This window comes from Pseudomonas sp. R3-56 (assembly GCF_051132075.1).
GTDB lineage: Bacteria > Pseudomonadota > Gammaproteobacteria > Pseudomonadales > Pseudomonadaceae > Aquipseudomonas.
The window spans coordinates 2,103,096-2,160,766 of the sequence record NZ_CP071657.1 but is presented as its reverse complement, the minus strand read 5'-3'; the positions used below and the strand labels follow the sequence as shown (position 1 = coordinate 2,160,766).

Genomic DNA, 57,671 nt, shown 5'->3' with positions numbered 1-57,671 from the left:
CCGTGCGGAAATCGCCCAGGAACTGGGCTTCAAGTCGCCCAACGCGGCGGAAGAACACCTCAAGGCATTGGCCCGCAAGGGCGCGATTGAGATGACGCCCGGTGCCTCGCGAGGCATTCGCATCCCGGGCTTCGAAGCCAAGGCTGACGAAACCACGTTGCCAATCATCGGCCGTGTCGCCGCTGGCGCCCCAATCCTCGCCCAGCAGCACGTTGAGGAATCCTGCAACATCAACCCTTCGTTCTTCCACCCGCGGGCTGATTACCTTCTTCGCGTGCACGGTATGAGCATGAAGGATATCGGCATTTTCGACGGCGATCTGCTGGCTGTCCACACCACCCGCGAGGCTCGCAACGGGCAGATCGTGGTGGCGCGCATCGGCGACGAAGTCACCGTCAAGCGGTTCAAGCGCGATGGCAGCAAGGTCTGGCTGATAGCCGAAAATCCCGAGTTCGCCCCCATCGAAGTGGACCTGAAAGATCAGGACCTGGTCATCGAAGGCTTGAGTGTCGGCGTCATTCGCCGCTAAAGGAGGCTTTATGCAATTCCCCCACACACCACAGCACACGCAACTTCCGCTGTTCGAGGCATTCATGGCCCAACCGCTGGTTCCAGTCCTGAAAGAGGTCATCGAATCGCCTTGGGGCGTCGAACCCGAGGCCTTCAGTGAATTGTCGTTGCGTGGTGCGGCCGGGAATTGCCTGAACCTGCTGGCACCTATTCTGCGGGAGTTGAGCCAGGACCAGGACGCTCGGTGGCTGACGCTAATCGCGCCACCCGCCAGCGTTACCCAGGCCTGGTTGCGGGATGCCGGTCTCAATCGCGAGCGGATCCTGTTATTGCAACCGCGCGGCACACAGAGCGCCCAACAATTGACGTGCGAAGCGTTGCGCCTGGGTCGCAGTCATACGGTGGTCAGCTGGCTCAACCCCCTGACCGCGACAGCTCGCCAACAGTTGATCAGCGCCGCACGCACCGGGGACGCACAAAGCCTGAATATTCGATTGGGCTAAGACAAACGCAGGGCTTCTCCAGGGCAGAGAAGCCAGAACAGCTACCAGATCTCCGAAGTTGCCGAACGGGATCAATGAAGAACCCGTGGCCCCTCTTCCTTGTTGAATTCGCCTTCAACCAGGCGGCCGGCCATCTGGACACCCACGCTCAGCATCGCCTTGGCGACCTCAACGTGTTGACCTTGCAGGAATACCTTGGCGTCCTCAGAGAAGTTCAGGGTAACCAAAGACCCCTCGTCTTCGGCCCGGCGCAGCTCGATGCGACCATCAGGAAGCTCGACAATTTCTAGAAAGGACGTAGGCATAAAACTCTGTTCTCCACGAAAGGCGGGGATTATATAGTCATCGGCCAGGCTTCGCTCGTGATCTTGACCAAGCGTCGTTAGCGAACGTTACGGGACGAACTGAACTCAGCACTCGTTCAACCCTTCGCGAAAGCGAATGGCCAGGTTCTTGAGATTCTGCCGCCAGCTCTCCAACTCTTCCCGATTCAGCTCTTGCTCTGGCTCTTCTTCGTCAAGATTGACCGCCACGATCAGCGGCTGGGTCACGTCGCCCTTGGGCTTGCGCGGAACCCGTGGTGGCTGGAACAGCGCCTGGTGGGCCGCCAGCAATCTGGCCAGCCAAGTTTCCGGGTTCTGCGCCAGCTCGACCATTTCGGCCAGCTCCGGAATTGCGATGGTTTCCAGCACCTCACGAGTCAACACCAGCTCGGCCCGTGACGCATTCGCCTGGGGCAAGCGATAAAAACCGGCGATTTCGTGGCACAGGCCCAACAACGCACCGTACAGATGAAACAACGCTGATTCGCGCCCCGCCTGGACCAGTGCCGGGGAATTCATTGCACGCCCATCCTCCGCCCGCGCAAGCGCTTCAAGCGAAAGGCCGGCGAAATAGATTTTCTGATTGGTGCGGGTATAGAGTTCGTGGGCCATGGCGGCATCTCCCCAACGAAATAAAAGCGTCACGCAGGTGCGATAGTGTCGTGGATCAACCGAGGCCACTGCAAGCCAAAAACAGCAAGGCCGCATGAAAACCTATAGGTTGTCATGCGGCCTTTTTTGCCTGAAGTGCAGGAGGACGACCACGTCGGCGAATGAGAGCAAGCTTCTTCGCCATCAAGGCCCTTACGCCATCCCGATCAGCGCTTGTCTTCGACGGTCCACTTACCGCCGTCGTAAAACGCCTTCCAACCGGTAGGCTTGCCGTCAACCTCGGTCTGCACGTATTGCTCTTTGGTCTTGCGGCTGTAGCGAATCACCGCCGGGCGGCCGTCCGGGTCTTTCTGCGGTGCGTCGCAAAGGAAGTGATACTTCGGATCGATTTCGTCCTTGTGCGGGACAATCTCCATCACCAACGGCGCACGGGTTTCACGGTTTTTCGGGAACTGGCTCGCCGCCAGGAACAGGCCAGAAGCACCGTCGCGCAAGATGTAGGTGTCATTGACCTTCTCGCACTTGAGCTCGGGCATCTTCACCGGGTCCATTTTTGGCGGTGCCGCATCGCCGCTCTTGAGTAGCTTGCGGGTGTTCTTGCAGGTCGGGTTCGTACAACCGAAGAACTTGCCGAAACGCCCGGTCTTCAGCTGCATCTCGCTGCCGCACTTGTCGCATTCCAGACTCGGGCCTTCATAGCCCTTGATGCGGTAGCTGCCCTCTTCGATCTCGTAACCGGCGCAATCGGGGTTGTTACCGCAGATGTGCAGCTTACGCTTTTCATCCAGCAGATAGGCGTCCATCGCCGTGCTGCAGATTGGGCAACGATGCTTGCCGCGCAGCACCAGGGATTCCGATTCACCTTCGTCGTCCGCGGCGATTTCATCACCTGGCACCAGATTGACCGTTGCCTTGCAGCGTTCCTTTGGCGGCAGGCTGTAGCCCGAGCATCCGAGGAAAACACCGGTCGAAGCCGTGCGGATCTGCATCGGTCGGCCGCAGGTCAGGCACGGAATATCCGTCATCACCGGCTGGTTGGCACGCATGCCGCTGTCAGGGCTTTCGGCTACTTCGAGTTTTTTCTTGAAGTCACCGTAGAACTCGTCGAGCACGTTTTTCCAGTCCCGCTCACCCTGGGCCACGTCATCGAGGTTCTCTTCCATGCCGGCGGTGAAGCCGTAGTCCATCAGGCTCGAGAAGCTCTCGGACAGGCGCTCGGTCACGATGTCGCCCATCTTCTCCGAATAGAAACGACGGTTGTGCAGCGCCACGTAGCCGCGATCCTGGATCGTCGAAATGATAGCCGCATAAGTCGAAGGGCGACCGATGCCACGCTTTTCCATTTCCTTGACCAGACTGGCTTCCGAATACCGCGCCGGCGGCTTGGTGAAGTGCTGGGTCGGATCCAGCTTGAGCAGTTTCATCACGTCGCCCTGGGCCATGTCAGGCAGGACGTCGTCATCCCCCGGCTTGGTGATCTGCGGCATGACACGGGTGTAGCCGTCGAATTTCAGAATACGGCCCTTGGCACGCAGCTCGAAGTCGCCAGCACCGACGCTGACGGTGGTCGACAGGTATTGGGCCGGCAGCATCTGGCAAGCCAGGAACTGGCGCCAGATCAGCTCGTAGAGACGCTCGGCATCGCGCTCCATGCCAGACAGCTTGCTTGGCGTGGTGTTGGCGTCGGATGGGCGAATCGCTTCGTGAGCTTCCTGGGCGCCTTCCTTGCTGCTGTAGGCGTTTGGCGTTTCCGGCAGGTATTTCTTGCCGAACTCACTTTCTATATAAGTGCGCGCCATCGCCACGGCATCGACCGAGAGGTTGGTCGAGTCGGTACGCATGTAGGTGATGTAGCCCGCTTCGTACAGACGCTGGGCCATCATCATGGTTTTTTTCACGCCGAAGCCCAGGCGGTTACTCGCGGCCTGCTGCAGCGTGGACGTGATGAACGGCGCCGAAGGCTTGCTGCTGGTGGGCTTGTCTTCACGCTTGACGATGCTGTAGCTAGAAGCCTTGAGCTTCTCCAGCGCGGCCATGGCCTGCGCTTCATTGAGCGGCTTGAAGGCCTCGCCTTTCTCGCGGGCCACTTCGAAGCGCACGGTGGCGCCCTTGGCGGTACCCAGATCAGCGTGGACTTCCCAATATTCTTCAGGGATGAACGCGCGGATTTCCCGCTCGCGCTCCACTACCAGCTTCACCGCGACCGATTGCACACGTCCGGCGGATAGGCCGCGAGCGATCTTGGCCCACAGCAATGGCGAGACCATGTAGCCCACCACGCGGTCAAGGAAACGTCGCGCCTGTTGGGCGTTGACCCGATCGATATCCAGCTCGCCCGGCTGGGAGAAGGCTTCCTGGATGGCCTTCTTGGTGATTTCGTTGAACACCACACGCTTGTAGCGGCTGTCATCACCACCGATGGCTTCGCGCAGGTGCCAGGCAATGGCTTCCCCTTCGCGGTCCAAGTCCGTCGCGAGATAGATGGTGTCGGCATCCTTGGCGAGCCGGCGCAGCTCTTCGATGACCTTTTCCTTGCCCGGGAGGATCTCGTACTTGGCTTTCCAGCCGTGTTCCGGATCAACCCCCATGCGCGAGACCAACTGCTTGCGCGCCTTTTCCTTCGGCGACAACGCTGGCGCTTCGCCGGCGGCAGCCTTGCCGCGCTTGGCAGCAGGCTCTTTGCTGGCGCTAGCCGAACCGCTGGTGGGCAGGTCTCGGATATGGCCGATACTCGACTTCACCACGTATTGGTTACCCAGATACTTGTTGATGGTCTTGGCCTTAGCCGGGGATTCCACAATGACCAGCGATTTGCCCATGGATCAGAAAATTCCTGAATTCTAAAAAGTGAAAGGCGGTTGGCGCCTGACGCGGCACCGCTATATATAGTGGCTGCAAGGTGAGGTCAAGGGCAGGCTCGCTCTCATGTTGGCCTCAAGGCCTGGAAAAAATGCTCTCCTCGGCCTGCACCAAAGCAAAGCGTGGCACCTGTTCGCCGTCAACCTCGACGGACTCCTGGAACATGCTCAACGGACGCACCCAGAAGCCGTAATCGCCATACAGGGCTTGATAGAAGACCACTTCTTCCTCGGTCTCGGAATGCCGCGCAATACTGAATACGCGGTACTGCGGGCCTTTGTAATGTTGGTAGAGCCCAGGTTGTATCGGCATGCTTTGGCCCTCGCTGAATCTTTCCAAAATAAAAACAAAATTTTTCTTGTTGAAAACCCAGAAAAACAAAAACCGGGGCACTTGGCCCCGGCTTCCATCGACGTGACGCTTAGATGCGCTCGAAGACGGTGGCGATGCCTTGGCCGAGGCCAATGCACATGGTGGACACTCCAAAAGTGCCGCCGTTCTGCTTCATGACGTTGAGCAGCGTGCCGGAGATACGCGCACCGGAGCAGCCAAACGGATGACCCAAGGCGATGGCGCCGCCGTGCAGGTTAACCTTCTCGTTCATCTTGTCGAGTATTTTCAGATCTTTCAGCACTGGCAGGGCCTGTGCGGCGAAAGCTTCGTTGAGCTCGAAGAAGTCGATGTCGGAGATACTCAGGCCCGCGCGTTTCAAGGCTTTCTGCGTGGCCGGTACTGGACCATAGCCCATGATTGCGGGATCCACACCGGCGACGGCCATCGAACGAATCACCGCCATCGGCTGGATGCCCAGGTCCTGGGCACGCTGGGCCGACATCACGATCATGCACGAGGCACCATCAGTGATCTGCGATGAGGTACCGGCTGTCACGGTGCCGCCCTTTGGATTGAAGGCCGGCTTCAACGTCGCCAGGCTTTCCAGGGTGGTTTCCGGACGAATGGTCTCGTCATAATCGAACAGCTTCAGGAAGCCGTTCTCGTCGTAACCCTGCATCGGGATGATTTCATCCTTGAACTTGCCTTCCACCGTCGCCTTGTGGGCGAGTTGGTGGGAGCGCACGCCAAAGGCGTCCTGCTGTTCGCGGGTGATGCCGTGCATCTTGCCGAGCATTTCCGCGGTCAGGCCCATCATGCCCGAAGCTTTTGCCGCGTACAGCGACATGTGCGGATTCGGATCGACGCCGTGCATCATGCTCACGTGGCCCATGTGCTCGACACCACCGACGACGAATACATCACCGTTGCCGGTCATGATCGCCTGGGCGGCGGTGTGCAGCGCGCTCATGGACGAACCGCACAGGCGGCTGACGGTCTGGCCGGCCGCGGTGTGAGGGATCTGGGTCATCAGCGAAGCCATGCGGGCGATGTTCCAGCCCTGCTCCAGGGTCTGGTTCACACAGCCCCAGATCACGTCCTCGACCTCGTTGGGGTCGACCTTCGCGTTGCGCTCCAGCAGCTTGCTGATCAGGTGCGCCGACATGTCCTCGGCACGGGTGTTGCGGTGCATGCCGCCCTTGGAGCGGCCCATCGGCGTACGACCGAAGTCGACAATCACGACGTCTCTAGGATTCAAGCTCATAAATGTTCTCTCGCTCTAGTCGTTGGGCGCTTAACCGAAGAAACGCTGGCCGTTCTTGGCCATTTCACGCAGCTTCGCGGTCGGGTGGTACAGCGCGCCCAGATCAGCGTACTGGTCAGCCAGGGCAACGAACTCGGCGACACCGATCGAATCGATGTAGCGCAGCGCACCGCCACGGAATGGAGGGAAACCGATACCGTAGACCAGACCCATGTCGGCTTCGGCGGCGGTTTCGACAATGCCGTCTTCCAGGCAACGCACGGTTTCCAGGCACAGCGGGATCATCATCCAATTGATGATGTCCTCATCGGTGACTTCGCGCTGCTCGTAGACGATCGGCTTGAGCACTTCGAGCACCGACGAATCGGCGACTTTCTTCTGCTTGCCGCGCTTGTCGGTCTCGTAGGCGTAGAAGCCCTTGCCGTTCTTCTGGCCAAGGCGCTTGGCTTCATAAAGCACGTCGACAGCCGAACGGCGATCGTCCTTCATACGATCCGGGAAGCCTTCGGCCATGACATCGCGACCGTGGTGGCCGGTGTCGATGCCAACCACGTCCATCAGGTACGCCGGGCCCATCGGCCAGCCGAATTTTTCCATGATCTTGTCGATGCGCACGAAGTCCACGCCGGCGCTGACCAGCTTGGCGAAACCGCCGAAATACGGGAACAGCACGCGGTTGACCAGAAAGCCCGGGCAGTCGTTGACCACGATCGGGTTCTTGCCCATTTTTTTCGCGTAGGCCACCGTGGTGGCGATCGCCTGCTCACTGGACTTCTCGCCACGGATGACTTCCACCAGCGGCATCATGTGCACCGGGTTGAAGAAGTGCATGCCGACGAAGTTTTCCGGACGCTTGAGGGCCTTGGCCAGCAGCGAGATGGAAATGGTCGAGGTGTTGGAGGCAAGGATCGTATCTTCCTTTACCTTGTCTTCGACTTCAGCCAGTACCGCCTGCTTGACCTTCGGGTTCTCGACAACGGCTTCGACCACCAGGTCGACATGGCCGAAATCGCCGTAGGACAGCGTCGGGCGAATGCCGTTGAGCACTTCGGCCATCTTCGCGGCGGTCATGCGACCTTTGTCCACACGGCCGACCAGCAGCTTGGCAGCTTCGGCCAGGCCTTGTTCGATGCCATGTTCGTTGATGTCTTTCATCAGGATCGGCGTGCCCTTGGACGCCGACTGGTAGGCGATACCACCGCCCATGATGCCAGCACCCAACACAGCCGCCTGCTTCACGTCGCGAGCGATTTCGTCGTAGGCCTTGGCCTTTTTCTTCAGCTCCTGATCGTTGAGGAACAGGCCGATCAGGCTTTGCGCAGCCGAGGTCTTGGCCAGCTTGACGAAACCGGCGGCCTCGACTTCCAGGGCCTTGTCGCGACCGAAATTCGCGGCTTTCTGGATGGTCTTGATGGCTTCGACCGGCGCCGGGTAGTTCGGGCCAGCCTGACCGGCGACGAAACCCTTGGCGGTTTCGAAGGCCATCATCTGTTCAATGGCGTTGAGCTTGAGCTTTTCCAGCTTCGGCTGGCGCTTGGCCTTGTAGTCGAACTCGCCGCTGATGGCGCGCTTGATCGTCTCAAGGGCCGCTTCCTGGAGCTTGCCAGGTTCGACCACGGCATCCACGGCGCCGACTTTCAGCGCGTCTTCGGCACGGTTTTCCTTGCCAGCGGCAATCCACTCGACGGCATTGTCGGCACCGATCAGGCGCGGCAGGCGCACGGTACCGCCGAAGCCCGGGTAGATGCCCAGCTTGACTTCCGGCAGGCCGATCTTGGCGGAGGTGGACATCACACGGTAATCGGCCGCCAGGCACATTTCCAGGCCGCCACCCAGGGCGATGCCATTGATGGCCGCAACCGTTGGCACACCAAGGTCTTCGAAATCGCTGAAGATACGGTTCGCTTCGAGGTTGCCTGCGATCAGTTCGGCATCGGGCAGCTTGAAGTTGTCGACGAATTCGGTGATGTCGGCGCCGACGATGAACACGTCCTTGCCGCTGCTGACGATCACACCCTTGATCGAAGCATCTGCCTTGATAGTGTCCACGGCCTGACGCAGTTCGTTCAGGGTTAGACGGTTGAACTTGTTGACGGACTCACCCTTGAGATCGAACTTCAGTTCGACAATGCCACTTTCAAGAGCCTTAACCGTGATGGCTTTACCTTCGTAAATCATCAACTGATCTCCACGATATGGAAGCTGAACAGTACACGTTGAACGCTGACCGCTGGTTCGGCATGGACATTACCGTCGATGCTACGCCAATCCGCCAGGCACACCCGCCAACGCGATCGTCGGGTTCTGTAGGAACGTTCTGAAAATACAAACGCTCAATTCATACGCCCGTTTGATTTGGGTACGTCACCTTCACGGAATTTCCGTCAATTGTCAATCGCCCTAAACAAGCGCTTGAACGCGACTTTACGGTCATTTCCGTACCCTGCGGATCCGCAACACGACGTCGCATGGGCAGCCATTCATAGAATCAATAATTAGAAAAGTCGCCCTAATTCCGAGCGCGCCGTATTCAACCGGCTAAGCTAGTGACAAGACGTTTGAGCCCGAATGAAGGAAGGACGTTCGAATGAACGCCCCGAGGAGATGGTTTACCGGCCTGCCTGGCCAACCCGCCCGATGAATCTGTCGGGCTTTTTTACGCCTCAAGCCAATGCGTTGAGCACTGCGGATATATCCTGCAAAACACTCGCCTCGCCCTTTTCGCCCCAGTACAAGGTAATCATCTGCTTGTCGGCTTCGATTTTGTACACGTTGGCGGGCAGCTTGTGGAAATGCGCCAGCAGCGACTCGTCCAGACAGGGCTCGCGCCACTGATTGACCCACACGCCAGGGGCGCTCTGCCAGTAGCTCCAGAGGGCCGGCTGCTTGCCACGTCGGGGCCGGTGGTACTGAGCGCAAGGGTTGGGCGGCGGCTGACTGAGCCAGTGCGGCCACTCCTGGGAAGCCAGTTGCATGGCCAGGCCGAGGCGTCGCGCCTCCATGCGCAGGGCCATGCGACCGCTCTGAACACGCGATGGCCGCAACCATGCCAAGGGGCTCAATACCACCAACAGGATTGACACCACTATCCAGACCGTCATATCTGTACTCCCGAATTTTGATGAGCCCGTTGACCCGCATCGCCGTCAATGCGCTTGAAACCAGCCATACTTACCGTATCGCCATTCTCTGGAGTGCTTTTCATGTACTACGAACACGTCCTGGTCGCCGTCGACCTTACTGAAGAATGCGATCCTGTCGTCAAGCGAGCCCTCGCTCTCTGCGAAGGCCGGGACAACAAACTGTCGCTGGTGCATATCGTCGAGCCGATGGCCATGGCCTTCGGCGGCGACGTCCCAATGGACCTTTCCCAGTTGCAACAGCAACAATTTGACCAGGCCAAGGAACGCCTTGATCGACTGATCGTGAAATACCCGGCATTAAAAAAGGAAAACAGCCACCTGACCTACGGCCAGCCGCGCCAGGAGATTCATCACCTGGCCAAGGAGCAGGGCTGCGACCTGATCGTTGTCGGCAGCCATGGCCGCCACGGTCTCGCGCTGCTGCTGGGCTCCACTGCCAACGACGTATTGCATGGCGCTCCATGCGACGTGCTGGCGGTGCATCTGGTCAAGCGCTCGTAAAGAGCAAACCGGTGGGAGCGAGCCTGCTCGCGAAAGCGCCATGACAGCCGACGTTCAAGTCGCCTGATACTGCGCTTTTCGCGAGCAGGCTCGCTCCCACAAGGGCAAGCGTTTCGAACAAAAAATCCCGGTACTCATCGCTGAGTGCCGGGATTTTTTACGTCAACCGATCAAGCGTCCAGTTCAGCCCAGCGCTCGACCAGCGCATCCAGCTCGGCCTGCAACTGCTCCAGGTGGGCAATCACCTTGGCGGTTTCGGCCGCTGGTCGCTGGTAGAAACCGGCGTCAGCCATCTCGGCCTCCACCGCTGCAATCTGCTGCTCCTTCGCCTCGATATCGCCAGGCAATGCTTCCAGCTCACGCTGCAGTTTGTAGCTGAGCTTCTTTTTCGCAGGGGCAGGCGCGGCAGTGGCGGCAACCGGAGCCGGCTCAGCCTTGACGACCGCCGAATTCAGGTCGGCCTTGCCGGATTTGCTCTCGGTCACGCCCAGGAGACGTGGCGAGCCCCCCTGGCGCAGCCAGTCCTGGTAACCACCAACGTACTCGCGAACCAGCCCTTCGCCTTCGAAAACCAGGGTGCTGGTGACCACGTTGTCGAGGAAGGCCCGGTCGTGGCTGACCATCAGCACGGTGCCGTTGAAGGTCAGCAACACCTCTTCCAGCAGTTCGAGGGTTTCCACGTCCAGGTCGTTGGTCGGCTCGTCGAGCACCAGCAGGTTCGCCGGCTTGCTGAACAGCTTGGCCAGCAACAGACGAGCGCGCTCGCCACCCGACAACGCTTTCACCGGGGTACGGGCGCGCTGCGGGCTGAACAGGAAATCGCCGAGGTAACTCAACACGTGGCGGCTCTGGCCGTCGATATCGATGAAGTCGCGACCTTCGGCCACGTTGTCGATCACGGTTTTTTCCAGATCCAGCTGGTGGCGCAACTGGTCGAAATAGGCGACATCGATTTTTGTCCCCTCTTCCACCTTGCCGCTGGTCGGCACCAGACCGCCAAGCATCAGCTTGAGCAAGGTCGTCTTGCCGGTACCGTTGGCGCCCAGCAGGCCGATCCGATCGCCGCGCTGCAGAACCATGGAGAAGTCCTTGACCAGGAACGGGCCACCCGGGTGGGCGAAGCTGACGTTCTCCAGCACCATGACCTGCTTGCCCGACTTGTCGGCGGTTTCCAGCTGGATATTCGCCTTGCCGGTGCGCTCGCGTCGCTCGCTACGCTCAACGCGCAAGGCCTTGAGGGCGCGTACGCGACCTTCGTTACGGGTACGCCGGGCCTTGATGCCCTGGCGGATCCAGACTTCTTCCTGGGCCAGGCGCTTGTCGAACAGCGCATTGGCGGTTTCTTCCGCCGCCAGCACTGCTTCCTTGTGAACCAGGAAACTGGCGTAGTCGCCGTTCCAGTCGATCAGGCCGCCGCGATCCAGTTCGAGGATGCGGGTCGCCAGGTTTTGCAGGAAGGAACGGTCGTGAGTGATGAACAGCACCGCGCCCTGGAAATCCTTGAGGGCCTCTTCAAGCCAGGCGATGGCGCCGATGTCGAGGTGGTTGGTCGGCTCGTCGAGCAGCAGCAGGTCGGGTTCGGACACCAGGGCCTGGGCCAGCAGGACGCGGCGACGCCAGCCACCGGACAGCTCGGCCAAGGTTTTGTCGGCCGGCAGTTGCAAGCGGCTCAGCGTGCTGTCGACCAATTGCTGCAGGCGCCAGCCGTCACGGGCTTCGAGGTCGTGCTGGACATGCATCAGCTTGTCCAGGTCGGCATCGGTGACGATGTTCTGGCTCAGGTGATGATATTCGGCCAACAGCGCGCCGACACCGTCCAGGCCTTCGGCGACCACGTCGAATACCGTCCGCTCGTCGGCTACCGGCAGTTCCTGGGGCAATTCGCCGATCTTCAGGCCTGGCGCGCGCCAGACCGAGCCGTCGTCGGGCTTCTGGTCGCCCTTGACCAGCTTCATCATGCTGGACTTGCCAGTGCCGTTGCGGCCGATGATGCACACCCGCTCTCCACGGGCGATCTGCCAGGACACCTTGTCCAACAACGGCATCGCGCCGAAAGCAAGGGACACATCGCTGAATTTGAGCAGGGTCATGAGCTTCTCCAAAAACCGGGCGCGCATTCTACCTGAGAAGAGGCCTCAAAGGTCCGCCAATTTCGCCTCCGAAGCACTCTGCACAACAATTGTTGCGAACTTGCGCGAACGGCCCTGCAAAGCTTTCGCCGGTTGCTGGCAAAAGGCTAAGCTACAGGCAGTTACCCCGGGTTCCCCCGGGCTTGTCTTGTTTTTTCTGCCCGGACGTATCATGCGCAGTCGCCTTTTCAGTGTCTTATCTTGTTTGTTTGTGTGTGCCACTGCCGTTCAGACCGCCCAGGCGGTGGATATTTCCACCCAGCGCCAGTATTACGATGAGGCCAAGCGCGCCCTGGCCAAAGGTGATTCCGGCCCCTATTTGCGCTACAGCCAGGCCCTGCGCGATTATCCGCTGGAGCCCTACCTCGCCTACGATGAGTTGACCGCTCGCCTGAAAAGCGCGAGCAATGCCGAGATTGAGAAATTCCTCGCCGAACATGGCGACCTGCCCCAGGCCAACTGGATGAAGCTGCGCTGGTTGCGCTGGCTGGCGGAGCGTGGCGACTGGGCGACCTTCGTCAAGTATTACGACCCCAAGCTCAACTTCACCGAACTCGATTGCCTCAACGCTCAATATCAACTGGGCCATGGCCTCAAGGCCGAAGGCTACGCCAACGCCGAGAAACTCTGGCTTACCGGCAAATCCCAGCCGGCGGCCTGCGATGCGCTGTTCGGCATGTGGGCGGCCCAAGGCCAACTGACTGAACAGAAACGCTGGGAGCGCGCCAAACTGGCCGCCCAGGCGCGTAACTATCCGCTGGCCAACAGCCTGGTGAGCGGCCTGACCACCCTGGCGCCTCGCGGCAGTCTGTTGATCGATGTGGCGCAGAAGCCCGAACTGCTCAACCAGCCTTCGCGCTTCGCGCCCGCCGATGAACCGATGTCCGATGTCGTGAGCCTCGGCTTGCGACGCCTGGCCCGCCAGGACCCGGAAAAAGCCATGGCGTTGCTGGACGGGTATGCCAGCACCATGCATTTCTCTCGAGACGAGAAAGTGGCAATCGCCCGGGAAATTGGTCTGACCCTGGCCAAACGCTTCGACAGCCGCGCCCTCGACGTGATGACCAAATACGACCCGGAGCTGCGCGATGACACTGTCTCGGAATGGCGTTTGCGCCTGCTGTTGCGTCTGGCCCGCTGGGAAGATGCCTATCAGTTGACCCGCCGCCTGCCCGAGTCGCTCGCCACCACCAACCGCTGGCGTTACTGGCAGGCCCGCAGCCTGGAGCTGGCGCAGCCACAGAATCCTCAAGCGGTGACGCTCTACAAGCAACTGGCCCGGGAGCGTGACTTCTACGGCTTTCTGGCCGCCGACCGCTCCCAGTCACCCTATTCGCTCAACAACAAACCGCTGGTGATGAGCCAGGCGCTGATCAACAAGGTGCGCAACACCCCTGGAGTGCGCCGCGCGCTGGAATTTCATGCGCGCGGACAGATCGTCGATGGCCGCCGCGAGTGGTATCACGTCAGCCGCCATTTCAACCGGGACGAAATGGTTGCCCAGGCAAAACTGGCCTATGACCTGAAATGGTACTTCCCGGCCATCCGCACCATCAGCCAGGCCAAATACTGGGACGACCTGGATATCCGCTTCCCGATGGCCCACCGCGACACCCTGGTACGCGAAGCCAAAATCCGCGGCCTGCATCCAAGCTGGGCGTTCGCCATCACCCGCCAGGAAAGCGCCTTCATGGACGATGCCCGCTCCAGCGTCGGTGCCAGCGGCCTGATGCAGTTGATGCCAGGCACCGCCAAGGAAACCGCCCGCAAGTTCAACATTCCCCTGGCATCGCCCCAGCAAGTGTTCAACCCGGACAAGAACATCCAGCTCGGCGCGGCTTACCTGAGCCAGGTGCACAGCCAGTTCAACGGCAACCGGGTCCTCGCCTCCGCCGCGTACAACGCCGGCCCTGGCCGCGTGCGTCAATGGCTGCGTGGCGCTGACCACCTGAGCTTCGACGTCTGGGTCGAAAGCATCCCTTTCGACGAAACCCGCCAATACGTACAGAACGTGCTGTCCTACTCGGTGATCTACGGCCAGAAACTCAACTCGCCACAACCGTTGGTGGACTGGCACGAGCGCTATTTCGATGATCAGTGAGTATTAGCGAGAAGCTGTTCCTGAGAAGAAAAAAATGCCCGCATCGAAAGATGCGGGCATTTTTTTTGGTCGGTTACTTGGTCGGTTACTTGGTCGGTTACTTGGTCGGTTACTTGGTCGGTTACTTGGTCGGTGCTGGACCTTGTGGGAGCGAGCTTGCTCGCGATGCCGTCGGCATCTTCAACATGGATGCAAGCTGACCCACCGCTATCGCGAGCAAGCTCACTCCCACAAGGGATTCGTGTAGACGCTGCGCTCAGTCGGCTGCCGACTCCAAGCTAACGTTGAACTGCAACGCCGCCAACCGCGCATACAGCGCATTACTCGCCACCAACTCCTGATGAGTGCCCACGGCGACTACCCTGCCCTGGTCCATTACCGCGATCCGGTCGGCATTTTTCACCGTGGCCAGGCGGTGGGCGATGACCAGGGTGGTGCGGTTTTTCATCAGGCTGGGCAGGGCTTGCTGGATGAGGTGTTCGCTTTGTGCATCGAGCGCGCTGGTGGCTTCGTCCAACAGCAGGATCGGCGCGTCGATTAGCAGTGCCCGGGCGATGGCCAGGCGTTGGCGCTGGCCACCGGACAAACCCAGACCGCCATCACCCAGATGGGTCTGGTAGCCATCCGGCATTTTCTCGATGAAGTCATGGGCGTGAGCGATCCGCGCCGCTTCGCGCACCTGTTCATCGGTGGCTTGCGGATTGCCGTAGCGAATATTTTCTTCCACCGTGCCGAAAAACAGTGCCGGGCTCTGCGAGACCAGGGCGAAGTGACGACGCAGGTCCAACGGGTCAAGCAAGGTCAGCGGCACACCATCGAGGAATATCTGCCCCTGCACTGGATCGTAGAACCGCAGCAGCAGGTCGTACACGGTGGATTTGCCCGCCCCGGACGGACCGACCAGCGCGACGGTTTCGCCAGCGTTGACGCTCAGGTCCAGGCCATCGACCGCATAGCTTTCCGGCCGCGACGGGTAGGAAAACCGTACACCTTCAAGGCGCAGGTCGCCCCTGACCCGCTGCGGCAACGTGACAAGGCCCGTCGCCGGCGGCTGGATGATGTTCTGCGAACGCAGCAACTCGGCAATTCGCTCAGCGGCGCCAGCCGCCCGTTGCAGCTCGCCGATCACTTCGCTGAGCGTACCGAAAGCGCTCCCGACAATCAGGCTGTAGAACACGAATGCCGCCAGCTCACCGCCGGAAATGCGCCCGGCGATCACGTCCATGCCACCGACCCAGAGCATTACGCCCACCGCACCCAGTACCAGAACGATCACCAGGGTAATCAACCAGGCGCGTTGAGCGATGCGCTTGCGGGCAGTGTCGAAGGCCTGCTCCACGGTAGCAGCGAAACGGTGCTCGTCCTGGACCTGGTGGTTATAGGCCTGCACCGTCTTGATCTGGCCGAGGGTTTCGGAAACGTAACTGCCGACGTCGGCGATGCGGTCCTGGCTTTCGCGGGACAGGCTGCGCACTCGCCGGCCAAAGACCAGGATCGGCGCCAGCACCAGCGGCAGCGCAATCACCACGATGCTGGTGAGCTTGGGATTGGTGACGAACAGCAGCACGATGCCTCCGACCACCATCAGCGCGTTGCGCAGAAACAGTGACAACGACGAACCGATCACCGATTGCAGCAGCGTGGTGTCGGCGGTCAGGCGTGACTGGATTTCCGAACTGCGGTTGTTTTCGTAGAACCCGGGATGCAGATACACCAGGTGGTTGAAAACCTGTCGGCGGATATCGGCCACCACCCGCTCGCCAATCCACGACACCAGGTAGAAACGGGCAAACGTACCGACCGCCAACCCCGCCACCAGGACCATGAACAACCCGATCGATTGGTTGAGCAGATGCGGCGAGCGCGTCATGAAGCCCTGGTCCACCAACAACCGGATACCCTGCCCCATGGACAAGGTAATGCCGGCGGTGACGATCAGGGCCAGCAAAGCGCCAAAGACCTGTTTGCGGTAAGGAGCGATGAAGCCGCTGGCCAGGCGTATGGCACGGCGTTGTCGGGAAGAAAGCATCGAGGGCATCCGATAATGCAACGGGAAAAGGAGTCGGTCAGGAGCACCGAAACGCAGCGGAACCAATTTGAATCAGGATGAGTCAGGTTAGATATGACCGCCAAGATCAGGCTCTAGATGTTATCGGTCTAAAGTCTGGCTGGAAATGCGTCGGCGTTTCTGGTTGAGTGGAGCTGTCGCCGTGAACCTTCAAGGAGTGTCATGGCTCGGTCACCTGGCGACATTACTATAGGCACGCAACCTGATGAGGAGACAGGCCATGTCCTTGCAACACAGCAGCGAAGACAAGATTCAAGTGATCCGCACGCAACCGGACCAGTCCCTGGGCTGCTCGTTCATCGATGCCCAAGGGCGCGAAGTACCGATCACCGAAGACATGATCCAGAAAGCCTGCAGCGAACTGGAAAAACGACTGGTCAAACCTGCCGAACAAAAGTGATACAGCCCCGTCTTCAACTGAACCCGACCTTGATGTCGGGTTTTTTATGCCTTTGATTTGCCGGCTTGCGGGGTGAAGGAGCTTGCTCCCGCTGGACAGTTGCAGTCGGCGACTGCTTCGCAGCCGAGCGGGAGCAAGCTCCCTCGCCACAAAGGCGCTCTACGCTCAAGCAATGGTGGCGCCCAGGGCTGCCACGATATTTTCCAACGTCGGCGATTGCCCTTCGATCCGCACCTTCAAGCTATCGATTTCCCGGCGTGGCGGATAATGCTTGCGCAAGGCATCAAAAGCGCTACGTTGCTCGCTGTCGGTGCCGATCAGGCTGCGGCGAAAGTCCGCATCGTCACGGCGCGGGTCGTACACGCTCCGGCACAACGCCGCCAGGGCCCAGGCCGGGTCGGTGGCGGCATCCAGCGTGAGGCCGGCGAGCCACGGCCGAGGCAACAGCTCGGCCAGGCTGACTTCCACCGGCCGCTGCAGGAATCCGCACAAGGTTTCATAAATCTGCGCCGTGCCACGCTGGCGACCGTCAAGGCTATAGCCGGCGATGTGCGGAGTGGCGATCACGCAGAGGTCGGCCAGATCGACGTCGACTGTCGGCTCCCGCTCCCAGACATCCAGCACCGCTTGCAGATCTTCGCGCTCCAGCAGCACCTCGCGCAGCGCCGTGTTGTCGATGACCGGGCCGCGCGCGGCGTTGATCAACCAGGTCCCCGGCTTGAGGTTGTTCAATCGTTGCTCGTCGAAAAGGTGCCAGGTCGGTTGCTCGCCATCGCGGGTCAGGGGTGTGTGCAGGCTGATCACATCGCACTGCTCGATAATCTGCTCCAGGCTCAGGTAATCGCCGCCTTCGGCAGCCTGGCGCGGCGGATCACAGACTTTCACGACCCAGCCCAGGTCTTTGAGTACCTTGATCAATCGCCCGCCCACCTGCCCCGCGCCGACGACGCCAAAGGTGCGCTGCGCAAGATCCGCGCCTTCGATTTCCGCCAGGGTCATGAGGCAGCCCAGCACATAGTCCACCACACCACGGGCGTTACAACCCGGGGCACTGGCCCAGCGGATGCCGGCTTCGGCGAAATATTCCAGGTCCAGGTGATCGGTGCCGATGGTGCAGGTGCCGACAAAACGCACCTTGCTGCCTTCCAGCAGCGCCCGATTGACCTGGCTGACCGAACGCACCAGCAGCACGTCAGCCTGCTCGACCAGCGCCCGGTCGATACCCCGCCCCGGCACCCGGCGGATTTCACCAAAACCTTGAAAAAACGCATCGAGCAAGGGAATGTTTTCGTCGGCAACGATCAGCATGGCAAAGCTCCTTTGGCGGGGTGGGCAGTGTAGGCGTTCCGGTTGCTTCGCGCATTACCAGGAGCGAGCAGTACCATTGTGGCGAGGGAGCTTGCTCCCGCTGGCCTGCGAAGCGGGCCCAAAATGCCAGCGACTGCTGCGCAGCCGAGCGGGAGCAAGCTCCCTCGCCACGAAAGCTGCCGTACTGCCCGATTACAAATCCCCAACACAGGTTTTTTCCTGACCGATGCGTCAAGGCGTAGAATTCGCCGCCTTGCGCTTAATATTTTTCGGATGCTTGCCCTGTGAATCCTGTGATCGACACCCCCACCACTCTCTCCCGCCCGGCCCGGGTGCGCCTGGAGCTCAAGACCCTGCTGGCCCTGGCCCTGCCGATCATGGTGGCGCAATTGGCGACCACCGCCATGGGCTTTGTCGACGCGGTGATGGCCGGCCGGGTCGGGCCGCGGGATCTCGCGGCGGTGGCGCTGGGCAACTCGATCTGGGTTCCGGTATTCCTGTTGATGACCGGCACGCTGTTGGCTACCACGCCGAAGGTGGCCCAGCGTTTCGGTGCCGGTACCTTTGAACAGATCGGTCCATTGGTGCGTCAGGCATTGTGGCTGGCACTCGCGGTGGGGCTGATCGCAACGTTGGCGCTGCTCAGCGCCGAACCGATCCTGCATGTCATGAAAGTCGATCCCGAACTGATCGGCCCTTGCATGGAATACCTGCGCGGCATCGGCAGCGGTCTTCCGGCGGTGGCGCTCTATTACGTGCTGCGCTGCTTCAGCGACGGCCTGGGGCGTACGCGGCCGGCGATGGTGCTGGGGCTGTGCGGGCTGGCCCTGAACATTCCGCTCAACTACATCTTCATCTATGGACACCTGGGCGTCCCCGCCATGGGCGGTGTCGGCTGCGGCTGGGCCACGGCCATTGTGATGTGGTTCATGGCGGCGGGCATGGCCGCCTGGACACGCTGGGGCCCGATCTATCAATCGAGTCAGCTGTTCAGCCGTTTCGACTGGCCGCAATGGTCGGTCATCAAGCGGTTGCTGGGCATCGGCCTGCCGATCGGCATCGCGGTGTTTGCCGAATCGAGCATCTTCGCGGTCATCGCCCTGCTGATCGGCAGCCTCGGCGCCACGGTAGTGGCCGGACACCAGATCGCCCTGAATTTCAGCTCGCTGGTGTTCATGATCCCCTATTCCCTGGGCATGGCCGTGACCGTACGGGTTGGCCAGGCGCTGGGGCGTAGCCAGCCTCGGGAAGCGCGCTTTGCGGCAGGCGTCGGCATGGCCACGGCCCTGGCGTACGCCTGCCTGTCGGCGAGCCTGATGTTCGCCTTGCGCGGGCCTATCGCGGCGATCTATACCGCCGACCCCGTGGTGATCGAAGTGGCATCGATGCTGATCGTCTACGCGGCGCTGTTTCAGTTTTCCGATGCCATCCAGGTCACGGCGGCGGGCGCGTTGCGCGGTTACCAGGACACCCAGGTGACGATGATCCTGACGCTCTTCGCTTACTGGGGCATCGGCTTGCCGGTGGGTTACGCCCTGGGCCTGACCGACTGGCTCGGCACCGCCAGCGGCCCAAGCGGATTGTGGCAGGGTTTGATCGTGGGATTGAGCTGCGCGGCGTTGATGCTGTCGATCCGACTGACGCGCAGTGCCCGTGGGCAGATTCGCATCAGTCGCGCGACGGGTTAAGCGAGCTTCTTGCGGATCCAGTAGCGGTAGGTGCCGTCCACTTCATCCTGGCTGACCAGTTCGTGATCGAGAAACACGCAAAACTTGGGGATGTCACGGCGCGTCGACGGGTCGGTGGCAATGACTTTCAGCAGTCCTCCGGGGGCCAGGTCACGGATATGCTGATGCAGCATCATCACCGGCTCCGGACAGTTGAGGCCGGTGGCGTCCAGCGTGCCGTCGACCGGCGTTTCGTTCATTTCACTCATGTTTCTACTCCTGAAACTGGCCGCTATTGTCGCGCAATGTCGGCGCTCTTAACAAATGCGCATCCAACTGTGGCGAGGGAGCTTGCTCCCGCTCGGCTGCGCAGCAGTCGTCGCTTTTAGAACCCGACAGGGCATTGGGGTCGCTTCGCAACCCAGCGGGAGCAAGCTCCCTCGCCACAAAGGCTGGCTCTTTGGCTTTAGCGAGACTTCGGCTTCTTGCTATCCAGCCGCCGCAGATGGCACGTCACTTCCTCACGGTCGTGATACAGCTGCTTGCAGCCAATCTCGACCTTGATACCCCGGGCCTTGAAACCCTCGGCGATGCGTTCGAGCAGACGCTTCACCTCGGCGTAACGCTGCTTCATCGGCAGTTTCAAGTTGACCACCGCTTCACGGCAATGTCCCTCGCCAATCCACTCTTCCAGCATCGCCGCATTGCGCGCGGGTTTTTCGACGATGTCACAGACCATCCAGTCCACCGGCTGCTTGGGCTTGAACGTGAAGCCGTCCGCCATCAAGTGCTGCACCAGGCCGGTGTCCATCAGGCTTTCAGCCATCGGACCGTTGTCGATGGCCGTCACCAGCATGCCCCGGTTGACCAATTGCCAGGTCCAGCCACCCGGCGCGGCGCCGAGGTCCACGCCGGTCATGTCGCTGTGCAGCCGCTCGTCCCATTGGTCACGGGGGATGAAATGGTGCCAGGCCTCTTCGAGTTTGAGGGTCGAGCGGCTCGGCGCTTCGCGAGGGAATTTAAGCCGCGGAATACCCATCGGCCACATTGCCGAATTGTCGGCTTCCGCCAGGCCAAGGAACACTTCGCGGCCACTCTTGAACGTCAGCAGCAGGCGCGGCTTGTGCGGGTCGTCCACCAGCTTGCCGGCGCCACTCAAGGCCTTGCGCAACGGACCTTCGAATTTCTTGCAGAAGTTCGACAGCTCTTTGCCGTCGTTGGTATCGACCACTTCCAGCCACAGGCTGCCGCACGTCGGGAAAGCCGCCAGATGGGCGAGGATGACGCTGATGCGGTCGGTCTCCGGCAACTCGATGAACGAGCCACGCGCCCACTGGCGCGGGAAAATCAGCTCGGCAAAGCGCTGTCCACGCATCAGCCGCTCGGCGCCGTCTTCTTCAGTGCAGACGAATTCGGCGCAGGCGCTGGCCGGCTTGGCCTTGGCGTAGCCGGCCACGTTCAGCCGCGCGGCATGTTCGGCGATCTCGGAACAGACCTCGCCTTCGAAGCCCGGTCGGCAGTGCATAAAAAGCGTGTTCATTGAAACTCCGTAGCAAAGCCTGTCACGAAAACCGCCGCATGATAGCGGAGTTCGGAACCGCGAACCTGTCCATAGAGTCCAGTGATTGGTCATACGCTCAAAACAGGGCTAGGTTAAAGGCTCTGTCCGTTCCGTCAGTCCGTAGCCGTGCGGACTCAAAGGAGTGATTTCAATGCCGTCCCTCGATAGCCTGAAAACCCTTAAAACATTGCAAGTCGACGCCAGGACTTATCACTATTTCAGCTTGCCGGACGCCGCGCGAAGCCTCGGTGATCTGGATAAACTGCCAATGTCCCTCAAGGTGCTGCTGGAAAATCTGCTGCGCTGGGAAGATGAAAAAACCGTCACCGGCGCCGACCTCAAGGCCCTGGCCGGTTGGCTCAAGGAGCGCCGCTCCGACCGCGAAATCCAGTATCGCCCGGCGCGGGTGCTGATGCAGGACTTTACCGGCGTGCCCGCCGTGGTCGACCTGGCCGCCATGCGCGCCGCCGTGGAAAAGGCCGGAGGCGATCCCCAGCGAATCAACCCGTTGTCACCGGTCGACCTGGTGATCGACCACTCGGTGATGGTGGACAAGTTCGCCAGCCGCCAGGCCTTCGAGCAGAACGTCGACATCGAAATGCAGCGCAACGGCGAACGTTATGCCTTCCTGCGCTGGGGCCAGAGTGCCTTCGACAACTTCAGCGTGGTGCCACCGGGCACCGGCATCTGCCACCAGGTGAACCTGGAATACCTCGGTCGCACCGTCTGGACCAAAGAGGAAGACGGCCGCACCTACGCCTTCCCCGACACGCTGGTCGGCACCGACTCTCACACCACCATGATCAATGGCCTCGGCGTGCTCGGCTGGGGCGTCGGCGGGATCGAGGCGGAAGCGGCGATGCTCGGCCAACCGGTATCGATGCTGATCCCCGAGGTTGTCGGCTTCAAGCTCACCGGCAAGCTGCGCGAAGGTATCACCGCGACCGACCTGGTGCTGACCGTCACGCAGATGCTGCGCAAGAAGGGTGTGGTGGGCAAATTCGTCGAGTTTTATGGCGACGGTCTCGCCGACCTGCCCCTGGCCGACCGCGCCACCATCGCCAACATGGCCCCGGAATACGGCGCCACGTGCGGTTTCTTCCCGGTGGACGATGTAACGCTGGATTACTTGCGCCTGTCCGGGCGCCCCGCAGAAACCGTGAAACTGGTGGAAGCCTATTGCAAGGCCCAGGGCCTCTGGCGCCTGCCTGGCCAGGAACCGGTGTTCACCGACACGCTGGAACTGGACATGGGCAGCGTCGAGGCCAGCCTCGCCGGCCCCAAGCGTCCCCAGGATCGGGTCTCGCTGCCGAATGTCGGCCAAGCCTTCAGTGATTTCCTCGGCTTGCAGATCAAACCCACCAGCAAGGATGAGGGCCGCCTGGAAAGCGAAGGCGGCGGAGGCGTCGCGGTAGGCAATGCCGATCAGGTAGGCGAAGCCGAGTACGAGTTCGATGGCCAGACCCATCGCCTGAAAAACGGCGCGGTGGTGATTGCCGCCATCACCTCTTGCACCAACACCTCCAACCCCAGCGTGATGATGGCCGCCGGGCTGGTGGCAAAAAAAGCCGTGGAAAAAGGCCTGACACGCAAGCCCTGGGTCAAAAGCTCCCTGGCGCCTGGCTCCAAGGTGGTGACCGACTACTACAACGCCGCGGGCCTGACCGAGTATCTCGACAAGCTCGGCTTCGACCTGGTGGGCTACGGTTGCACGACCTGTATCGGCAACTCCGGCCCACTGCCCGACCCCATCGAAAAAGCTATCCAGAAAGCCGACCTGACCGTGGCTTCGGTGCTGTCGGGTAACCGCAACTTCGAGGGCCGGGTGCATCCGCTGGTGAAAACCAACTGGCTGGCCTCGCCGCCATTGGTGGTCGCCTACGCCCTGGCCGGCACCGTGCGCATCGATATCAGCAGCGAACCGCTGGGCAACGACCGGGACGGCAATCCGGTCTACCTGCGGGACATCTGGCCAAGCAGCAAGGAAGTAGCCGACGCCGTGGCCCAGGTCGACACCAGCATGTTCCACAAGGAATACGCCGCCGTGTTCGCCGGTGACGAACAGTGGCAAGCCATCGAAGTGCCGCAGGCGGCTACTTATGTCTGGCAGGACGACTCGACCTACATCCAGCATCCGCCATTCTTCGACGACATCGGCGGGCCGCCACCGGTGGTCAGGAATGTCGAGGGCGCGCGCGTCCTAGCGCTGCTCGGAGACTCGGTGACCACCGACCATATCTCGCCAGCCGGCAATATCAAGGCAGACAGCCCTGCCGGCCGTTACTTGCGCGAACAAGGCGTGGAACCGCGGGACTTCAACTCCTACGGCTCGCGACGGGGCAATCACCAGGTGATGATGCGCGGCACCTTCGCCAACATCCGTATCCGCAACGAGATGCTCGGCGGCGAAGAAGGCGGCAATACGATCTATATCCCCAACGGCGAAAGAATGTCGATCTACGATGCGGCCATGTTGTATCAGGCCACCGGCACGCCTCTGGTAGTCATTGCCGGGCAGGAATATGGCACCGGTTCGAGCCGGGACTGGGCGGCCAAGGGTACCAACCTGCTGGGCGTGAAGGCCGTGATCGCCGAAAGCTTCGAACGCATCCACCGCTCCAACCTGGTGGGCATGGGCGTGCTGCCGCTGCAATTCAAGCTCGATCAGAATCGCAAGAGCCTGAACCTCACTGGCAGGGAGACCCTCGATATCCTCGGGCTGAGCGATACCGAGCTGACGCCGCGCATGAACTTGCCCGTGGTCATCACCCGCGAGGACGGCAGCCAGGAGCGGATTGAAGTGTTGTGCCGGATCGACACCTTGAACGAAGTGGAATATTTCAAGGCTGGCGGGATCCTGCATTTTGTCCTGCGGCAAATGCTAGGCGGGTGAAAGATCCTGATGAATTCCGGGAAGGCAGCCAGGTTTTCAATAACATGCTGCCTTCCCAGGACCCGATCGACGGAGTCCATCTTCCCAACTCCCGTCTATGGCTTTGCTACCGACCCGATTACCTTTACACACTTGTTGCTCGTTCAGTCACGGCTTGAAACTTCCAGGATAATAACTGCAGCTCAAGTCCTGCATTGCATTGATGCTGGCTCAGAGGCGTTCCCAAAAATATCCAAGGCGCGAACTTCGAATAGATGAACGCCAGCAGATAAAGGGTGGTATTGCCAGTAAGTACCGCGCTGAGTATTGACGAGCACCTTGTCGAGGTAGACGGCATAACCGTACAGGCAGACGTCGTCTGTTGATTCCTCCCACGTCAGGTAGGCCAATGTATGACCAGAAAAATTTACACGCAAGTTACGCGGAACACTGGGTGGAGTTACGTCTTCAGGATCACCAATGATTTTGCCAATCAATGCTGGCTCGGAGGTGTTTCCAGAAGCATCCATGGCCACAACTTCAAATAAATGCAAGCCGGGTACCAGATCGACCGCGGTGTACCGGCCAAGCGTTGTACTGTCGACATATTCATGATTATTGTAGATGACATATCCATACAGGCCGATATCGTCCGTTGAATCATCCCAGGCCAGCGTAGCTGAATCGGAGGTTGAAGAAACAATCCGCAACCTGCCCGGAACGCTCGGCGGTGCAACGTCCGTCTTCTCAAAGGTAAAAGTAGTGGGCTCGGAGAATTGTCCATTTAACCAATTGACAGTGATCAGTGTGATTGAATACTCAGTCCCCGGAATTAAATTATCCAGTTCTTTGTGGTAGTAAGGCTCCAGAACCGGATCCAGATATTCGTCATCAACTTTGATGACCACGCCCAGAACCCCGGTTCCTGAATGCTCGAATGACCAGTTGATGTCAACTGAAGTTGACGACGTGTGAAAGATATTTATATCGATCGGCGGTGTTGGGCGGGGCTTGGACGCCACCCCAGTGGTCTGGAACCAAACCTCACTCGGAACGGAGACGTTTCCAGCATCATCCTCCGCACGTACAGTGGCGAGGTACCAGACACCACGTTTCAATTGGGTGAACGTTGTTGTTGTGAGCGATACGTTTTTGACTGCCAGGTTGCAGCGTAACTTGTAACCCGTTACACCTTTATTATCGCTCGACGGCGCCCATGCCAGCGTCGCCGACGTGTCCGTTATATTACTTACCACTGGGATCCCGGGCTGATTCGGGGGAAGAATGTCATCGACCACCGCTTTCAAATTACTCGTCTCGGAATAGTTATCACCGACCTTGGCACGAACCGAGAACTCGAAATGCAACGGAACAGGGCCCGAGGTCACGTCCGCCAGCTTGAAAGTAAAACCTAAACGGCCCGGACCTGTACTAAAGGCGTGCCCGTTAACGGTCCCTTCATGCGACGGAACATTCCAATAATACGGAGCCCAGGCGAGCCTGCCGACTCCGTTACGTTGGCTAAATCTCAATATCGGCGGACGCAACGAAGTTTTAAACGTCAACGACACGAACTGGGAAGCACGTTTCGTTCCAGTCTTGATAACCGCCCCTATTCGAACGTGATAGACGGCAAGATGCTTCAGATAAGAAATTGTATAATCTAGCTGCTTGGTTTCTGCTCTGAGAACGCCGTTGAGATAAATCCGGTAAGAAATTTCGCCACTGTGGCTCTCTGATGCTCCCCAACTGAGTTGAGCACTATTGTGTGTCACTCCACTGGCCTTGAACGCCTTCGGCTTGGTAGGAGGCACTCTATCGTGGGTCACCACAAAAATGGACTGCGGGATCCCTGGTGGATTGCCGTCACCTCTGTACGATTTGACTTGATAGACGTATTCAATCTCTGGCGTCAGATCCCTGGCAACGTATTCACATAACGTTGTATTGACCGGCTCCCGACCTGGGCAACTAACTTCGTAGCCAAGCAGATCCGAGGAGTCGGCGGGAGGATCCCACGTCAACCATGCCTCGCAATAAGTTTTCCCTGGATTACGGACGTTACGGGGTTGTGTCGGGTCTGCAACCAATGTTGCGATGGTTTCCTGAATCTCCGGTACGCCTCTCCCACGTTCAGCGCTGTGGCGTGGAAGAAAGGGACCCGCTTCGTCGGTGCTGTTCATATTTAATCTCCGCTGAGCTTGGAGTTTCCATTGCGCAAAAGCGTCCATTGCCGTCCCAGCTGACATTGCCGGAAATCCAGGCGATGCTTGACTGCGAACACCGCGCCGGCATGGTTCTCTCTTGGCTGAAGTAAGCATGCTTTTCTCGTGCATCGAAACTGTCAGAGTTGACAGTTGTGGATGCTGCCGAGGAAGCTCCATCTGGCAAGACTGTGATATCAAGCGCGCCAGGCATGGCCCCCGAACATTTGGGCGAGAAATCGCCCCTACGAAAATTCCGTTACTTCAAAGTCGATGTTTTTGTACTCATCTGCTTATAAACTCGCGCCCCTGATAGCCTCTCACTGCAGAATTTTCCCTCAAGGACGTTTATGCCCGCCCTACCCTGGCCGTACCTGGCCCTTCTCTCGATCGGTTATGGCCTGGCCCTCGCGTACGGCCATCTGGCCTGGACTGCCATCATCTCGGTCGCGCTGCTGCTGTTCGCCGGGTACGCGGTTCGCCAGCGGCAGACGCCGGTCGGGCAGTTTCTCGGGCATTGCCTGTTCATCGTCCTGGCGGTCGCGTTGGCATTGCATTGGATGCCGGGGTTCTTCAACGGCCGGGCGATCGCGGCGCAACGCCTCAGCGATGACGCCGTGCGGTTTGCGATGTATCTGAACCAAGACAAGCCCCTGATCGGTTTCTGGCTGTTGCTGGCGTGCCCCTGGATCGTTGGCCGCCGCTCGTTTCGTGGCGCTGTCTACGGCACGGCCCTGGGGCTTGCGCTAAGCGCGATAATGGCCTTGGGCGGGGCCATGTTGCTGGGCATGATCCATTGGGCACCGAAATGGCCGGACCAGGCCTGGATCTGGGTGCTCAACAATCTTTTGTTGGTGACCTTGGTCGAGGAAGCACTGTTTCGTGGCTACATCCAGGGCAGCCTGAGCCGACGCTTCGAACATCTGCGCCATGGCGACAACCTCGCATTGCTGCTGGCCTCGCTGTTGTTCGGCCTGGTGCATGCCGGTGCCGGCTGGCAGTGGGTATTGCTGTCGGGGCTGGCCGGGATCGGTTATGGCCTCGCCTATCGGTTTGGCGGCCTGGGCGCGGCGATTGCCACACATTTCGGCCTCAACCTGCTGCATTTCGCCCTGTTTACTTACCCGATGCTGGCGTGACGCCGCCGGGCAGAATTTCTTCAACAAAAAGCTGACGGTGCCGACAACCTTTCAAAGCCTTGCGGACTACACCACCATGCGTAACAACCAACCTATTACACAGCGCGAAAGGACCTTCCCGGCCCAGCAAAGATTGATTTCCACCACCAATACCAAGGGTGTGATCACCTACTGCAACGACGCGTTCGTTGAAATCAGTGGGTTCTCGAAGGAAGAGCTGATCCATGCGCCGCACAACCTGGTACGCCATCCCGACGTTCCGTCGGCCGTGTTTGCCCACATGTGGGACACGCTGAAACAAGGCTTGCCATGGATGGGCATCGTCAAGAACCGCTGCCAGAACGGTGACCATTACTGGGTCAACGCCTACGTCACGCCGGTATTCGAAGGCAATCAGGTGGTCGGCTATGAATCGGTACGGGTCAAACCCAGCGCCGAGCAGATCTCCCGAGCCGAAGCGCTCTATCAACGCATCAACCAGGGCAAGGCCGCGGTACCCGGCAGCGACAAATGGCTGCCGATCCTGCAGGACTGGCTGCCATTCATCCTGGTCAGCCAGTTGAGCTTCGTCGTCGGTGCGTTCCTCAATTCTTCCTGGGGCTTCGCCCTGGCAGCCCTGCTGTCGGTGCCATTGGGATTGATGGGCCTGCAATGGCAGCAACGCGGGATCAAGCGCCTGCTGCGCCTGGCCGAGCAGACCACCTCCGATCCGTTGATCGCGCGGATGTATACCGACAGCCGTGGTGTCCAGGCACGCCTGGAAATGTCGATCCTCAGCCAGGAAGCACGTCTCAAAACCTGCCTGACCCGCCTGCAGGACACCGCCGAACATCTCAACGCGCAAGCGCGGCAGTCCAATTCCCTGGCCCACGACAGTTCCACTGGCCTGGAGCGTCAGCGGGTGGAAACCGAGCAGGTGGCCACCGCCGTCAATCAGATGGCCGCGACCACCCAGGAAGTCGCCAGCCACGTGCAGCGCACCGCCGATGCCACCCAGGAGGCCAATCGCCTGACCAGTCGCGGTCGTGACATTGCCGGAGAAACCCGTGAAGCCATCGAACGCCTGTCGGTGGTAGTGGGCGAGACCGGGCAGACCGTGACCCAGCTGGCCAAGGACAGCGACGAAATCGGTGGCGTGGTCGACGTGATCAAGGGCATCGCCGACCAGACCAACCTGCTGGCGCTCAACGCCGCCATCGAAGCGGCCCGCGCCGGTGAAATGGGCCGCGGCTTTGCCGTGGTGGCCGACGAAGTAAGGCAACTGGCCCAGCGCACCAGCGAATCCACCGGGCAGATCCATGCCCTGATCGCCAAGCTTCAACAGACCGCCAACAACGCCGTACAGACCATGGATGCTGGCCATCGCCAGGCCGAAGAAGGCGTGGCGCGGGTCATGGAAGCGGACCAGGCGCTGGTCGGGATCAGCGAAGCCGTGGCCCACATCACCGACATGACCACCCAGATCGCGGCTGCCACCGAGGAGCAGAGCTCGGTGGCCGAGGAGATCAGCCGCAACATCAGCAACATCTCGGAACTGGCCGACCAGACCTCGGGACAGGCCCACAGCTCGGCGCTGCTCAGCGAAGAACTGACTCGAACGGCCAATACCCAGTATTCGTTGGTGGAGCGGTTCAACCGCTGATTTAGATTGGAAGACTGAAAACCCGGACAGCGAAAGCTTCCGGGTTTTTTACGCTCTGAAAGATCGCTTTCGCGAGCAGGCTCGCTCCCACCCTGGATTTGCAGCGTTCACTCCCCTGTGGGAGCGAGCCTGCTCGCGAAGAGGCCGGAACAATCAGCATCAGTCTTGGAAAAGAAACCCAGCCACTCTCTGCGCCGCCGCCTCCAGATACTGCTCGTGACTGAATCCCGAAGCCTTCAGCGGCTTCAAGTCATGATCCCCGGCCGCCAACCACAGCACTTCGATGCCAGATGACAAGGCATAACCTTCGACCGCCTCGCGATTACCCAGCGCGTCCCGCTCGCCCTGGACAATCAGCGCCCGGGTTTTCAACGCCGCCAAATGCTCGACCCGCGGTTTTTCCGGTTTGCCCACGGCATAGAAGGGATACCCGAGGCACACCAGCGCATCGGCACCCAGCTCATCGGCCACAAGGCTTGCCATGCGCCCGCCCATGGATTTTCCGCCAATCGCCAGCCGCCCAGCGACATAGGGTCGCACCGTGGCGTAGACCTCACGCCAGCATTCCAGCAGCTTAGGCGCCGGGTTGGGTGGGCGCTTGCCGCCGTCCAGGCGCCGTTGGGCCATGTAGGGAAACTCGAAGCGCAGCACATTGACGCCTTGTGCGGCAAGGCGCGCGGCCATTTCGTTCATGAAGCCGCTGTCCATCGGCGCACCCGCACCATGGGCCAAGATCAGCGTCGGCAATTCGGCGCGAGCACCGGGTTTCGTGGCTGTCCACAACCAGCCGCGCTTGGTCACACATGCCGCCCATTGATCCCCGTCAATACTGGCCTTGTGCTGTTTGTTCATGCTTGCCTCGCTTTCAGTCTGCCTATAACTCCAGGCGAAGAACGCTGCACCTGCCCTGCGCGGGCGCGCACTTCGGCTGAACCGTGGATGGGGAACCATGAACACTTCTATCAGTACCGCCTACAACTACAAGGTGGTCCGCCAATTCGCCATTATGACGGTGGTGTGGGGCATCGTCGGCATGGGCCTCGGGGTTTTTCTCGCGGCCCAATTGGTCTGGCCACAGCTCAATTTCGATTTGCCCTGGACCAGCTTCGGCCGCCTGCGCCCGCTGCACACCAACGCGGTGATTTTCGCCTTCGGCGGCTGCGCCCTGTTCGCCAGTTCGTTCTACTCGGTGCAACGCACCTGCCAGACCCAGCTGTTTGCGCCGAAACTCGCCGCGTTCTGCTTTTGGGGCTGGCAGCTGGTGATCCTGCTGGCGGCCATCAGCCTGCCACTGGGCTACACCAGTTCCAAGGAATATGCCGAGCTCGAGTGGCCAATCGACATTCTCATCACCATTGTCTGGGTCGCCTACGCCATCGTGTTCTTTGGCACCGTGGCCAAGCGCAACACCAAACACATCTACGTCGGCAACTGGTTTTTCGGCGGGTTCATCCTGACCGTGGCGCTCCTGCACATCGTCAACAACCTGGAACTGCCGGTGAGCCTCACCAAATCCTACTCGGTGTATGCCGGCGCCACGGACGCGATGGTGCAGTGGTGGTACGGGCACAACGCCGTGGGCTTTTTCCTCACCGCCGGTTTCCTCGGGATGATGTATTACTTCGTGCCGAAACAGGCCGAGCGCCCGGTGTATTCCTATCGCTTGTCCATCGTGCACTTCTGGGCGCTAATTACCCTGTACATCTGGGCCGGCCCGCACCATCTGCACTACACCGCGCTGCCGGATTGGGCGCAGTCGCTGGGCATGGTGATGTCGCTGATCCTGCTGGCGCCCAGTTGGGGCGGCATGATCAACGGCATGATGACCCTCTCGGGGGCCTGGCATAAATTGCGCAGCGACCCGATCCTGCGCTTTCTCGTGGTATCCCTCGCGTTCTACGGCATGTCGACTTTCGAAGGCCCGATGATGGCGATCAAGACCGTCAACGCCCTCTCCCATTACACCGACTGGACCATCGGCCACGTACACGCCGGTGCACTCGGCTGGGTGGCGATGATTTCCATCGGTGCGCTGTACCACATGATCCCGAAAGTCTTCGGCCGGGCGCAGATGCACAGTATCGGCCTGATCAACGCGCACTTCTGGCTCGCGACCATCGGTACCGTGCTGTACATCGCCTCGATGTGGGTCAACGGCATCGCCCAGGGCCTGATGTGGCGTGCGGTGAACGAGGACGGCACGCTCACCTACTCCTTCGTCGAAACCCTGGTGGCCAGCCACCCCGGCTTCATCGTGCGGTTGGCGGGTGGGGCGATCTTCCTCGCCGGCATGCTGCTGATGGCCTACAACACCTGGCGCACCGTGCGGGCCTACCAGCCTGCCGAAGCCGCCGCTGCCGCGCAGATGGCTTGAGGAGTCCGCCATGAAACACGAAACAATCGAAAAAAACGTCGGCCTGCTGATGCTGCTGATGGTCCTGGCCGTGAGTGTCGGCGGCCTGACCCAGATCGTGCCGCTGTTCTTCCAGGACGTGACCAACAAGCCGGTGGACGGCATGAAGCCCTACACCGCCCTGCAGCTCGAAGGCCGCGATATCTACATCCGCGAAGGCTGCGTCGGCTGCCACTCGCAGATGATCCGTCCGTTCCGCGCCGAAACCGAACGTTACGGGCACTACTCCGTCGCCGGCGAAAGCGTCTGGGATCACCCCTTCCTGTGGGGCTCCAAGCGCACCGGGCCGGACCTGGCCCGGGTCGGCGCGCGTTACTCCGATGACTGGCATCGCGCCCACCTGTACAACCCGCGCAACGTCGTCCCCGAGTCGAAAATGCCGGCCTATCCATGGTTGGTGACCCAGGCGGTCGACAGCAGCCACACCGAAGACAAGCTGCGCGCCATGCGCACCCTCGGCGTGCCGTACAGCGACGACGACATTGCAGGCGCGACAGCCTCGCTCAAGGGCAAGACCGAGATGGACGCACTGGTGGCCTACCTGCAAGTGCTCGGCACTGCCATCAAGAGCAAGAGGTAAGCGCGATGTTCGTTGAAATGAGCACTGGAATGATTCGCGGCCTGGGCACGGTCGTGGTGTTCGTGGCCTTCATCGGCCTGACCCTATGGGTATTCAGCAGCAAGCGCGGCCCGGAATTCGCCCAGGCGCGCCTGCTGCCGTTCGCCGACGAGCCGCCCGCTGACGCTACCCCCCAAGACCCCGCACCAAGGAGTACCCGGTCATGAGCACTTTCTGGAGTACGTGGATCTGCGTACTAACCCTCGGCAGCCTCATCGGCCTGACCTGGCTGCTGATCGGCACCCGCAAGGGCGAGACCAAGGGCAGCGTCGACCAGACCATGGGCCACAGCTTCGACGGCATCGAGGAGTACGACAACCCCTTGCCGCAATGGTGGTTCCTGCTGTTTGCCGGCACCCTGGTGTTCTCCGTCGGCTACCTGGTCCTGTATCCCGGCCTGGGCAACTGGAAAGGTATCCTGCCCGGCTACGAAAATGGTTGGACCGGCGCCCACGAATGGGAAAGGGAAATGGCCAGGGCCGACGCCAGGTTCGGGCCGATCTTCGCCAAATTCGCCGCAATGCCGCTGGAGGATGTCGCCAAGGACCCGCAAGCGTTGAAGATGGGAGGACGCCTGTTCGCCTCCAACTGCTCGGTCTGCCATGGCTCGGACGCCAAGGGCGCCTTCGGCTTTCCGAACCTGGCCGACAGCAACTGGCGCTGGGGCGGCAATGCCGAGACCATCAAGGCAACCATCATGGGCGGTCGCATGGCGGCAATGCCGGCCTGGGGCGAAGTGCTGGGGGACGCCGGGGTCAGGAACGTCGCCGCCTACGTGCGCCACGACCTGGCTGGCCTGCCTCTACCGGCCGACAGCGGTGCCGACCTGCAAGCCGGCCAGCAAGCCTTCAACACCACTTGCGTGGCTTGCCACGGCGCCAACGGCCAGGGCACCGAAGCCATGGGCGCGCCGAACCTGACGCAACCGGCCGGTTTCATCTACGGCACCAGCCTGGCCCAGTTGCAGCAGACCATCCGCCATGGCCGTCAGGGCCATATGCCGGCGCAGAATGAACTGCTCGGCAACGACAAGGTGCAACTGCTCGCCGCCTACGTCTACAGCCTTTCCCACGGCGCCGGTACCGAGCGCCTGCAAGCTGAACGCGAAGGCGAATAAATCCTGTCCACTTGATCAGCCGCATTCACCCGGATGCGGCTGATCCATGTCATTGCGCGACGCATTGTCGCACCCTTCCAAGGTCTTCCTTTCGGTTCGCTGCAATCGCGTCTAAGCTTGCCCCAAAGCATATGGGCGACTGCCGGGACCTGGTCGAGGCGACCCGATGTGTTTGCCGCTCGTTCGATAAAAACCCCGCGAAGTCAGGTAGATACCGACGGTTGCGAGGACACCTGGGCATCCCCCGAACGCAGCGTTTGAACACACCCCGTTACAACCGACCCGCGCCCCTCGCCTCGTACATTTGACGCGACAATTTGTCGGGGGCGATTTTTGTCCCTACGCGGCGCATGGAAAGGCCGCAGAATCAGCGTTGGAAAGCATTGACGCAGGTCATGGCGCGTTGCAATGACCCCCCGCTTTCTCCATACTTGCGGCCGATTTTTATCCTAATAAAATACCCAAACCGTGGAACCTTAGAATGAGCACAGCAATCAGTCCGACTGCTTATAACTATAAGGTAGTCCGCCAGTTCGCCATCATGACGGTGGTCTGGGGGATCCTTGGCATGGGGCTCGGTGTCTTCATCGCCTCGCAACTGGTCTGGCCGGAGTTGAACTTCGATCTGCCATGGACGACATTTGGACGCCTGCGCCCGCTGCACACCAACCTGGTGATCTTCGCCTTCGGTGGTTGTGCGTTGTTTGCCACCTCCTACTACGTCGTGCAGCGAACCTGCCAGACGCGACTGATTTCCGACAGCCTCGCCGCCTTCACCTTCTGGGGTTGGCAAGCGGTGATCGTCGGCGCGATCGTGACCTTGCCAATGGGTTTCACCACCACCAAGGAATACGCGGAGCTGGAATGGCCCCTGGCTATTCTGCTTGCCATTGTCTGGGTGACCTACGGTCTGGTGTTCTTCGGCACCATCGTCAAGCGCAAGACCAAGCACATCTACGTCGGCAACTGGTTCTACGGTGCATTCATCGTCGTGACCGCCATGCTGCACATCGTCAACCACGCGTCGCTGCCGGTCAGCTTCTTCAAGTCCTACTCGGCCTACTCGGGCGCGACCGACGCGATGATCCAGTGGTGGTACGGCCACAACGCCGTGGGCTTCTTCCTGACCACCGGCTTCCTGGGAATGATGTACTACTTCGTGCCGAAACAGGCCGAGCGTCCGATCTATTCCTACCGCCTGTCCATCGTGCACTTCTGGGCGCTGATCACCCTGTACATCTGGGCCGGTCCGCACCACCTGCACTACACCGCGCTGCCGGACTGGGCGCAATCCCTGGGCATGGCAATGTCGATCATCCTGCTGGCGCCAAGCTGGGGCGGCATGATCAACGGCATGATGACCCTCTCGGGCGCCTGGCATAAGCTGCGCACCGACCCGATCCTGCGCTTTCTGGTGGTATCCCTGGCGTTCTACGGCATGTCGACCTTCGAAGGTCCGATGATGGCGATCAAGACCGTCAACTCCCTGAGCCACTACACCGACTGGACCATCGGCCATGTACACGCCGGTGCGCTCGGCTGGGTCGCGATGATCTCCATCGGCGCCATCTACCACATGATCCCGAAACTGTTCGGTCGTGCGCAGATGCACAGCACCGGCCTGATCAACGCGCACTTCTGGCTCGCCACCATCGGTACCGTGCTCTACATCGCCTCGATGTGGGTCAACGGCATCACCCAAGGCCTGATGTGGCGCGCGATCAACGACGACGGCACCCTGACCTATTCGTTCGTCGAAGCATTGCAAGCCAGCCACCCCGGTTTCATCGTCCGTGCCCTGGGCGGCGCGTTCTTCGCCAGTGGCATGCTGCTGATGGCCTACAACGTGTATCGCACCGTTCGTGCCTCTGACCCGGTTGAAGCAGAAGCCGCCGCCAAGATCGCCGTAGTTGGAGCTCACTGATGAAGCACGAAGCAGTAGAGAAGAATATCGGCCTGCTGGCCTTCTTCATGGTCATCGCCGTCAGCATTGGCGGCCTGACCCAGATCGTTCCGCTGTTCTTCCAGGACGTCACCAACAAGCCGGTCGAAGGCATGAAGCCGCGCACCGCCCTTGAACTGGAAGGCCGCGACGTCTACATCGCCAACGGTTGTGTCGGCTGCCACTCGCAGATGATCCGTCCGTTCCGTGCTGAAACCGAACGCTACGGTCACTATTCCGTTGCCGGTGAAAGCGTCTGGGACCACCCGTTCCTGTGGGGCTCCAAGCGCACCGGTCCGGACCTGGCCCGCGTCGGTGGTCGCTACTCCGATGACTGGCAGCGTGCGCACTTGTACAACCCGCGCAACGTAGTGCCTGAATCGAAGATGCCGGCCTACCCGTTCCTCGTAGAAAACAAGCTCGACGGCAAAGACACCGCCAAGAAAATGGAAGTCCTGCGTGCGCTCGGCGCGCCCTACACCGACGAAGACATCGCCGGTGCAAGGGATGCCGTGAAAGGCAAGACTGAAATGGACGCGCTGGTGGCCTATCTGCAAGGCCTGGGCACCATCATCAAAAGCAAACGGTGATCTGGATGGATATCGGGATGATTCGTGGCCTGGGCACCGTCGTTGTGATGGTGGCCTTTATCGGCCTTGCCCTGTGGGTGTTCAGCCCCAAGCGCAAGTCGGAGTTCGAAGACGCGACCTTGCTGCCGTTCGCGGATGATCCCGAAGCCATCAAGCACGTCGAGCAAGCTTCTAGGAGTAACAAAGAATGACTACGTTCTGGAGTCTGTATGTCACAGTCCTCAGCCTGGGAACGATCTTCGCCCTGACCTGGCTGCTGCTGTCGACCCGCAAGGGCCAGCGCAGCGAAGCCACCGAAGAGACGGTCGGCCACTCTTTCGACGGGATCGAGGAGTACGACAACCCGCTGCCGAAATGGTGGTTCATGCTGTTCATCGGCACCATTGTGTTCGCCCTTGGTTACCTGGCGCTCTACCCTGGCCTGGGCAACTGGAAAGGCCTGCTGCCAGGCTATAACTACCTGGACACTGAAAAGCAGACCCCCTTCGCCAACGGCCAGACCGGCTGGACCGGCGTGCACGAGTGGGAAAAGGAAATGGCCCACTCGGATGCCAGGTTCGGTCCGATCTTCGCCAAGTTTGCCTCCATGCCGATTGAGGAAGTCGCCAAGGACCCGCAGGCCCTGAAGATGGGTGGCCGCCTGTTTGCCTCCAACTGCTCGGTCTGCCACGGCTCCGACGCCAAGGGCGCCTACGGCTTCCCTAACCTGACCGACGCCGACTGGCGCTGGGGTGGCGAGCCGGAGACCATCAAGACCACCATCATGGGCGGTCGTCATGCCGTCATGCCGGGCTGGGCTGCCGTGGTTGGCGAACAAGGCGTCGCCGACGTGGCTGCCTATTTGGTAACCGGCCTGCACAGCCGCAAACTGCCGGAAGGCGCCAAGGCCGATCCGGCCAACGGCCAGAAGCTGTTCGCCGCCAACTGCGTGGCCTGCCACGGCCCCGCCGGCAAAGGCACGCCCGCCATGGGCGCACCCGACCTGACGCACCCGGCCGGTTTCATCTACGGTTCGAGCTTCGCTCAGTTGCAGCAGACCATCCGCTACGGTCGCCAAGGCCAGATGCCGGCCCAGGCCGATCTGCAGGGCAACGACAAGGTCCACCTGTTGGCTGCCTATGTCTACAGCCTGTCCCACGGCGAAAAGGCTCCGGCTGCTGACGCTCAGTAAGGCTAGTAGCTGATACACAAAGGCCCCGCCAATCACATTGGCGGGGCCTTTTTTGTCCACTGGGAAACGTGCTGCACCTGTTCGCCCTTGCTTGCATCCGGCGCCGGTAGTAACGTGCCTACATTCACACTCAATGGGGGACGCCGCCGTGTCCATCACCACCATTTCCAGCCGCGAGTTCAACCACGACACAAGCGGTGCCAAAAAAGCTACCCGAGAAGGCCCGGTCATCATCACCGACCGTGGCAAGCCGGCCCATGTGCTGCTAAGCATTGAGGAGTACCAGAAACTGACCGGCGCTGGCACCAGCATCGTCGAGTTGCTGGTCATGCCCGATGCGCCGGATATCGACTTCGATCCCGAGCGCGCCGTCATCACGCCCCGCTCGGTGGACCTGTCCTGAATGTTCCTACTCGATACCAACGTCATCTCGGAGCTGCGCAAGCCACAAGCCGATAAAAACGTACAAGCCTGGGCGCGCAGTGTCCCCGCTCCCAGCCTGTATGTTTCGGCCATCACCGTATTGGAACTGGAAACCGGGGTCTTGCGCTTTGAGCGCAAGGACCCGGCGCAAGGCAGCCGTTTGCGTGCATGGCTGGATAACCACGTCATGCCCGCGTTTGCCGGCAGGATCCTCGCGGTCGACCGCGCCGTGGCCCTGCGTTGCGCCCGCCTGCATGTCCCGGACCGCAGCAATGAGTGCGATGCGCTGATCGCCGCCACGGCGCTGGTCCATGGGCTGACCGTGGTGACCCGCAACGTGGCGGATTTCAGAAGCAGCGGCGTGGCGCTGATCAATCCATGGGTTAGCTAGCCAAGCAACAGATGCGCGCGCCGGAAACCATGACATGGCTATAGTCAATTGATCTGCGTCATGACTTGTTACATCCGCTACACCATTCGGCGCCGACGCCCAACGCGACCAAAGGTCGCAGCCTTGAGCCAGAGCGACAGGCGTATCATTGCGCCATTGCAACACCCTTTCTGACCGCGGTCGGCACGTACTGGCCTCGGCATTTTTCCACTGCCGTGGGATGCAATTGATGAGCAACCAGATTCCGGTACATGACGTTACCCCGCCTGCCAAGGACGCCAACAAAAGCGTCGACCTCTATGCCTCTCGGGAAAAAATCTACACCCGCGCCTTCACTGGCCTGTTTCGCAACCTGCGCATGGTCGGCGGCGCGGTTCTGTTCCTGCTGTATTTCGGTACCGTCTGGCTGAACTGGGGCGGTCATCAGGCCGTCTGGTGGAACCTGCCGGAACGCAAATTCTTTATTTTTGGCGCGACCTTCTGGCCCCAGGACTTCATCCTGCTCTCGGGGCTGCTGATCATCGCGGCCTTCGGCCTGTTTTTCATTACCGTCTACGCCGGTCGGGTCTGGTGCGGCTATACCTGTCCACAAAGCGTATGGACGTGGATTTTCATGTGGTGCGAAAAGGTCACCGAAGGCGACCGCAACCAGCGCATCAAGCTCGACAAAACGCCCATGAGCGCCAACAAATTCCTACGCAAGTTCGCCAAGCACAGCCTGTGGCTGCTGATCGGTTTTGTCACCGGCATGACCTTCGTTGGCTACTTCACCCCGATCCGTGAGCTGGTCTTCGAGTTCTTCACCGGCCAGGCCGATGGCTGGTCGTATTTCTGGGTCGGTTTCTTCACCCTCGCCACCTATGGCAACGCCGGCTGGCTGCGTGAGCAAGTGTGCATCTACATGTGCCCGTACGCCCGCTTCCAGAGCGTGATGTTCGACAAGGACACCCTGATCGTCTCCTACGACCCGCGTCGCGGCGAAGCCCGGGGCCCGCGCAAGAAAGGCATCGACTACAAGGCGCTGGGCCTGGGGGACTGCATCGATTGCACCATGTGCGTCCAGGTCTGCCCTACCGGCATCGACATCCGCGACGGCCTGCAGATCGAATGCATCGGCTGCGCAGCCTGCATTGATGCCTGCGACAACATCATGGACAAGATGGATTATCCCCGCGGCCTGATCAGCTACACCACGGAACACAACCTCTCGGGGCAGAAAACCCATAAACTGCGTCCGCGCCTGATCGGTTATGCCCTGGTGCTGCTGGCCATGATCAGCCTGTTGGTGACCGCGTTCTTCATGCGCTCGCTGGTGGGTTTCGACGTCAGCAAGGACCGCGTGCTGTACCGCGAGAACGCCGAAGGCCGGATCGAGAACGTCTACAGCCTGAAGATCATGAACAAGGACCAGCGTGACCATACCTACGTGCTGGAAGCCACCGGTTTGCCTGATCTGAAGCTGCAGGGTAAACGGGAGATCAAGGTCGCGGCCGGTGATATCTACAGCCAGCCGGTAGAGCTGTCCAGCGCACCGGAACAATTGCCGTCCAGCACCAATGAGGTGACCTTCATCCTCAAGGATGCCGATGACGACAGCGTCCATGTTGAAGCCAAGAGCCGGTTCATCGGCCCACAGACTCGTTGAGAGAAATGCACATGCCTGCAGCAACCGCCACCAGCCCTTGGTACAAGCACCTCTGGCCGTGGATCATCATCGGGATCCTCGCTTGCTCGGTGACGCTGAGCCTGACCATGGTGACCATCGCGGTGAAGAACCCGGACAACCTGGTCAATGACAACTATTACGAAGCCGGCAAGGGCATCAATCGCTCGCTGGAACGCGAACTGCTGGCCCAGACCCTGCAGTTGCATGCAAACGTGCAATTGGACGACCTCACCGGTGAAGTGAGCCTGCGCCTGAACGGCAACAGCCGGCCCCAGACCGTGGAGCTGAGCCTGATCTCCCCAACGCAGCCGGAGAAAGACCGCAAGATCGTGTTGACCCGCAACGACAGCGAACCAGGACGCTACGTCGGTCAGTTGGCGGACAAGATCGAAGGTCGGCGTTTTGTCGAATTGCTGGGTGTGGAACACGATCGGACCTGGCGCTTGTTCGAAGAAGAACAGATCACCCACGGCCAGGACATCCAGCTTGGCGACGAGCCGCTGCAAGGCGCTGAAGACCTGAAAAAGTAGACCGCTGTTGTGTGGCGAGGGAGCTTGCTCCCGCTGGGCCGCAAAGCGGCCCCGTTTTTTAATCCAGCATTCCTCAGGCGTATTGTTGTACTCAGACTGCGACTGCTTCGCAGCCGAGCGGGAGCAAGCTCCCTCGCCACAAAAAGGTTTTCACGCGACAACATGACCACTCCACAGCCCTGCTACCACTGCGCCCTGCCCGTACCTCCCGGCAGTCGCTTCACCGCCGTTGTCCTCGGTGAGACCCGCGAGCTGTGTTGCCCCGGTTGCCAGGCGGTGGCCGAAGCGATCGTTGCCGGCGGCCTTGAGCATTATTACCAACACCGCAGCGAAGCGTCGGCCAACCCACAAACCCTGCCCGTTCAATTGACCGACGAACTGGCGTTATACGATCGCCCCGACGTGCAGCAATCGTTCGTCCGCCATGAAGGCGAGCTGGCCGAAACCACCCTGCTGATGGAAGGCATCAGTTGCGCCGCCTGCGGCTGGCTGATCGAAAAGCAATTGCGCAGCCTGCCGGCCGTGGCCGAGGCGCGGTTGAACCTGTCGAACCACCGCCTGCACGTACGCTGGGCCGACGCGCAACTGCCGCTGAGCACGCTGCTCGCCGAACTGCGCCAGATCGGTTATGCCGCGCACCCGTACCAGGCCGATCAGGCCAGCGAGCAGCTCGCCGCGCAAAACCGCCTGGCCCTGCGTCAGTTGGGCGTGGCCGGGCTGCTGTGGTTCCAGGCGATGATGGCGACCATGGCCACCTGGCCCGAATTCAACATCGACCTGAGCCCGGAGATGCACACCATCCTGCGCTGGGTCGCACTGTTTCTCACCACGCCTATCGTGTTCTACAGTTGCGCGCCCTTCTTCAAAGGTGCGCTGCGAGATTTGCGCACCCGCCACCTGACCATGGACGTTTCGGTGTCCTTGGCCATCGGCAGCGCCTATATCGCCGGGATCTGGACCTCCATCACCGGGGTGGGCGAGCTGTACTTCGATGCGGTCGGCATGTTCGCCCTGTTCCTGCTCGCCGGCCGCTACCTGGAACGCCGGGCCCGGGAGCGCACTGCTGCGGCCACCGCCCAACTGGTCAACCTGCTGCCAGCGTCGTGCCTGCGCCTGGACGAGCGCGGCCAGAGCGAACGCATCCTGCTCAGCGAACTGCGCACCGGTGACCGGGTGCTGGTCCAACCCGGAGCGATCCTGCCCGCCGATGGCACGATTCTCGACGGCCAGTCCAGCGTCGACGAATCGCTGCTGACCGGCGAATACCTGCCGCAACCGCACCAGGCAGGCGACGCGGTAACGGCAGGCACGCTCAACGTCGAAGGCGCCCTGACGGTCGAGGTACGGGCGTTGGGACAGGACACGCGGTTATCGGCCATCGTGCGCCTGCTGGAACGGGCCCAGGCCGAAAAGCCACGACTGGCGGAAATCGCCGACCGCGCCGCCCAATGGTTCCTGCTGTTCTCCCTGGTCGCAGCGGCGGCCATCGGCCTGTTGTGGTGGCAGCTGGATGCTTCGCGTGCGTTCTGGATAGTCCTGGCGATGCTGGTCGCGACCTGTCCTTGCGCGCTGTCCCTGGCGACACCAACCGCTCTGACAGCTGCCACCGGAACCCTGCACAAACTCGGCCTGCTGCTGACGCGTGGTCATGTGCTGGAAGGCCTTAACCAGATCGACACGGTGATTTTCGACAAGACCGGCACCCTCACCGAAGGCCGCCTGGCGTTACGCGCCATCCGGCCGTTGGCCGCCCTCGACGGTGATCAGTGCCTGGGCTTGGCCGCGGCCCTGGAAAACCGTTCGGAACACCCCATCGCCCGAGCTTTTGGTCGCGCACCATTGGCCGCCGAGCAGGTACAAAGCAGCCCAGGGCTGGGACTCGAAGGCCTGGTCGCCGAACAACGCCTGCGCATCGGCCAGCCCGGTTTTGTCTGCGAACTGAGCGGCTCGGCCGTACCGCCGATGCCGGACGAACCCGGACAATGGCTGTTGCTGGGCGACGACATCGGGCCACTGGCCTGGTTCGTCCTCGATGACCGCCTGCGCGCTGATGCGCCGGCGCTGCTCGCCGCCTGCAAGGCGCGGGGCTGGCGTACGCTATTGCTCTCCGGCGACAGCTCGCCGATGGTGGCCAGTGTCGCCGCCGAGCTGGGCATCGACGAGGCCCGCGGCGGCTTGCGTCCGGACGACAAGCTGGCCGTGCTCCAGCAGTTGCACCAGCAGGGTCGCAAGGTGCTGATGCTCGGTGATGGCGTGAATGACGTGCCGGTGCTGGCGGCGGCGGACATCAGTGTCGCCATGGGTTCGGCCACCGACCTTGCCAAGACCAGCGCCGACGCAGTGCTGCTGTCCAACCGCCTCGATGCCCTGATTCATGCGTTCAGCCTGGCCCGGCGTACCCGCCGCGTGATCATAGAGAACCTGCTCTGGGCAGGGCTGTACAATGGCCTCATGTTGCCGTTTGCCGCCCTCGGCTGGATCACGCCGGTGTGGGCCGCGATCGGCATGTCCATCAGTTCGTTGACCGTGGTGCTGAATGCCTTGCGGCTGACCCGCCAACCGCAAGCGCAGGTTGGCGAAACCACGCCCGATACCCGTCCGCTGCCGGCCTGAGCCGCGCGGGCATGGAGTTCCGAGATGCCAGCTCTCTACGTGATGATCCCGGCCGCACTGTTGATCGTGGCCGTCGCCGTCTACATTTTCTTCTGGGCCGTGGACAGCGGCCAATACGATGACCTCGACGGTCCGGCCCATAGCATCCTGTTCGACGACCAGGACCCGAACCACAAGGCGGCCGTCGAGGAAGCCAGCAGCGCGGACCACAAGCCGGACGACAAGGCGCCGCCCCATGCTTGACCTCGCGCCAATGCTGGTTTCCGCCGTCATCCTCGGCCTGCTCGGTGGCGGGCATTGCCTGGGCATGTGCGGCGGGCTGATGGGCGCCCTGACCCTGGCGATTCCCAAGGAACAACGCAGCCGCCGCTTGCGACTATTGCTCGCGTACAACCTGGGACGCATCGTCAGCTACGCCGCGGCCGGCCTGCTGATCGGCCTGGCCGGCTGGGCCGTGGCGAACAGCCCGGCGGCGAAGATCCTGCGCGTGCTGGCCGGTTTACTGATGATCGTCATGGGACTTTACCTGGCGGGCTGGTGGAGCGGCCTGACCCGTATCGAAAGCCTGGGCCGTGGTTTGTGGCGGCATATCCAACCCATCGCCAACCGCCTGCTGCCGGTGTCGAGCCTGCCCCGGGCCCTGCTGCTCGGCGCGCTGTGGGGCTGGCTGCCCTGCGGACTGGTCTACAGCACCCTGCTGTGGTCCGCCAGCCAGGGTAACGCGCTGGACAGTGCACTGCTGATGCTCGCCTTCGGCCTGGGCACCTGGCCGGTCCTGCTCGCCACCGGCCTCGCGGCAGAGCGCGTCACGGCACTGCTGCGCAAACGCAGCGTGCGCATGGCCGGGGGGTTGCTGGTGATTGTCTTCGGCATCTGGACATTGCCGGGGCCGCATCAGCATTGGCTCATGGGGCATTGACCGAGCTCACAGACAATGAGGAATGCCCGGCAACCCTGTGGCGAGGGAGCTTGCTCCCGCTGGCCTGCGAAGCAGGCCCCAACAATCTTCAGGCAGAACGCATTTGCTGATATTGCGTCTGCTGCGCAGCCGAGCGGGAGCAAGCTCCCTCGCCACGGGTTTTGAGTTGCCTGGGCTGGCATGATCACTGACTACCCCATGCCCCGTTGACGCAAATCAACACGCCCCTTCCCTTCGCCTCATAGACTTCAAGCATGCCAGCCTAACCGGGGAACGCCCGCATGCTCGACGCCATTCGTTGGGACTCAGACCTGATCCGCCGCTACGACCTGGCGGGACCGCGCTATACCTCGTACCCGACCGCGGCCCAGTTCGCCGGCCAGGTGGGCACGTTCGACCTGCTCCATGCCCTGCGCGACAGCCGCAAAGCCCGCAGGCCTTTGTCGCTTTATGTGCACGTACCGTTTTGCGCGAACATTTGCTACTACTGCGCCTGCAACAAGGTCATCACCAAGGACCGCGGCCGCGCCCATGCCTACCTGCAACGCCTGGAGCAGGAAATTCAGCTGATCGGCTGCCACCTGGACCCGGCCCAGCGCGTGGAACAGTTGCACCTGGGCGGTGGCACGCCAACCTTCCTCAGTCACGACGAGCTGCGCCAGTTGATGGCCAGGCTGCGTGAGAGTTTCAACCTGATGGACGATGACTGCGGTGACTACGGCATCGAGATCGACCCGCGGGAGGCGGATTGGTCGACCATGGGTCTGCTCCGGGAATTGGGTTTCAACCGGGTCAGCATCGGCCTGCAGGACCTTGACCCTACCGTGCAGCGTGCCGTCAACCGCCTGCAAAGCCTGGACGAAACCCGTGCGGTGGTCGAAGCCGCCCGGACCCTGCAGTTTCGCTCGATCAACATCGACCTGATCTATGGCTTGCCCAAGCAGACCCCGGAAAACTTCGCCCGCACCGTCGAGGAAGTGATCAGCCTGCAACCGGACCGTCTCTCGGTGTTCAACTACGCCCACCTGCCGGAGCGCTTCATGCCGCAGCGGCGCATCAACAGCCAGGACCTGCCGAATCCTGTGCAGAAACTGGCCATGTTACAAGGCACTATTGAACAGCTGACCGCCGCCGGTTATCGCTACATCGGCATGGACCACTTCGCCCTGCCCGATGACGAACTGGCGATCGCCCAGGAGGAAGCGACCTTGCAGCGCAATTTCCAGGGCTACACCACCCACGGTCATTGCGACCTGATCGGCCTCGGGGTCTCGGCCATCAGCCAGATCGGCGATTTGTACTGCCAGAACAGCAGTGACCTGAACCAATACCAGAACGCCCTCGCCGACGGGCAATTGGCAACCAGCCGGGGCATTGTGTGCAATGCCGACGACAGGCTGCGACGCGCGGTGATCCAACAACTGATTTGCCATTTCAGCCTGGTATTCGCCGAGATCGAGCAAGTCTTCAATATCGATTTCCGGGGGTATTTCGGCTCTATATGGCCGCAACTACAGACGATGAACGACGACGGGCTGGTTGAACTGACGGCTACGCACATCAAGGTACTCCCTGCCGGACGTCTGTTGGTGCGTTCGGTTTGCATGGTATTCGACGCGTATCTGCAGCAGCAGAATCGGCAGCGTTTCTCCCGCGTCATCTGAGCGCGACAATTTGACGGCAATGCCACACTGGCCGGTGTTTGCGTGCTGAGTTACCCTTACGGCTTATGTGTGTTTTCCCACAAGGATTTTAAGAAATGTCCGAGCCAGTCAAATCGCGCGCTCATAACCAGGCCCATTGCAAGGACTGCAGCCTGGCCCCTCTGTGCCTGCCACTTTCGTTGAATCTGGAGGACATGGACGCGCTGGACGACATCGTCAAACGAGGCCGTCCGTTAAAAAAAGGCGAGTTCCTGTTCCGCCAGGGCGATGCCTTCGATTCGGTCTACGCCGTGCGCTCGGGCGCCTTGAAGACCTTCAACCTGAGCGACGGTGGCGAAGAACAACTCACCGGTTTCCACTTGCCCAGCGAGCTGGTCGGCCTGTCGGGCATGGACACCGAGACCCATCCGGTCTCGGCCCAGGCGCTTGAGACGACCTCGGTATGCGAGATTCCGTTTGATCACCTGGACGAACTGGCCTTGCAACTGCCGCAACTGCGTCGTCAACTGATGCGCGTGATGAGCCGGGAGATCCGCGACGACCAACAGATGATGCTGCTGCTCTCGAAGAAAACCGCCGACGAGCGCATCGCGACCTTCCTGGTCAACCTCTCGGCGCGTTTCCGCGCCCGTGGTTTTTCGGCCAATCAGTTTCGCCTGAGCATGTCGCGCAACGAGATCGGCAACTACCTGGGCCTGGCGGTGGAAACCGTGTCCCGCGTGTTTACCCGTTTCCAGCAGAGCAAACTGATCGCCGCCGAGGGCAAGGAAATCCATATCCTTGACCCCATCCAGCTGTGCGCCCTGGCCGGCGGCTCGGTCGAAGGCTGATGCGCCTGCGCGGCTGAGGCTTTTGCTGCCGCCGCGCTATACTGCCGCGTTTGCAGCCAGCAAGGACACCTCGACGATGGTCTTCGACTCCTTCGACATCAAATCCCTGATCCGCCCGGTAATCGACTTCCCCAAGCCAGGCGTGATCTTTCGCGACATCACCCCACTGTTCCAGTCCCCCACCGCGCTGCGGCTGGTCATGGACAGCTTCGCCCATCGCTACGTCGAGGCCAGCTTCACGCACATCGGCGCGATGGACGCGCGCGGCTTCCTGATCGGCTCGATCCTGGCCTATCAGTTGAACAAACCGCTGGTGCTGTTCCGCAAGCAAGGTGAATTGCCGGCCGACGTGCTGGCCGAGGGTTACCAGACCGAGTACGGCGAGGCTTTCATGGAGGTCCACGCCGATAGCCTGTGCGAGGGCGATTCGGTGGTGATGTTCGATGACCTGATCGCCACTGGCGGCACGCTGATTGCCGCCGCCAACCTGATCCGCCGCATGGGCGCCACGGTCCATGAAGCCGCCGCGATCATCGACTTGCCGGAATTGCTCGGTTCCCGGCGGCTGGAGGACATGGGAATACCGACGTTCTGCCTGACCCGGTTTTCGCTTAGCGAGAGATAATTCCCGCCAACAAAACATCTATCCCTTGTGGGAGCGAGCCTGCTCGCGAAGGCGCTGTGTCAGTACATGATTTTTTGACTGATCCACCGCTTTCGCGAGCAGGCTCGCTCCCACAGGGGTATGTGTGGCTGTTTACAGAGCGATCGGCTTGCGTCCGGCAAACGAATGCGCCAGCGTCCCGCCATCCACCAGCTCCAGCTCGCCACCCAATGGCACGCCATGGGCGATGCGGGAGGCAACCAGGCCCTTGTTGCCCAGCAACTGAGCGATGTAATGGGCGGTAGCTTCGCCTTCCACCGTCGGGTTCGTCGCGAGGATGACTTCGGTGAACGTGCCCGCTTCTTCGATGCGTGCCATTAACTGTGGAATGCCGATGGCCTCCGGCCCCAGGCCGTCAAGCGGCGACAAGTGGCCCTTGAGTACAAAGTAGCGGCCACGGAAACCGGTCTGCTCCACCGCGTAGACATCCATCGGCCCCTCCACCACGCAGAGCAGGCTGTCGTCCCGGCGCGGGTCGGCACATTGCGGGCAGAGGTCGTCTTCGGTGAGGGTGCGGCATAAGCGGCAATGCCCTACCCCTTCCATGGCCTGGCTCAGGGCTTGGGCCAGGCGCGACCCGCCGCTGCGATCACGCTCAAGCAATTGCAACGCCATGCGCTGGGCAGTTTTCTGACCCACACCCGGCAAGGTTCGCAGGGCATCGATCAGTTGGCGGATCAAAGGGCTGAAGCTCATGGAGGAAACGTCCGACATAACAACGAGACGCGGTTTATACCCGCGCCTCCGTTTAGCGTCAAATACTCAATCCTTCGACACGCGTATCACCAATTTGCCGAAGTTGCGCCCTTCCAGCAGCCCGATGAAAGCCTGCGGCGCGTTCTCCAGGCCATCCACCACATCTTCGCGGAACTTGACCTTGCCATCGCGCACCCACGGCGCCATCGCGCTGATGAACTCCGGCTGGCGGTCGCCGTAGTCGTCGAACACGATGAAGCCCTGGATCCGCACGCGTTTGGTCAGCAACGTGCGTTGCAGTTGCGGCAAGCGATCCGGACCGCTTGGCGGCTGATGTTCGTTGTAGGACGCGATCAAGCCGCAAAGAGGGATGCGTGCCTTGGCGTTGAGCAGCGGCACCACCGCGTCGAAGACCTTGCCGCCGACGTTTTCGTAATAGATGTCGATGCCCTGGTCGCAGGCCCGGGCCAGTTCGTCGGCGAAGTTCGCACTCTTGTGATCGACGCAGGCGTCAAATCCCAACTCGTCGACCACGTATTTGCATTTTTCACTGCCACCGGCCACGCCCACCACTCGCAGCCCCTTGATCTTCGCCACTTGGCCGACCACCGAGCCCACGGCGCCCGATGCCGCCGCGACCACCAGGGTCTCGCCTGCCTTGGGTTGGCCGATGTCCATCAGTCCCATGTAGGCGGTCATGCCCGGCATGCCCAGTACTCCGAGTGCCATCGAGGGGCTGGGTAATCCGGACGGGATGGGGATGACGTTGCGGCCATCGCTGATGCAGTGGCTCTGCCAGCCCGTAGCGCCGACCACCAGATCACCTTCCTGGAATTTCGGGTGCATCGAGCGCTCCACACGACTGACGGCGCCACCGGTCATCACTTCGTCGATTTGCACTGGCGCTGCGTAGGAAGGCGCGTCACTCATACGCCCACGCATGTAGGGATCGAGCGAAAGGTACAGCGTCTTTAGCAGGATCTGCCCGTCCGCCAGGTCCGGCAGCGTCACGTCTTCAAGACGAAAGTTTTCCGGGGTTGGCGCACCTTGGGGGCGCGAGGCCAGGACGATGCGCTGATTGGAAATCGATGACATGGAGGCGGTCTCCTTGTTCGGTGAGTGGACACGTATAGGGAGCAGACCATTGCCGAGGGGGCGGCGTTCGATGTTTGTTCAGTTGGTCCGCAGTGTGGCCTTCGCGAGCAGGCTCGCTCCCACATTTTGATCGCAACCACCTATCCATGTGGGAGCGAGCCTGCTTGCGAAGGCGGCCTGGTATTCACGCAAAACATCCGGGCCACAAACAAAAATGCCAGGCGCGATGCCTGGCATTGTATGTAGCCCATCCCGAGCGGGATGGCGAATCAGAACGGCAGCTTCATGCCCGGCGGCAGTTGCATGCCGGCGGTCATGCCGGACATTTTGTCCTGGCTGTTGGCTTCGATCTTGCGCACCGCGTCATTGACGGCGGCGGCAAACAGGGCCTCGAGCATTTCCTTGTCGTCTTCGCTCAAGCCCTCGACCACGCTCGGGTCGATGCTGACGCGCTTGATGTCGTGGCGACCGGTCATGACCACGGTCACCATGTCGCCGCCGGACTTGCCGGTGACTTCGGCGTTGGCCAGCTCTTCCTGCATCTTGGCCATTTTTTCCTGCATCTGCTGCGCCTGCTTCATCAGGCCGGCCATGCCACCTTTCATCATGGGAATCACCTCGAAAGTACGTGGATAAACACAGCGCCCGGCGTTCAGGCCGGCGCTTTCAATTATGAGCCCTGGGTAACCGGGGCCTCGACAGGTTCGATAGTATCGTGACGGACCACGGCGCCGAACTGTTGCATCATCTGCTGGATGAACGGATCGTTGTGGATCGACTCCTCGGCTTCGCGCTGGCGGTCGGCACGCCGGCGGGATGCGGCCTGGGCCGGGGTTTCCTGCTCGGGCTTGATCAGCTCGATGGTCAACGTCAGGGTGCGCTGGTGATATTGGTTCAGCGCATCGTTCAGGCGACGTTGCTGGGTCGCGTTGAACAGCGCGCTGTGGGCCGGATCCAGGTGCAGCAGCCAATGGTCGCCGTCCACCGAAATCAAGGTGCAGTTGGCGGCGATGCTGCCGGTCATGCCACTGATCTGCAGTTTCGGGAACAACTCCAGCCATTGCAGCGCCAGCCCGGTGGCCGGCATTGCCGCCGGTTCCGGCTCGGGCTCCGGCGCCGGCTCGGCGGCGTGCTCGCTGGCCAGGTCGTCCAGGTAACTGTAGGCCGAGTCCATGTCCGGCTCGATGTAGTCCTCATCCAACGGTGGCTCATCGTCCAGGTCGATGCCCGGCGTGGCGACAGCAACGTCAGCCACCGTCGGCTCAGGCATCGGCGCGGCCACCCACTCGGGTGCATCGGGCACCACGCTGTCAGGCGTGGGCATCGGCATTGGCGGCAGCTCAGGCTGCTCGGCGACGGTTTCCAGCACCGGTTCCACGGCAGGTTGCTGGACGATCTCCGGCTCGACCGGGTCATTCCAGGGCAGGTCGATAATAGCTTCGGCGACCGGCTCGGATGGCGCCTCGACAGCCGGCTCAGGCTGCGCCTCGATGACCGGCTCGGGTGTAGCGACGACAGCTGTCGGCTCGGCTATGGGCGCCACCGCTGCCGGGGCAGAAGCCGCTGCCGACGCAACAACGGGCGTGGCAGCCACTGGCTTGGCGGAATCAGCTGTGGCCTGGCTGATCCCCACTGGCTTTAGCGCTTGTCTCGGCGCGTCCGGCGTATCGGCCGGCCGGAACGCGAGCATGCGCAGCAGGACCATTTCGAAGCCGCCGCGCGGATCCGGGGCCAACGGCAGGTCGCGTCGACCGATCAGGCCCATCTGGTAATAGAACTGCACGTCTTCGGCCGGCAGCGCCTGGGCCAATGCCAGTACGCGATCGCGGTCCCCGTGACCATTATCGACCCCCTCGGGCAAGGCCTGGGCGATGGCGACACGGTGCAGTACGTTGAGAATTTCCGAGAGCACGCCATTCCAGTCCGGCCCCTGCTCGGCCAGGTGACGCACCGCTTCAAGCAGTGCCTTTGCGTCACCTTCTATCAGCGCGTGCAACACGTCATAGACCTGGCCGTGATCGAGGGTACCGAGCATGGCGCGCACATCGGCAGCCATGACCTTGCCCTCACCAAAGGCGATCGCCTGGTCGGTCAGGCTCATGGCGTCGCGCATCGAACCATCGGCAGCGCGGCCCAGCAGCCAGAGCGCGTCGTCCTCGAAGGGTACGTTCTCGACGCCCAGGACGTGCGTCAGGTGCTCGACCACCCGTTCCGGCGTCATGTTCTTCAGCGAGAACTGCAGGCAGCGCGACAGAATCGTTGCCGGAAGTTTCTGCGGGTCGGTGGTGGCCAGGATGAATTTGACGTAGGGCGGCGGCTCTTCGAGGGTCTTGAGCAGCGCATTGAAGGAATGGCTGGAAAGCATGTGCACTTCGTCGATCAGGTAGACCTTGAAGCGCCCTCGGCTCGGGGCGTATTGCACGTTGTCGAGCAGCTCGCGGGTGTCTTCGACCTTGGTGCGGCTGGCGGCGTCGATCTCGATCAGGTCGACGAACCGACCTTCGTCGATTTCCCGGCAGACCGAACATTCGCCGCAGGGCGTCGAGGTGATACCGGTTTCACAGTTCAGGCACTTGGCAATGATCCGCGCAATGGTCGTCTTGCCCACGCCACGGGTGCCGGTAAACAGGTAGGCATGGTGCAGCCGCCGGCTGTCCAAGGCATTGATCAGAGCCTTGAGCACATGGGTCTGGCCGACCATTTCGCGGAACGAGCGCGGACGCCATTTACGTGCAAGAACCTGATAACTCATCGAAAACCGTCGCAACGAAGGAACATAAGCGGCTAATGCTAGCGGAGCAGGGCCGAAATTGCATCCGGTGTGCTCGTCTAATCTGACTAAGCTTGAGTTGGGGCTCGGTTGTCGACGCGGTTTTGCACAGTCAGGAGAGTTTATGCGCTCAGCCATGGGGGCTTTGCTGTTGCTGGGTACAGGATGTTTCGCCGCCGAAGGGCCCCTGCGCTTCGCCATTACCGATGGCTGGGCCATGCCCATGGTACAGATCGAACGGGGCCGTCCGACCCAGGGCATTCTTCCGGACGTCATGACCAGCCTGGCAACTCAGGTCGGCATACCGGCACAGTTTCATGTCCTTGCTCGCGGGCGATTGGACAGCGCCATGGAACACGGCGAAATAGACATGCGATGTTACGTCTCGCCCGACTGGGTGAAGGATAAAGGGGGCGATTACCTTTGGAGCGTCCCGCTGTTCTTTCAGCGCGATGTACTCGTTGGCTCGGCCAACGCCCCCGCCCGAGTGACACCGGCAACACTCGCCCAGCAGTCCATCGGCACAGTGCTCAGCTATCGCTACCCGACGCTGCAACCCTTGTTCGACAGCGGCCATCTGCGTCGTGACGACGCGCGCAGCCAGGACCAGGTGCTGGCGAAACTGCTGGCCGGCCGCTATCGCTATGCCGTCAGCAATCAATGGGCACTGGACTGGTTCAATCAACGGCATGGCGCCGACCGGCAACTGCATGAGGTTGCCGTCCTCCAGGAACAGCAACTGAGCTGTTATGTGCGCAATGACCCGGACATTCCGGCGCAACGCATTCTGCGCACCTTGTTAAAAATGAAAATGTCCGGGGAAATCGACGCGATCATCCAGCTTTATACCGGCCGCAACGAAGGGTCGCAGGGCGCCTCCCCTTGACTGCCCGGGTGGGCCTGCCACTGCGGCGGCGAGATGAAGTCCCTTACCCAGCCCGGTATCTCGTCGGCCGGCATGGGCCGGGCGATGAAGTAACCTTGGGCCACTTCGCAGCCCAGGCGCAGCAACAATTGCCCATGTTCGAGACTGTCCAGGCCTTCCGCGACCACTTGCCGGCCGAACGCCCGGGCCAGGCCGATTACCGCCTCGGTCAATGCCAGGTCGTCCCGGTCATCGAGGATGTCGCGCACGAACGTCTTGTCGATCTTGATGGTTTGGGTGCGCAAGTGCTTGAGGTCATTGAGCGAGCAATAACCCGTACCGAAACCGCCCAGTGAAAACCCTACGCCCAAGGCCTGGCACGCTTGGAGGCAGGCACTGACATGGGCCAGATTTTCCACGGCGACCGACTCGACGATCTGCAGATCGAGCATCCGCGGCGGCACCGTCGGATGCCGTTCCAGCATGCGTTGCAGCCGCTCGACGAAATCCGCCCGCTGGAAATGCCGCGCCGAAATATTGATGCTCACCGGCCAGCCCTGCCCCGCCTGCTGCCATTGCTGAAGCAGCGTCAGGACCTGGCCCATGACCCATTCGCCGATCTCGACAATCAGGTCGGTCTCTTCTACCAGTGGCAGGAATTCGCGCGGCGGCACCAGGCCTCGTTGCGGATGCTTCCAGCGCAACAAGGCTTCGAGACCGACTACCGCGCCGTTGCGCATATTGACCTTGGGCTGGAAATGCAGCCGCAGCTCATCGCCGGCGAGTGCCTGCCGCACCCGATCGACAATCTGGTAAGTGGCCCGCACTTCCTTGTCCCGGGATACATCAAACAGATGAAAACGATTGCGGCCGCTCTGCTTGGCGACATACATCGCTTGATCGGCGTGGCGCAGCAACGTATCGGCGTCTTCGTTATCCCATGGCGACAACGTGACACCAATGCTGGCGAAGACGTTGATACTCTTGCCGTCGATCGCATAGGGCATGGAAACCGCAATCAGTACCCGGTTCAATGCGGCATGCAGCTCGTCCATTCCAAGCACATGACGCAGCACCAGTACGAACTCGTCGCCAGCCAGGCGCGCCACCACATCCTCGCCGCGCACAATGCTGCGCAGCCGCCGGGCGACTTCCACCAGCAGCCGGTCACCGCTGGCATGGCCATAACCGTCGTTGACGGCCTTGAAGCCATCCAGATCGAGCATGCACACCGCCAGGGGCAGACTTTCCCCCCGCGAAAAGTCCAGGGCCTGGTCCAGCAGCTCGGACAGGTAGGTGCGATTGGGCAACCCGGTCAGCACGTCGTGCCCGACACGCCATTGCAACGAGTGCAACAACCGGCGCTTTTCGCTGACATCGAAGCGAATCGCCAGGTAGCGCTCGATATGCCCGCTCGTTTCGTCGGCTACCGGTACCAGGGTGGTATCGACCCAATGCAGCGTGCCGTCCTTGGACCGATTGCAGATTTCACCTTTCCAGACATTACCCAGGGCGATGGTGCGCCACATCGCACTGAAAAATTCGCTGGGGTGCTGCCCCGAGTTGAGCAACCGGTGGTTGGATCCCAGCAGCTCATCGCGTCGGTAGCCAAACAGGGCGCAGAATTGATCGTTGACGTAGGTGATGCGCCCGCTCAAATCGGTTTCGGAAAAGATCGCGGCGGCGTCAACAGCCCTGCGGTACTTCTTATCCATCGAAGCAGTCATCCATGAGTCAGGCTCGTTTGTCGCGCGCGGTTGCACCGCCCCCGGACGGGCGAAAATCAACTAGGCTCAAATACCTTGAGAAAGCTGGAGCACGGACGCTGGCGGTGCGACCTGCATGCTCCAGGCCCCGCCTTGTGTCGCTGCAAAGAAGCGCGAGCCCCGGTCTTTTCGCACACCCGGCTTCTGAAGCAGGTCACCAAATCCCCATGCCAAAGGCTGATTCTACGAAACGCATCACATTTTGCAAAGCAAGGTGATGGAACGCGCGGTTGCCTAATGCGAAAATCTATCGTTAAGTTCTTGATTCTGAATGGGAATTAAGCGATGCAAATTTCAAGTCTGGGCTCGGCCATCAGACGCTACCGCAAAGTAGCGGGGCTCACTCAGGCTGAACTTGGCGAAAAGACCGGTTTTGACCCCAAAACCATCAGCCGCTTCGAGACCGGCACCTACACTCCCAGCGTCGAAGCCTTGTTCCTGCTGGCCAACGCGCTGGACGTACAGCCCAAGGCTTTTTTCGCCGACATGGGCGAGGAAGATGAACAGCGGGCATACCTGTTCAATGTCATTCACAAAGCCACTTCGAAGGATCTCGGGAAGCTGATTGCCGCGGTTGAGCAGGCGTTGGCCAAGTCTTGAGGTGGATATGAAAAAGGAGCCCAACCTGTCGTTTTTCGACGGATCGGCTCCTTTTTTCATTCGATCGTCGAGCAGACCAAAGCGTGGGACAGCCGACCGCGACGATCTATATGGATCAACAAAAAGGCTAGGTAGTATTCGGCAAACCTTGCGAACGAAGGCCTGAGGCGTTATGGAGGCAACCCCACCAGCCACACCCCGGCACACAATGTTCCCGCTGTGGCTGCTTCCTTCCGGATCTGACCAGGTTCACGGGTAATCGTTGCGGGGGGACCGATGGGGTCACCATAACGACGCCCGCCTGACGGCGAGCCGCGCCATTGTACCTGTCTGACAAGAAGTTACAACCGTTCGTGCGGGATTAAAAACTGATTAAGCTCAAGCACTTGCTTCGGCTGATCGGCACACATCAACCCGGATGCAGGCCGGCCGGACGCTTTCGCGAGCAGGCTCGCTCCCACAGAACAGATAAGGTATCCAAAGGTGGGAGCGAGCCTGCTCGCGAAGGCGTCGGTACATTCGAGATAGGGGCAGCCTCCTTCCACAGACTACAACAGCACCTCATCCGCCCGGCCACCCTCCTCCTGAATCACCAGATGGATGAAATGCAGCTTGGTGATCACCGCCGCCGGCACGACGAACGGGTAGAAATCCGGCTGGCCCATGCTGCGCGAGAGTTCGTTGAGCATGCCGGCCAGTTCGATCCAGGCGTTGACGAATGACAGGAACGCCGCGCCGCCGGTGTGCTCGGGGTCGAACAGGGTTTCGGGGGGAAATGGCTGGTAGTCGAAATCCATTTCCCGCGCGCTCATGCCAAAGCCCAGCGCCGTATCCACCGCGTCCATCATGTGCAGGTAATGAGCCCAGGTTTCGGCCCAGTCCTCCCACGGATGCATGGTGGCGTAGGCGCTGACGTAACGGGACTGCCAGTCCACCGGCGCGCCTTGCTGGTAGTGCCGCTCCAGGGCTTCGGAATAGCTGGCGCGCTCATCGCCGAACAGCTCGCGGAAGGGTTCCAGCCAATGGCTGTCGGCAATCAGGCGATCCCAATAGTAATGACCCACCTCATGGCGAAAGTGTCCGAGCAAGGTGCGGTACGGCTCGCGCATCTGCTGACGCACGTGTTCGCGGTGGGCATCGTCGGCCTCTTTGATATCGAGGGTGATGAGTCCACTGGCGTGCCCGGTCGTCGGCGGTTTGCCGTCGAGGTCGACGCCGATGAAATCGAAGGCCAGGCCAATATTCTCGTCGACGGCCTTCGGAATGACCGGCAAACCGAGGGTGATCAGTTGCGCTACCAGTCGACGCTTGGCGGTTTCGACCTTGCGCCAGCGCTCGGGATTTTCCGGGACCGACAGGTCGGGAATCGTGCGGTTCAGGCTGCAAGCGATGCACAGCGTGTCTTGCCCGTTGGCAGGCAGCAGCCAGTTACACGACGCCGGGGTATCGAGATTGGCGCAGCGACGGAACAGTCCCGCCTGCGGATCGACATCCAAGGTCCAGGTATCCGGTTGCGCGCCGGGTTGCAGGGACGACAGGCGGCTCCGCTCCGGCTGATAGCCCAGCGCCGCCAGGCAGGCCAGGCATTGGCTGTTGCGAAAGAACAATGACTGGCCGCAGCGACACGGCCAGATCTTGCTGTTGCGTGATCGGTCGCCCAGGAACGGCGCAGCGATGCGTGAGCTCAGTTGTTCGAAGAAGCGGTACATGGCGATCTCTCCCTGGAGCCTGCAAGACTAGATCACCCTGCGTGCATGATCGTTCCCACGTTCTGGCCATGGACCACAACCCGTGGCGAGGGAGCTTGCTCCCGCTCGGCGGCGCAGCCGTCGTAAACCGGCTGATGCGCTCCACCTGGAGGGTGCGTCGTTCCGGTTGGGGCGGCTGCGCCACCCAGCGGGAGCAAGCTCCCTCGCCGCAAGAGCGGGCTGCCCACTCACACTGTGATGCCATGCCCCTTCAAGAAATCGACGAAGGCTTGTTCGTCGAGCACCTTGAGCCCCAGCTCATTGGCCTTGGCCAACTTCGAACCGGCGCCCGGCCCGGCCACCACGCAATGGGTCTTTGCCGACACGGAACCGGCCACCTTGGCGCCGAGGCTTTCCAGCTTGTCCTTGGCGACGTCGCGACTCATCAATTCCAGCGAGCCGGTCAGCACCCAGGTATGCCCCGCTTCAGGCAAACCCTCGACGACTTTTTTCTCGCTCTGCCAGTGCATGCCGAAATCCCGCAGTTGCTGCTCTGCGGCCACGGCCAGCTCGCGGCTGGCGGCGCTGGCGAAGTACTCCCGCACGGCGTTGGCCTGCTTTTCCGGCAATGCCTGGCGCATGTCCAGCCAGTCGGCATTCATGACCGCTTCGAGGGAGCCGAATTTGTCCGCCAGTTTTTGCGCCCCGCCCGGTCCGACCGAAGGGATGTGCAGCTTGTCGAGGAAGCCGCCCAGGGCGGTGCTGGCGGAAAACTCGGCGCCGAGTTCGCCCTGGTCCTGAATCTCCAGGCCATGACGCAGCAAATCCTTGATGACCTGGCGATTGTGCGGATCCTCAAAAAAGCTGTGGATCTCATGAGCGACTTCCAGGCCGACATCCGGCAAGTACGTCAGCACTTGGGGCAAGGCCGCCTGCACGCGCTCCAGCGAACCGAGGGAGCGGGCCAGGACCTTGGCGGTTTCCTCGCCCACGTCCGGAATGCCGAGGGCATAGATGAAGCGCGCCAGGCTCGGCTTCTTGCTATCGACGATAGCCGCCAGCAGGTTCCTGCTCGACAACTCGGCGAAACCTTCCAGATCGACCACTTGCTCGAACGTCAGCGCGTAGAGATCGGCTGGCGAGCCCACCAGGCCTTCATCCACCAACTGCTCGACGCTTTTTTCACCCAGGCCTTCGATGTCCATCGCCCGGCGCGAGACAAAGTGGATGATCGCCTGCTTGAGCTGCGCGCCGCAGGCCAGCCGACCGACGCAGCGGTACACCGCGCCTTCGCTGACGGTTTCGCGGCCCTTGCTGCGTTTGATCAGTTGCGTGCGCTCGACATGGGAACCGCAGACCGGACACTGCTCAGGCACCTGCACCGCCCGGGCGTTGTCCGGACGACGCTCGGTGACGACCTGCACCACCTGCGGAATGACGTCGCCGGCGCGGCGAATGATCACCGTATCGCCGATCATCAAGCCCAGCCGCGCCACTTCG

50 protein-coding genes and 1 other RNA gene (2 of these 51 cut by a window edge) are annotated in these 57,671 nt (G+C 61.1%); 29 read left to right on the top strand and 22 right to left on the bottom strand.

Features of this window, described 5'->3' with window-relative positions; all coding sequences use genetic code 11:
- Positions 1-529, top strand: partial view of a transcriptional repressor LexA gene (lexA, locus tag J3P96_RS09845; protein WP_186609823.1) — the 3' portion only. 80 nt of this gene lie to the left of the window's left edge; the window shows 529 of its 609 coding nt (coding positions 81-609); its start codon lies off the left edge, out of view; it ends in the stop codon at positions 527-529.
- A 10-nt stretch (positions 530-539) separates the two neighbouring features.
- Positions 540-1,013, top strand: a complete 474-nt coding sequence (gene sulA, locus J3P96_RS09840; protein WP_003199648.1) for an SOS-induced cell division inhibitor SulA — start codon at positions 540-542, stop codon at positions 1,011-1,013.
- Positions 1,014-1,084: 71 nt separating this feature from the next.
- On the opposite strand, the gene J3P96_RS09835 is transcribed toward sulA, so the two are convergent.
- The 7 genes from J3P96_RS09835 to J3P96_RS09805 form a co-directional block, all read right to left on the bottom strand.
- A complete protein-coding gene (locus tag J3P96_RS09835; RefSeq protein ID WP_003183419.1) occupies positions 1,085-1,318 on the bottom strand; it encodes a hypothetical protein in 234 nt (77 codons plus the stop codon).
- A 105-nt stretch (positions 1,319-1,423) separates the two neighbouring features.
- Entirely contained in the window at positions 1,424-1,948 is a 525-nt protein-coding gene (locus J3P96_RS09830) for a DUF6586 family protein (RefSeq protein WP_434656738.1), read from the bottom strand.
- Between the two features lie 206 nt (positions 1,949-2,154).
- The gene (gene topA, locus J3P96_RS09825) at positions 2,155-4,767 is read right to left on the bottom strand and encodes a type I DNA topoisomerase (protein ID WP_434656735.1); all 2,613 of its coding nucleotides are present in this window, start codon (positions 4,765-4,767) and stop codon (positions 2,155-2,157) included.
- Positions 4,768-4,882: 115 nt separating this feature from the next.
- On the bottom strand, positions 4,883-5,119 hold the full coding sequence (locus J3P96_RS09820; protein WP_072389007.1) for a DUF1653 domain-containing protein: 237 nt from the start codon (positions 5,117-5,119) through the stop codon (positions 4,883-4,885).
- A 109-nt stretch (positions 5,120-5,228) separates the two neighbouring features.
- Positions 5,229-6,404 (bottom strand): acetyl-CoA C-acyltransferase FadA, encoded by a 1,176-nt coding sequence (gene fadA / locus J3P96_RS09815; RefSeq protein ID WP_305499994.1) that lies wholly within the window; start codon positions 6,402-6,404, stop codon positions 5,229-5,231.
- 30 nt (positions 6,405-6,434) lie between these two features.
- On the bottom strand, positions 6,435-8,582 hold the full coding sequence (gene fadB / locus J3P96_RS09810) for a fatty acid oxidation complex subunit alpha FadB (RefSeq protein ID WP_434656732.1): 2,148 nt from the start codon (positions 8,580-8,582) through the stop codon (positions 6,435-6,437).
- A 485-nt stretch (positions 8,583-9,067) separates the two neighbouring features.
- Entirely contained in the window at positions 9,068-9,505 is a 438-nt protein-coding gene (locus J3P96_RS09805; RefSeq protein ID WP_305499990.1) for a hypothetical protein, read from the bottom strand.
- Between the two features lie 102 nt (positions 9,506-9,607).
- Here J3P96_RS09805 and J3P96_RS09800 point away from each other — a divergent pair, with 102 nt between their 5' ends.
- The gene (locus J3P96_RS09800) at positions 9,608-10,048 is read left to right on the top strand and encodes a universal stress protein (RefSeq protein ID WP_305499988.1); all 441 of its coding nucleotides are present in this window, start codon (positions 9,608-9,610) and stop codon (positions 10,046-10,048) included.
- A 170-nt stretch (positions 10,049-10,218) separates the two neighbouring features.
- Here J3P96_RS09800 and J3P96_RS09795 read toward each other — a convergent pair whose 3' ends face one another.
- Entirely contained in the window at positions 10,219-12,138 is a 1,920-nt protein-coding gene (locus tag J3P96_RS09795) for an ATP-binding cassette domain-containing protein (RefSeq protein WP_305499986.1), read from the bottom strand.
- Between the two features lie 211 nt (positions 12,139-12,349).
- Between J3P96_RS09795 and J3P96_RS09790 the strand changes: the two genes are divergently transcribed.
- The gene (locus J3P96_RS09790) at positions 12,350-14,278 is read left to right on the top strand and encodes a transglycosylase SLT domain-containing protein (RefSeq protein WP_305499984.1); all 1,929 of its coding nucleotides are present in this window, start codon (positions 12,350-12,352) and stop codon (positions 14,276-14,278) included.
- A 256-nt stretch (positions 14,279-14,534) separates the two neighbouring features.
- Here J3P96_RS09790 and J3P96_RS09785 read toward each other — a convergent pair whose 3' ends face one another.
- Positions 14,535-16,316: an ABC transporter transmembrane domain-containing protein gene (locus J3P96_RS09785; protein ID WP_434656728.1), complete on the bottom strand. Its 1,782-nt coding sequence runs from the start codon at positions 16,314-16,316 to the stop codon at positions 14,535-14,537.
- 250 nt (positions 16,317-16,566) lie between these two features.
- On the opposite strand from J3P96_RS09785, the gene J3P96_RS09780 reads away from it, so the two are divergent.
- Positions 16,567-16,746: a PA1571 family protein gene (locus J3P96_RS09780; protein WP_123341965.1), complete on the top strand. Its 180-nt coding sequence runs from the start codon at positions 16,567-16,569 to the stop codon at positions 16,744-16,746.
- A 165-nt stretch (positions 16,747-16,911) separates the two neighbouring features.
- Here J3P96_RS09780 and pdxB read toward each other — a convergent pair whose 3' ends face one another.
- Positions 16,912-18,054, bottom strand: a complete 1,143-nt coding sequence (gene pdxB, locus J3P96_RS09775) for a 4-phosphoerythronate dehydrogenase PdxB (RefSeq protein ID WP_434656725.1) — start codon at positions 18,052-18,054, stop codon at positions 16,912-16,914.
- Between the two features lie 284 nt (positions 18,055-18,338).
- Here pdxB and J3P96_RS09770 point away from each other — a divergent pair, with 284 nt between their 5' ends.
- Positions 18,339-19,742, top strand: a complete 1,404-nt coding sequence (locus tag J3P96_RS09770) for an MATE family efflux transporter (protein WP_434656722.1) — start codon at positions 18,339-18,341, stop codon at positions 19,740-19,742.
- Here J3P96_RS09770 and tusA read toward each other — a convergent pair.
- Together tusA and rlmM are read right to left on the bottom strand one after the other, a co-directional pair.
- On the bottom strand, positions 19,739-19,990 hold the full coding sequence (gene tusA / locus J3P96_RS09765) for a sulfurtransferase TusA (protein WP_305499973.1): 252 nt from the start codon (positions 19,988-19,990) through the stop codon (positions 19,739-19,741). The genes J3P96_RS09770 and tusA overlap by 4 nt on opposite strands.
- Positions 19,991-20,187: 197 nt before the next feature.
- Complete coding sequence (gene rlmM, locus J3P96_RS09760; RefSeq protein ID WP_434629712.1) at positions 20,188-21,261, bottom strand: 23S rRNA (cytidine(2498)-2'-O)-methyltransferase RlmM; 1,074 nt, start codon at positions 21,259-21,261, stop codon at positions 20,188-20,190.
- 172 nt (positions 21,262-21,433) lie between these two features.
- On the opposite strand from rlmM, the gene acnA reads away from it, so the two are divergent.
- A complete protein-coding gene (gene acnA / locus J3P96_RS09755; RefSeq protein WP_434656720.1) occupies positions 21,434-24,175 on the top strand; it encodes an aconitate hydratase AcnA in 2,742 nt (913 codons plus the stop codon).
- A 182-nt stretch (positions 24,176-24,357) separates the two neighbouring features.
- Here the strand turns inward: acnA and J3P96_RS09750 are convergent, their stop codons facing one another.
- Positions 24,358-26,337 carry a fibronectin type III domain-containing protein gene (locus J3P96_RS09750; protein ID WP_434656718.1) on the bottom strand — a complete coding sequence of 660 codons (1,980 nt, stop codon included), beginning with the start codon at positions 26,335-26,337 and terminating at the stop codon, positions 24,358-24,360.
- A 371-nt stretch (positions 26,338-26,708) separates the two neighbouring features.
- Here J3P96_RS09750 and J3P96_RS09745 point away from each other — a divergent pair, with 371 nt between their 5' ends.
- Both J3P96_RS09745 and J3P96_RS09740 read left to right on the top strand, forming a co-directional pair.
- The gene (locus J3P96_RS09745) at positions 26,709-27,497 is read left to right on the top strand and encodes a lysostaphin resistance A-like protein (RefSeq protein WP_434656716.1); all 789 of its coding nucleotides are present in this window, start codon (positions 26,709-26,711) and stop codon (positions 27,495-27,497) included.
- Positions 27,498-27,573: 76 nt separating this feature from the next.
- Positions 27,574-29,139, top strand: a complete 1,566-nt coding sequence (locus J3P96_RS09740) for a methyl-accepting chemotaxis protein (RefSeq protein WP_434573002.1) — start codon at positions 27,574-27,576, stop codon at positions 29,137-29,139.
- Positions 29,140-29,298: 159 nt separating this feature from the next.
- Here J3P96_RS09740 and J3P96_RS09735 read toward each other — a convergent pair whose 3' ends face one another.
- On the bottom strand, positions 29,299-29,991 hold the full coding sequence (locus J3P96_RS09735) for an alpha/beta family hydrolase (protein ID WP_434656715.1): 693 nt from the start codon (positions 29,989-29,991) through the stop codon (positions 29,299-29,301).
- Positions 29,992-30,088: 97 nt separating this feature from the next.
- Between J3P96_RS09735 and ccoN (J3P96_RS09730) the strand changes: the two genes are divergently transcribed.
- From ccoN (J3P96_RS09730) to J3P96_RS09645, 18 genes are all read left to right on the top strand, one after another.
- Positions 30,089-31,513: a cytochrome-c oxidase, cbb3-type subunit I gene (ccoN, locus tag J3P96_RS09730; RefSeq protein ID WP_305499963.1), complete on the top strand. Its 1,425-nt coding sequence runs from the start codon at positions 30,089-30,091 to the stop codon at positions 31,511-31,513.
- 10 nt (positions 31,514-31,523) lie between these two features.
- Positions 31,524-32,132, top strand: a complete 609-nt coding sequence (ccoO, locus tag J3P96_RS09725; RefSeq protein ID WP_434656714.1) for a cytochrome-c oxidase, cbb3-type subunit II — start codon at positions 31,524-31,526, stop codon at positions 32,130-32,132.
- A gap of 5 nt (positions 32,133-32,137) precedes the next feature.
- Positions 32,138-32,338, top strand: coding sequence for a cbb3-type cytochrome oxidase subunit 3 (locus J3P96_RS09720; RefSeq protein ID WP_434656712.1), 201 nt, complete (start codon positions 32,138-32,140; stop codon positions 32,336-32,338).
- The gene (gene ccoP / locus J3P96_RS09715; protein WP_434656709.1) at positions 32,335-33,288 is read left to right on the top strand and encodes a cytochrome-c oxidase, cbb3-type subunit III; all 954 of its coding nucleotides are present in this window, start codon (positions 32,335-32,337) and stop codon (positions 33,286-33,288) included. The genes J3P96_RS09720 and ccoP (J3P96_RS09715) overlap by 4 nt, the downstream gene beginning before the upstream one ends.
- Positions 33,289-33,769: 481 nt before the next feature.
- A complete protein-coding gene (ccoN, locus tag J3P96_RS09710; protein ID WP_186636610.1) occupies positions 33,770-35,212 on the top strand; it encodes a cytochrome-c oxidase, cbb3-type subunit I in 1,443 nt (480 codons plus the stop codon).
- Positions 35,212-35,820, top strand: coding sequence for a cytochrome-c oxidase, cbb3-type subunit II (ccoO, locus tag J3P96_RS09705; protein ID WP_434656707.1), 609 nt, complete (start codon positions 35,212-35,214; stop codon positions 35,818-35,820). Before ccoN (J3P96_RS09710) ends, ccoO (J3P96_RS09705) begins: the two co-directional genes overlap by 1 nt.
- A 5-nt stretch (positions 35,821-35,825) precedes the next feature.
- On the top strand, positions 35,826-36,011 hold the full coding sequence (locus J3P96_RS09700; protein WP_003175465.1) for a CcoQ/FixQ family Cbb3-type cytochrome c oxidase assembly chaperone: 186 nt from the start codon (positions 35,826-35,828) through the stop codon (positions 36,009-36,011).
- A complete protein-coding gene (ccoP, locus tag J3P96_RS09695) occupies positions 36,008-36,991 on the top strand; it encodes a cytochrome-c oxidase, cbb3-type subunit III (RefSeq protein ID WP_434656706.1) in 984 nt (327 codons plus the stop codon). Before J3P96_RS09700 ends, ccoP (J3P96_RS09695) begins: the two co-directional genes overlap by 4 nt.
- A 148-nt stretch (positions 36,992-37,139) precedes the next feature.
- A complete protein-coding gene (locus tag J3P96_RS09690; protein ID WP_434631250.1) occupies positions 37,140-37,394 on the top strand; it encodes a type II toxin-antitoxin system Phd/YefM family antitoxin in 255 nt (84 codons plus the stop codon).
- Entirely contained in the window at positions 37,395-37,805 is a 411-nt protein-coding gene (locus J3P96_RS09685; RefSeq protein WP_434656704.1) for a type II toxin-antitoxin system VapC family toxin, read from the top strand.
- 229 nt (positions 37,806-38,034) lie between these two features.
- The gene (gene ccoG / locus J3P96_RS09680) at positions 38,035-39,450 is read left to right on the top strand and encodes a cytochrome c oxidase accessory protein CcoG (RefSeq protein WP_434601329.1); all 1,416 of its coding nucleotides are present in this window, start codon (positions 38,035-38,037) and stop codon (positions 39,448-39,450) included.
- 11 nt (positions 39,451-39,461) lie between these two features.
- The gene (locus J3P96_RS09675; protein WP_434572987.1) at positions 39,462-40,001 is read left to right on the top strand and encodes a FixH family protein; all 540 of its coding nucleotides are present in this window, start codon (positions 39,462-39,464) and stop codon (positions 39,999-40,001) included.
- A gap of 162 nt (positions 40,002-40,163) precedes the next feature.
- Positions 40,164-42,614, top strand: coding sequence for a heavy metal translocating P-type ATPase (locus J3P96_RS09670; RefSeq protein WP_434656702.1), 2,451 nt, complete (start codon positions 40,164-40,166; stop codon positions 42,612-42,614).
- Between the two features lie 24 nt (positions 42,615-42,638).
- Positions 42,639-42,857 (top strand): cbb3-type cytochrome oxidase assembly protein CcoS, encoded by a 219-nt coding sequence (ccoS, locus tag J3P96_RS09665; protein WP_434572984.1) that lies wholly within the window; start codon positions 42,639-42,641, stop codon positions 42,855-42,857.
- Complete coding sequence (locus J3P96_RS09660) at positions 42,850-43,533, top strand: sulfite exporter TauE/SafE family protein (RefSeq protein WP_434656700.1); 684 nt, start codon at positions 42,850-42,852, stop codon at positions 43,531-43,533. The genes ccoS and J3P96_RS09660 overlap by 8 nt, the downstream gene beginning before the upstream one ends.
- Positions 43,534-43,814: 281 nt before the next feature.
- Entirely contained in the window at positions 43,815-45,197 is a 1,383-nt protein-coding gene (hemN, locus tag J3P96_RS09655; RefSeq protein WP_434656697.1) for an oxygen-independent coproporphyrinogen III oxidase, read from the top strand.
- Positions 45,198-45,292: 95 nt separating this feature from the next.
- Positions 45,293-46,027 carry a fumarate/nitrate reduction transcriptional regulator Fnr gene (fnr, locus tag J3P96_RS09650; RefSeq protein WP_305499946.1) on the top strand — a complete coding sequence of 245 codons (735 nt, stop codon included), beginning with the start codon at positions 45,293-45,295 and terminating at the stop codon, positions 46,025-46,027.
- A 76-nt stretch (positions 46,028-46,103) separates the two neighbouring features.
- The gene (locus J3P96_RS09645) at positions 46,104-46,652 is read left to right on the top strand and encodes an adenine phosphoribosyltransferase (RefSeq protein ID WP_434656694.1); all 549 of its coding nucleotides are present in this window, start codon (positions 46,104-46,106) and stop codon (positions 46,650-46,652) included.
- A 132-nt stretch (positions 46,653-46,784) separates the two neighbouring features.
- Here the strand turns inward: J3P96_RS09645 and recR are convergent, their stop codons facing one another.
- From recR to dnaX, 4 genes are all read right to left on the bottom strand, one after another.
- A complete protein-coding gene (gene recR / locus J3P96_RS09640; RefSeq protein ID WP_305499942.1) occupies positions 46,785-47,387 on the bottom strand; it encodes a recombination mediator RecR in 603 nt (200 codons plus the stop codon).
- Between the two features lie 66 nt (positions 47,388-47,453).
- Positions 47,454-48,482: an NADP-dependent oxidoreductase gene (locus tag J3P96_RS09635; protein WP_434656691.1), complete on the bottom strand. Its 1,029-nt coding sequence runs from the start codon at positions 48,480-48,482 to the stop codon at positions 47,454-47,456.
- A gap of 269 nt (positions 48,483-48,751) precedes the next feature.
- Positions 48,752-49,090: a YbaB/EbfC family nucleoid-associated protein gene (locus J3P96_RS09630; protein WP_003183512.1), complete on the bottom strand. Its 339-nt coding sequence runs from the start codon at positions 49,088-49,090 to the stop codon at positions 48,752-48,754.
- A gap of 62 nt (positions 49,091-49,152) precedes the next feature.
- Entirely contained in the window at positions 49,153-51,234 is a 2,082-nt protein-coding gene (dnaX, locus tag J3P96_RS09625) for a DNA polymerase III subunit gamma/tau (RefSeq protein ID WP_434656689.1), read from the bottom strand.
- A 142-nt stretch (positions 51,235-51,376) separates the two neighbouring features.
- Here dnaX and J3P96_RS09620 point away from each other — a divergent pair, with 142 nt between their 5' ends.
- Positions 51,377-52,138 (top strand): substrate-binding periplasmic protein, encoded by a 762-nt coding sequence (locus tag J3P96_RS09620; protein WP_434656686.1) that lies wholly within the window; start codon positions 51,377-51,379, stop codon positions 52,136-52,138.
- Here J3P96_RS09620 and J3P96_RS09615 read toward each other — a convergent pair.
- The gene (locus tag J3P96_RS09615; protein ID WP_434656685.1) at positions 52,096-53,832 is read right to left on the bottom strand and encodes a putative bifunctional diguanylate cyclase/phosphodiesterase; all 1,737 of its coding nucleotides are present in this window, start codon (positions 53,830-53,832) and stop codon (positions 52,096-52,098) included. The two genes, J3P96_RS09620 and J3P96_RS09615, sit on opposite strands and share 43 nt — an antisense overlap.
- Positions 53,833-54,168: 336 nt before the next feature.
- Here J3P96_RS09615 and J3P96_RS09610 point away from each other — a divergent pair, with 336 nt between their 5' ends.
- Complete coding sequence (locus tag J3P96_RS09610; RefSeq protein ID WP_434572969.1) at positions 54,169-54,483, top strand: helix-turn-helix domain-containing protein; 315 nt, start codon at positions 54,169-54,171, stop codon at positions 54,481-54,483.
- A 182-nt stretch (positions 54,484-54,665) separates the two neighbouring features.
- Here the strand turns inward: J3P96_RS09610 and ffs are convergent.
- The 3 genes from ffs to ligA form a co-directional block, all read right to left on the bottom strand.
- An RNA gene (gene ffs, locus J3P96_RS09605) (signal recognition particle sRNA small type) lies at positions 54,666-54,762 on the bottom strand.
- Positions 54,763-55,031: 269 nt separating this feature from the next.
- Positions 55,032-56,192 (bottom strand): zinc-binding metallopeptidase family protein, encoded by a 1,161-nt coding sequence (locus tag J3P96_RS09600; protein WP_434656683.1) that lies wholly within the window; start codon positions 56,190-56,192, stop codon positions 55,032-55,034.
- 227 nt (positions 56,193-56,419) lie between these two features.
- On the bottom strand, positions 56,420-57,671 hold the 3' portion of the coding sequence (gene ligA, locus J3P96_RS09595; RefSeq protein WP_434656680.1) for an NAD-dependent DNA ligase LigA. 1,106 nt of this gene lie beyond the right edge of the window; the window shows 1,252 of its 2,358 coding nt (coding positions 1,107-2,358); the start codon falls outside the window, past its right edge; the stop codon is at positions 56,420-56,422.

Excerpts from the sequence above, each read along its gene's own strand:
- J3P96_RS09620 (WP_434656686.1), top strand. The coding sequence starts at position 51,377 with ATGCGCTCAGCCATGGGGGCTTTGCTGTTGCTGGGTACAGGATGTTTC.
- J3P96_RS09615 (WP_434656685.1), bottom strand. The coding sequence starts at position 53,832 with ATGGATAAGAAGTACCGCAGGGCTGTTGACGCCGCCGCGATCTTTTCC.
- ccoG (WP_434601329.1), top strand. The coding sequence starts at position 38,035 with ATGAGCAACCAGATTCCGGTACATGACGTTACCCCGCCTGCCAAGGAC.
- ccoN (WP_305499963.1), top strand. The coding sequence starts at position 30,089 with ATGAACACTTCTATCAGTACCGCCTACAACTACAAGGTGGTCCGCCAA.
- J3P96_RS09670 (WP_434656702.1), top strand. The coding sequence starts at position 40,164 with ATGACCACTCCACAGCCCTGCTACCACTGCGCCCTGCCCGTACCTCCC.
- J3P96_RS09785 (WP_434656728.1), bottom strand. The coding sequence starts at position 16,316 with ATGCCCTCGATGCTTTCTTCCCGACAACGCCGTGCCATACGCCTGGCC.
- J3P96_RS09700 (WP_003175465.1), top strand. The coding sequence starts at position 35,826 with ATGGATATCGGGATGATTCGTGGCCTGGGCACCGTCGTTGTGATGGTG.
- ccoP (WP_434656706.1), top strand. The coding sequence starts at position 36,008 with ATGACTACGTTCTGGAGTCTGTATGTCACAGTCCTCAGCCTGGGAACG.
- J3P96_RS09800 (WP_305499988.1), top strand. The coding sequence starts at position 9,608 with ATGTACTACGAACACGTCCTGGTCGCCGTCGACCTTACTGAAGAATGC.
- ccoP (WP_434656709.1), top strand. The coding sequence starts at position 32,335 with ATGAGCACTTTCTGGAGTACGTGGATCTGCGTACTAACCCTCGGCAGC.
- acnA (WP_434656720.1), top strand. The coding sequence starts at position 21,434 with ATGCCGTCCCTCGATAGCCTGAAAACCCTTAAAACATTGCAAGTCGAC.
- hemN (WP_434656697.1), top strand. The coding sequence starts at position 43,815 with ATGCTCGACGCCATTCGTTGGGACTCAGACCTGATCCGCCGCTACGAC.
- J3P96_RS09830 (WP_434656738.1), bottom strand. The coding sequence starts at position 1,948 with ATGGCCCACGAACTCTATACCCGCACCAATCAGAAAATCTATTTCGCC.
- J3P96_RS09745 (WP_434656716.1), top strand. The coding sequence starts at position 26,709 with ATGCCCGCCCTACCCTGGCCGTACCTGGCCCTTCTCTCGATCGGTTAT.
- dnaX (WP_434656689.1), bottom strand. The coding sequence starts at position 51,234 with ATGAGTTATCAGGTTCTTGCACGTAAATGGCGTCCGCGCTCGTTCCGC.
- ccoO (WP_434656707.1), top strand. The coding sequence starts at position 35,212 with ATGAAGCACGAAGCAGTAGAGAAGAATATCGGCCTGCTGGCCTTCTTC.
- recR (WP_305499942.1), bottom strand. The coding sequence starts at position 47,387 with ATGAGCTTCAGCCCTTTGATCCGCCAACTGATCGATGCCCTGCGAACC.
- rlmM (WP_434629712.1), bottom strand. The coding sequence starts at position 21,261 with ATGAACACGCTTTTTATGCACTGCCGACCGGGCTTCGAAGGCGAGGTC.
- J3P96_RS09820 (WP_072389007.1), bottom strand. The coding sequence starts at position 5,119 with ATGCCGATACAACCTGGGCTCTACCAACATTACAAAGGCCCGCAGTAC.
- J3P96_RS09675 (WP_434572987.1), top strand. The coding sequence starts at position 39,462 with ATGCCTGCAGCAACCGCCACCAGCCCTTGGTACAAGCACCTCTGGCCG.
- J3P96_RS09740 (WP_434573002.1), top strand. The coding sequence starts at position 27,574 with ATGCGTAACAACCAACCTATTACACAGCGCGAAAGGACCTTCCCGGCC.
- ccoS (WP_434572984.1), top strand. The coding sequence starts at position 42,639 with ATGCCAGCTCTCTACGTGATGATCCCGGCCGCACTGTTGATCGTGGCC.
- fadB (WP_434656732.1), bottom strand. The coding sequence starts at position 8,582 with ATGATTTACGAAGGTAAAGCCATCACGGTTAAGGCTCTTGAAAGTGGC.
- J3P96_RS09750 (WP_434656718.1), bottom strand. The coding sequence starts at position 26,337 with ATGAACAGCACCGACGAAGCGGGTCCCTTTCTTCCACGCCACAGCGCT.
- fadA (WP_305499994.1), bottom strand. The coding sequence starts at position 6,404 with ATGAGCTTGAATCCTAGAGACGTCGTGATTGTCGACTTCGGTCGTACG.
- topA (WP_434656735.1), bottom strand. The coding sequence starts at position 4,767 with ATGGGCAAATCGCTGGTCATTGTGGAATCCCCGGCTAAGGCCAAGACC.
- tusA (WP_305499973.1), bottom strand. The coding sequence starts at position 19,990 with ATGAGTGAAATGAACGAAACGCCGGTCGACGGCACGCTGGACGCCACC.
- J3P96_RS09790 (WP_305499984.1), top strand. The coding sequence starts at position 12,350 with ATGCGCAGTCGCCTTTTCAGTGTCTTATCTTGTTTGTTTGTGTGTGCC.
- J3P96_RS09835 (WP_003183419.1), bottom strand. The coding sequence starts at position 1,318 with ATGCCTACGTCCTTTCTAGAAATTGTCGAGCTTCCTGATGGTCGCATC.
- J3P96_RS09780 (WP_123341965.1), top strand. The coding sequence starts at position 16,567 with ATGTCCTTGCAACACAGCAGCGAAGACAAGATTCAAGTGATCCGCACG.
- J3P96_RS09635 (WP_434656691.1), bottom strand. The coding sequence starts at position 48,482 with ATGTCATCGATTTCCAATCAGCGCATCGTCCTGGCCTCGCGCCCCCAA.
- J3P96_RS09795 (WP_305499986.1), bottom strand. The coding sequence starts at position 12,138 with ATGACCCTGCTCAAATTCAGCGATGTGTCCCTTGCTTTCGGCGCGATG.
- J3P96_RS09805 (WP_305499990.1), bottom strand. The coding sequence starts at position 9,505 with ATGACGGTCTGGATAGTGGTGTCAATCCTGTTGGTGGTATTGAGCCCC.
- sulA (WP_003199648.1), top strand. The coding sequence starts at position 540 with ATGCAATTCCCCCACACACCACAGCACACGCAACTTCCGCTGTTCGAG.
- J3P96_RS09685 (WP_434656704.1), top strand. The coding sequence starts at position 37,395 with ATGTTCCTACTCGATACCAACGTCATCTCGGAGCTGCGCAAGCCACAA.
- J3P96_RS09720 (WP_434656712.1), top strand. The coding sequence starts at position 32,138 with ATGTTCGTTGAAATGAGCACTGGAATGATTCGCGGCCTGGGCACGGTC.
- J3P96_RS09600 (WP_434656683.1), bottom strand. The coding sequence starts at position 56,192 with ATGTACCGCTTCTTCGAACAACTGAGCTCACGCATCGCTGCGCCGTTC.
- J3P96_RS09630 (WP_003183512.1), bottom strand. The coding sequence starts at position 49,090 with ATGATGAAAGGTGGCATGGCCGGCCTGATGAAGCAGGCGCAGCAGATG.
- pdxB (WP_434656725.1), bottom strand. The coding sequence starts at position 18,054 with ATGCTGATCGTTGCCGACGAAAACATTCCCTTGCTCGATGCGTTTTTT.
- J3P96_RS09610 (WP_434572969.1), top strand. The coding sequence starts at position 54,169 with ATGCAAATTTCAAGTCTGGGCTCGGCCATCAGACGCTACCGCAAAGTA.
- J3P96_RS09735 (WP_434656715.1), bottom strand. The coding sequence starts at position 29,991 with ATGAACAAACAGCACAAGGCCAGTATTGACGGGGATCAATGGGCGGCA.
- ccoN (WP_186636610.1), top strand. The coding sequence starts at position 33,770 with ATGAGCACAGCAATCAGTCCGACTGCTTATAACTATAAGGTAGTCCGC.
- fnr (WP_305499946.1), top strand. The coding sequence starts at position 45,293 with ATGTCCGAGCCAGTCAAATCGCGCGCTCATAACCAGGCCCATTGCAAG.
- J3P96_RS09660 (WP_434656700.1), top strand. The coding sequence starts at position 42,850 with ATGCTTGACCTCGCGCCAATGCTGGTTTCCGCCGTCATCCTCGGCCTG.
- ccoO (WP_434656714.1), top strand. The coding sequence starts at position 31,524 with ATGAAACACGAAACAATCGAAAAAAACGTCGGCCTGCTGATGCTGCTG.
- J3P96_RS09645 (WP_434656694.1), top strand. The coding sequence starts at position 46,104 with ATGGTCTTCGACTCCTTCGACATCAAATCCCTGATCCGCCCGGTAATC.